Consider the following 55199-nt stretch of genomic DNA (forward strand, 5'->3'; position numbering starts at 1 on the left):
GTGTGGGGCTTCCCCATGCGAGAGTAGGTCATCGTCAGGCACTTATTTCGACAAAACCCCGGCCATTGGTCGGGGTTTCGTCGTTTGGGGGCTTCCCATGGAGAGTCCCGGAGCCCGGCGCAATCATCGTCAGGCACTTATACCGAAAAACCCCGAGTTCTAATGAACTCGGGGTTTTTCTTTTTCCGGCCGGTGCGTTTCCGGGCCTGCATCAGTTCCGCTAGAATGGGTTTTTTCCCGCTTGGGGCATAGGGCATGACCATCGGTGATCTGATCCGCTTGTTGAGCGACGGTGAGTTTCACTCCGGCGAGCAGCTGGGCGAGCGCCTGGGAGTATCCCGAACGGCGGTATGGAAGCAGCTTAAGAAACTCGAGGCGCTGGACATTCCCCTGGAGGCGGTCAAGGGGCAGGGCTATCGCCTCCCGGCGCCGATGGAGCTGCTGGACGGCAGCGCTATCGTGGCTGGCCTTTCCCGCACTGGCCGGCAGCACCTGACGCGGCTGTTCATCGAGGAGACGCTCCCGTCGAGCAACCAGTTCATTCGCCAGCGCTTCGATCAGGGGGCCGGACACGCCGAGGTCTGTCTGGTCGAGCAGCAGAGCGAGGGACGGGGGCGTCGCGGCCGCAACTGGTCGACCCCCTGGGGGGGCGCGCTGATGCTCTCGCTCGGCTGGCGATTCGACTCCGGTATCGCGTCCCTGGAGGGGCTGAGCCTGGCGGTGGGCGTGGCGCTGGCCCGCGTACTGGAGCGCCATGGGGTCGCCCCCAGGCTCAAGTGGCCCAACGATGTGCTGCTGGAGGATGAGGGCGGGCGTGTCGCCAAGCTTGCGGGCATCCTGGTCGAGATCAGTGGCGATACGGCGGGTCCCTGTGAGGCGGTGGTCGGGATGGGGATCAATGTCAGTCTGCCGGCGGCCTTTCGTGAGCGTATCGAGCAGCCGGTGGCCGCAGTGCATGACCAGGCGCCGGGCCTCTCGCGCAATACGCTGGCTGTAGAGCTGCTGGAGGAGCTGCTGCCGTTGATGGCGAGCTATGAACAGCGGGGCTTTGCCGCCTGGCAGGCAGAGTGGAATGCCCGGCATGCCTTTGCCGGCTGCGCTATCGACATCCTCAGAGGCGACCAGCGTCTCGAGGCCGTGGCCGAGTCTGTGGATGAGGCGGGCAACCTTTGGGTCCGGCGGGGTGGAGAGCGTGAGCGGCTATCGGGTGGCGAAATCAGCGTGCGTGGTCGTTCATGATCTTGGATCTGGATATCGGCAATACGCTGTCCAAGTGGCGGCTCAAGGATGCCGACAGTAGCGAGATTCGCTCTCGGGGCGCCGTTTGGACCCGTGAGGAGTGGAAGCCGGGCTCCGATATTCCGGATCTGGATGTGGTCGAGGCGGTGCGCATTTCCAGCGTGGCAAGAGCCGCGGTGCTGGGGCAGACAGTATCGTTGCTGCAGGATCGCGTGCGTACGGTGCATGTGGCCGGCTCGACCCCCGAGGCCCTGGGAGTCATTAACGGTTATGCGGAGCCACATCGGCTGGGCGTGGACCGCTGGATGGGCGTGCTGGCCGGCTACCAGCTAGCGGGGGGCTGCTGTGCGGTGGATTGCGGCAGCGCCATCACCGTTGACTTCGTGCTACCCGGGGGGCGGCATCTGGGCGGCTATATCATTCCAGGCCTGCGGCTGATGAAGGAGAGCCTGAAGCTCGGCACCCGCAACGTGGCCATCGACCCCGACAGCGAGGCCGAAGAGATGCTGTTGCCCGGCCAGCGCACCGTCGAAGCGGTCAATCACGGGATCTTCCTGGCGGCGGTCAGTGCGATCAATCGCATCTATGCGGAGGTCTGCGATCGGGAGGGTGTTGCCTTGCCGATGCTGCTGACGGGGGGCGATGCGCGTGTCGTGGCGCGGGGGGTTCAGTCACCCCATGCCATCTGGCCGGATATGGTCTATGCGGGACTCGAGGCCTGCTTTCCTCTGACCGCCGCCGAACGGGCCGGGCGTATGTCAGGGGCGCCTCGCGTGCCGCCGCCGGCAGGGCTGGAAAAAATCCGCGCCGGCCTTGCATTCTCCATGCTGCTTTGACACAATGCAGCGCGTTCCGGAGCCGAAGGCATCTCCTGGGAGATGCGCAGAAAAGCAAGTAGCTGATAAATAAGCGCTTGACACGGTTTTCGGAGGCGGTAGAATAGGCCGCCAGTTGGAGGGGTTCCCGAGTGGCCAAAGGGAGCAGACTGTAAATCTGCCGCGAAAGCTTCGAAGGTTCGAATCCTTCCCCCTCCACCAAGTTTTTTGCCGTGATCGGCTTTGGCGATTCGGCAGCCAGAGTGGGTAGGCGGGTATAGTTCAATGGTAGAACCTCAGCCTTCCAAGCTGATGATGCGGGTTCGATTCCCGCTACCCGCTCCAGGCAGAGTTTGGCTCATGTAGCTCAGGGGTAGAGCACACCCTTGGTAAGGGTGAGGTCGACGGTTCAAATCCGTCCATGAGCTCCAGTACAAGAAAGGCGAGCTTCGGCTCGCCTTTCTTCTTCGCGGCACATTGTGCCCGAAGGGGTTGCCAGGCGAGTCAGGCTTCGCTATCATGGCGCCCGCTGTTGTCCCCGCTGCCTGCAAAGGGTGGTGGCGTGCATCAGATACAGGCCAGTAGCTCAATTGGCAGAGCAGCGGTCTCCAAAACCGCAGGTTGGGGGTTCGATTCCCTCCTGGCCTGCCAACCTTCCCCAGGTTGGCGCACGGTGCACGCAAGGCGCGATGCGCCAATTACATGCCTTTCAGATACACGATTCGCTTGCCGCACCCTGAGGAGTCTCGTTTTCATGAAACATAACGCCGAGGTGCAGGAGTCGCGCCACGACGGGCTCAAGTGGGCGGTTGTCGTCACTCTGTTGGTGCTTGCCGTGGTCGGCAACACCTATTTTGCCGATGTGGCGATCCTCTATCGCGTGCTAGGCGTGGTCGCGCTCAGTGCGCTGGCCGGCGTGATTGCCCTGACCACCGTCAAAGGGCGTGAGTTGGCCGAGCTGGCCAAGAGTGCCAAGAAAGAGATCCAGCGTGTGGTCTGGCCAACCCGCCCCGAGACCGTGCAGACCACCGCCATCGTGCTGGTGGCGGTTCTGGTGGTGGGGCTGATGCTGTGGCTGATCGACACTCTCTTGAGCTGGGCGATGTCCGGCGTTATCGGTTAGGAGCTTTCATGTCCAAGCGTTGGTACGTCGTTCACGCCTACTCCGGCTTCGAAAAGCATGTCATGCGCTCGCTCATCGAGCGCGTGAAGATGTATGGCATGGAGGATCGTTTCGGCGAAATCCTGGTGCCGACCGAGGAAGTCGTCGAGATGCGCGATGGCAAGCGCCGCAAGAGCGAGCGCAAGTTCTATCCCGGCTACGTGCTGGTCGAGATGGAGATGGATGACGCCACCTGGCACCTGGTCAACGAGACGCCCCGCGTGATGGGGTTCATCGGGGGGACCAAGGAGAAGCCGGCGCCCATTACCCAGAAGGAAGCCGATGCCATCCTGCGTCGCGTCAAGGACGGTACCGACAAGCCGCGCCCCAAGACCCTGTTCGAGCCGGGTCAGTCGGTGCGTGTCATCGACGGTCCCTTTGCCGACTTCAATGGTGTGGTCGAAGAGGTCAACTACGACAAGAGCCGACTGCAGGTCAGCGTGCTGATCTTCGGTCGCGCGACCCCTGTCGAGCTGGAATTTGCACAGGTCGAGAAGGAGTAATCTTCTCGAGCTGTTGTTCGCTGGTCGGTCGCTGAGGCGGCCGCTTAACCCGGGGAGCCGCAAGGGGAGTGCTGAACAAATTGGCGAGCAGGATGAAGCGCAAGACGCCCGCAGCGCAGACGCCGGAGCCTGGGCGGTACTAGGTGAGGACGTCGAGCAGCGCGCAACGCAGCGATTCACCCGCGCAGGCATTTGTGCAGTGCTTTCCGAGGCGCTACTACCCAACTGGAGTTTACCATGGCCAAGAAAGTACAGGCTTACATCAAGCTGCAGGTCGCAGCGGGTAAGGCCAATCCGAGTCCGCCCGTCGGCCCCGCGCTGGGTCAGCACGGCGTTAACATCATGGAGTTCTGCAAGGCGTTCAACGCCGCGACCCAGGAAATCGAGCCGGGTCTGCCCACTCCCGTGGTGATTACCGTTTATTCCGATCGCAGCTTCACCTTCATCACCAAGACGCCGCCCGCGGCAGTCCTGCTGAAGAAGGCCGCAGGCATCAAGTCCGGCTCCGGTGAGCCGAACAAGAAGAAGGTCGGTACCGTGACCCGCGAGCAGCTCGAAGAGATCGCCAAGACCAAGGAGCCGGATCTGACGGCTGCCGATCTCGACGCCGCGGTGCGTACCATTGCCGGTAGCGCCCGCAGCATGGGCCTGAACGTGGAGGGTCTCTGATCATGGCCAAGCTATCCAAGCGCGCGCAGCTGATTCGCGAGAAGGTCGATCCGGCCAAAGCGTACTCCCTGGAAGAGGCCGTGGCCCTGCTCAATGAGCTGTCCACCGTCAAATTCAAGGAATCCCTGGACGTCGCCATCAATCTGGGCGTCGATCCGCGTAAATCCGACCAGGTGGTGCGTGGCGCTACCGTCATGCCCAACGGGACCGGCAAGGACGTGCGCGTCGCTGTCTTTACCCAGGGTGCCAACGCCGATGCCGCCAAGGAAGCCGGTGCCGATATCGTCGGCATGGACGACCTGGCCGAGCAGGTCAAGAAGGGCCAGCTCGACTTCGACGTGGTGATCGCCTCGCCGGACGCCATGCGCGTCGTCGGCCAGCTGGGTCAGATCCTCGGTCCGCGCGGCCTGATGCCGAACCCCAAAGTCGGCACCGTAACCCCGGACGTGGCCACGGCGGTCAAGAACGCCAAGGCCGGCCAGGTGCGCTTCCGTACCGACAAGAACGGCATCATTCATACCACCCTTGGCAAGGTCGATTTCGACGCTGCCGCCATTCAGGGCAACCTGGAGGCGCTGGTCGCCGACCTCAAGCGGCTCAAGCCGAGCACCTCCAAGGGCGTCTATTTCAAGAAGGTCACCCTGTCCAGCACCATGGGGCCGGGCGTGACCATCGATCATTCCGCGCTGGTCTGATGCGCGCGGTCTGATTGCCGGTTGCAAGAACTTTGCGGTCCCCGTGCGCTGATGCATTCAGTCTCGGCGGGGCACCGTCAAAGACCGCAGGCGCCGCCTCTCTCGCGAAAGGCGGCTTAATCTTCCCGTTCGGGTTGCCTGCGCAGATGGTGTGTCCGCCAGTCGCCGCTGGTGAGCACCATCACCCTGGACTCCCGGTCTCGCCCTCTGGGGTGGCGTCGGGAGAGATGGTAACCATCGGTCCCTCAGGCGAGGGGCCGGCACGAAGGAGTGATCACTGTGCCACTAGCACTCGAAGGCAAGAAAGCGATCGTTGCCGAGGTCAGTGAAGTCGCCAAAGAGGCGCTCTCCGTCGTCGTTGCCGATTCTCGTGGCGTCACGGTCAGCAAGATGACCGACCTGCGCAAGCAGGCCCGCGAGAATGGCGTCCAGCTGCGTGTTGTTCGCAACACCCTGGCACGCCGCGCCCTGTCGGGCACTCAGTGGGAGTGCCTCAACGAGAGCTTCGTTGGCCCGACTCTGCTGGCGTTTTCCTTTGAGCATCCGGGCGCTGCTGCCCGCCTGTTCAAGGACTTCGCCAAGGAAGAGAAGAGCTTCGAAGTCAAGGCGCTGGCCTACGAAGGCGAGCTGATTGCGGCAAGCGATATCGACCGTCTGGCGACCCTGCCGACCTATGACGAGGCCATCGCCAAGCTGATGTCCGTCATGAAGGAAGCGTCCGCCGGCAAGCTGGTCCGCACCCTCGCGGCCCTGCGCGACCAGAAGCAGGAAGCGGCCGCCTGATCGGCGAACTCATTTCTGCAGCCTGAATCGAACACTGAATAGACGAGCGCTCGGCACACCGAGGCTCCCGCAAAGGTAGGAATACGAAAATGGCACTGACCAAAGAAGACATCATCAACGCCGTCGCCGACATGTCCGTGATGGAAGTCGTCGAGCTGATCGAAGCGATGGAAGAGAAGTTCGGCGTCTCTGCTGCGGCTGCCGTCGTGGCCGGTCCGGCTGCCGGTGGCGAAGCCGCTGTCGAAGAGCAGACCGAGTTCGACCTGGTGCTGACCTCCGCCGGCGAGAAGAAGGTCAACGTCATCAAGGCCGTCCGCGAGCTGACCGGCCTGGGCCTGAAGGAAGCCAAGGGCGCCGTCGACGGCGCACCGGCGACCATCAAGGAAGCGATGTCCAAGGAAGACGCCGAAGCGGCCAAGGCGAAGCTGGAAGAAGCCGGCGCGAGCGTGGAGCTCAAGTAATCCTTGTGCCCATGGCTTCACGCGCTGCGTAAGCTTCCACGGCTGGTGGCGGGCCCTCCCGCTGCCGGCCTTTTTCTGTTGCACTAGCGTCGTGCTTACGCAGTGTCGCTAGAAGAATCCCGACGGCGAGCTACCCTCTGGGAGCTTGCCGTCAGCGCCTGACAGGGCCGAGCCTGTCGGGTGGCGCCGACCACGCATCGGTCACCCATGGTGAACAAGCTGGGGAATACAGATGGCTTACTCATACACTGAGAAAAAACGCATCCGCAAGGATTTCGGCAAACTGCCCCAAGTGATGGATGTGCCCTACCTGCTGGCGATCCAGCTTGATTCCTACTACGACTTCCTCCAGCAGGACCGTTCGGCCGAGGAGCGTCTTGAGATCGGCCTGCACGCGGCCTTCAAGTCTGTGTTCCCGATCGAGAGCTTTTCCGGCAACGCCGCCCTCGAGTACGTCAGCTACCGTTTCGGCACCCCGGCCTTCGACGTCAAGGAGTGCCAGCTGCGCGGTGTGACCTATTCGGCGCCGCTGCGGGTCAAGGTCCGTCTGATCATCTACGATCGCGACTCCTCGAACAAGGCCATCAAGGATATCAAGGAGCAGGAAGTCTACATGGGGGAGATCCCCCTGATGACCGAGAACGGCACCTTCGTGGTCAACGGCACCGAGCGGGTCATCGTCTCCCAGCTGCACCGCAGCCCGGGGGTGTTCTTCGACCACGACAAGGGCAAGAGCCACTCCTCCGGCAAGCTGCTCTATTCTGCCCGCGTGATTCCTTACCGCGGCTCCTGGCTCGACTTCGAGTTCGATCCCAAGGACAGTGTCTTCGTCCGCATCGACCGCCGCCGCAAGCTGCCGGCTACGGTGCTGCTGCGCGCGCTGGGCATGACCGCCGAGGAGATCCTCGACGAGTTCTTCGAGACCAGCACCTTCCATATCGAGCGTTCCGGCTTCTCCGTGGAGCTGGTCCCCTCGCGCCTGCGCGGCGAGACCGCTACCTTCGATATCAAGGACGGCGAAGGCAACCTGATCGTCGAAGAGGGGCGGCGAATTACCCAGAAGCATATCCGTCAGCTGGAGAAGGCCGGCCTCGAGCGCCTCGAGGTGCCGATGGAGTATCTCTACGGCAAGACGCTGGCCAAGGATCAGGTCGACCCCAATACCGGCGAGCTGCTCTGCCCCTGCAACACCGAGATTACCCCCGAGCTGCTCGAGAAGCTCGCTCAGGCCGGGACGACCAGCCTCGAGACCCTCTATACCAACGATCTCGACTGCGGCCCCTTCATCTCCGACACCCTCAAGCTGGACACCACCGGTTCCCAGCTCGAGGCGCTGGTCGAGATCTACCGCATGATGCGCCCCGGCGAGCCGCCCACCAAGGAGGCCGCCGAGACGCTGTTCCACAACCTGTTCTTCACCGAGGACCGCTACGACCTGTCCGGCGTCGGTCGCATGAAGTTCAACCGTCGCCTGCGCCGCGATGCGGACACCGGCTCGGGCGTGCTCGACAATCGCGATATCCTCGATGTGCTCAAGGAGCTGATCCATATCCGTAACGGCTTCGGCGAAGTCGACGATATCGATCACCTGGGCAACCGCCGCATCCGCTGCGTGGGCGAGATGGCCGAGAACCAGTTCCGGGTCGGCCTGGTGCGCGTCGAGCGCGCGGTCAAGGAGCGTCTCTCCATGGCCGAGAGCGAGGGCCTGATGCCCCAGGACCTGATCAACGCCAAGCCTGTCGCCGCGGCGGTCAAGGAGTTCTTCGGTTCCAGCCAGCTCTCCCAGTTCATGGATCAGAACAACCCGCTCTCCGAGGTCACCCACAAGCGCCGCGTCTCCGCGCTTGGCCCGGGCGGCCTGACCCGCGAGCGGGCCGGCTTCGAGGTGCGCGACGTACATGCTACCCACTACGGTCGCCTGTGCCCGATCGAGACCCCGGAAGGCCCCAACATCGGCCTGATCAACTCGCTGGCCACCTACAGCCACACCAACAGCTATGGTTTCCTCGAGACGCCGTACCGCAAGGTGGTAAACGCCCAGGTGACCGACGATGTCGTGCACCTCTCCGCCATCGAGGAAGGTGACTTCGTCATCGCCCAGGCCTCGGCGGGTGTCGATGAGACTGGCCGCCTGGTCGACGACCTGGTGCAGGTCCGCCACAAGGGTGAGACCACCTTCATGCGTCCCGAGCAGGTGACCCTGATGGACGTCTCGCCGCGCCAGGTGGTCTCCGTGGCCGCGGCGCTGATCCCCTTCCTCGAACACGATGACGCCAACCGCGCCCTGATGGGGGCCAACATGCAGCGCCAGGCGGTGCCCACCCTGCGCGCCGACAAGCCGCTGGTCGGCACCGGCATGGAGCGCTTCGTGGCCCGTGACTCCGGCGTCTGCGCCGTGGCGCGGCGTGGCGGGGTGATCGACTCGGTGGATGCCAAGCGTATCGTGGTGCGTATCAACGAGGACGAGATCATCGGCGGCGAGGCTGGCGTCGACATCTACAACCTCACCAAGTACGTGCGCTCCAACCAGAACACTTGCATGAACCAGCGTCCCATCGTGCGCCCTGGCGATACCGTGGCGCGCGGCGACATCCTGGCCGACGGTCCGTCCGTCGACATGGGCGACCTGGCCCTGGGCCAGAACATGCGCATCGCCTTCATGCCCTGGAACGGCTACAACTTCGAGGACTCCATCCTGCTTTCCGAGCGGGTGGTGCAAGAAGACCGTTTCACCACCATCCACATCCAGGAACTCACCTGTGTGTCCCGCGACACCAAGCTGGGGCCGGAGGAGATCACCTCCGATATCCCCAACGTGGGTGAGTCGGCGCTGGCCAAGCTGGATGAGGCGGGCGTGGTCTATATCGGCGCCGAAGTGGGGCCGGGCGACATCCTGGTCGGCAAGGTCACGCCCAAGGGCGAGACCCAGCTGACGCCGGAAGAGAAGCTGCTGCGGGCGATCTTCGGCGAGAAGGCCTCCGACGTGAAGGATACCTCCCTGCGTGCCCCCACCGGCATGAAGGGGACGGTCATCGACGTTCAGGTGTTCACCCGCGACGGCGTGGAGAAGGACTCCCGGGCGCTGTCCATCGAGCAGATGCAGCTCGACGAGGTGCGCAAGGATCTCCAGGAGACCTACCGCATCGCCGAGGACGCCACCTTCGAGCGCCTCAAGCGCACCCTTGCCGGCCAGCCGGTCAACGGCGGGCCCAAGCTCAAGAAGGACGATGTGCTCTCCGAGAGCTATCTCGAGGAGTTGCCGCGCCAGCAGTGGTTCAAGCTGCGCCTGCAGGACGAGGCCTTCAACGAGCTGCTGGCCCAGGCCGACGAGCAGCTGGAGAACCGCCGCAAGGAGATGGAGGAGCGCTTCGAGGACAAGAAGCGCAAGCTGACCCAGGGCGACGACCTGGCGCCGGGCGTGCTCAAGATCGTCAAGGTCTACATGGCGGTCAAGCGGCGCATCCAGCCGGGCGACAAGATGGCCGGCCGTCACGGCAACAAGGGCGTCATCTCGGCGATCATGCCGATCGAGGACATGCCCTTTGACGACAACGGCGAGCCGGTGGACGTGGTGCTGAACCCGCTGGGCGTACCGTCGCGCATGAACGTCGGTCAGATCCTCGAGACTCACCTGGGCCTGGCCGCCCATGGGCTGGGGATGAAGATCCAGTCGATGCTGCGCGAGGCCCGCGAGCAGCAGGTCGCCCAGCTGCGCGACTTCCTCGGTCAGGTCTACAACACCCCGGGGACGCGGGTGGAGGACTTGAGCACCCTGACCGATGACGAAGTCATCGCCCTGGCCAAGAACCTCCAGGGAGGCGTGCCCATGGCCTCGCCGGTCTTCGACGGCGCCGACGAGCGGGAGATCAAGCACCTGCTGCGCCTGGCCGACCTGCCCGACTCCGGCCAGATGACCCTCTACGACGGCCGTACCGGCGACGCCTTCGACCGTCAGGTCACGGTGGGCTACATGTACATGCTCAAGCTCAACCACCTGGTCGACGACAAGATGCACGCCCGCTCCACCGGCTCCTATTCGCTGGTCACCCAGCAGCCGCTGGGCGGCAAGGCGCAGTTCGGCGGGCAGCGCTTCGGCGAGATGGAGGTCTGGGCCCTGGAAGCCTACGGTGCCGCCTACACCCTCCAGGAGATGCTCACGGTGAAGTCCGACGATGTGGAGGGGCGTACCAAGATGTACAAGAGCATCGTCGACGGTGACCACACCATGCACGCCGGCATGCCGGAATCCTTCAACGTGCTGGTGAAGGAAATCCGTTCGCTGGGCATCGATATCGAGTTAGAGAGCTAGGAGCCGACTCCATGAAAGATTTGGTGAAAGTCCTCAAATCGCAGTCGCAGACCGAAGAGTTCGACGCGATCAAGATCACCCTGGCCTCGCCAGACATGATCCGCTCCTGGTCCTACGGCGAGGTGAAGAAGCCCGAGACCATCAACTACCGCACCTTCAAGCCGGAGCGGGACGGGCTGTTCTGCGCCAAGATCTTCGGCCCGGTGAAGGACTACGAGTGCCTGTGCGGCAAGTACAAGCGCATGAAGCACCGCGGCATCATCTGCGAGAAGTGCGGCGTCGAGGTGACCAAGGCCGCGGTGCGCCGCGAGCGCATGGGTCATATCGAGCTGGCCAGCCCGGTGGCGCACATCTGGTTCCTCAAGTCGCTGCCGTCGCGGATCGGCATGTTCCTGGACATGACCCTGCGCGACATCGAGCGGGTGCTCTACTTCGAGAGCTTCGTGGTCATCGATCCGGGCATGACCACGCTCGAGCGTGGTCAGCTGCTCAACGACGAGCAGTACTTCGAGGCCCTCGAGGAGTTCGGCGACGACTTCGATGCCCGCATGGGCGCCGAGGCGGTCCAGGCGCTGCTCAAGGACATCGACCTGGGCGAGGAGATCGATCGCCTGCGTGAAGAGATTCCGCAGACCAACTCCGAGACCAAGATCAAGAAGCTCTCCAAGCGACTCAAGCTTCTCGAGGCCTTCTACAACTCCGGCAACGATCCGGCGTGGATGGTCATGGAGGTGCTGCCGGTGCTGCCGCCGGACCTGCGTCCGCTGGTGCCGCTGGACGGTGGCCGCTTCGCGACCTCGGATCTCAACGACCTGTATCGCCGGGTGATCAACCGCAACAACCGCCTCAAGCGTCTGCTCGACCTCAATGCGCCGGACATCATCGTGCGCAACGAGAAGCGCATGCTGCAGGAGGCCGTCGATGCGCTGCTCGACAACGGCCGCCGCGGTCGCGCCATCACCGGATCCAACAAGCGTCCGCTGAAGTCGCTGGCCGACATGATCAAGGGCAAGCAGGGGCGCTTCCGTCAGAACCTGCTGGGCAAGCGGGTCGACTACTCGGGCCGCTCGGTGATTACCGTGGGCCCGACCCTGCGCCTGCACCAGTGTGGCTTGCCCAAGAAGATGGCGCTGGAGCTGTTCAAGCCGTTCATCTACTCCAAGCTGCAGTCGCTGGGCTACGCCTCGACGATCAAGGCGGCCAAGAAGATGGTCGAGCGGGAGCTGCCCGAGGTGTGGGATATCCTCGCCGATGTCATCCGCGAGCACCCGGTGCTGCTCAACCGCGCCCCGACCCTGCACCGCCTGGGCATCCAGGCCTTCGAGCCGCTGCTGATCGAAGGCAAGGCGATCCAGCTGCACCCGCTGGTGTGTGCCGCCTACAACGCCGACTTCGACGGCGACCAGATGGCGGTCCACGTGCCGCTGACCCTGGAAGCCCAGCTCGAAGCTCGGGCGCTGATGATGGCCACTAACAACGTGCTGTCACCGGCCAACGGCGAGCCGATCATCGTGCCCTCCCAGGACGTGGTGCTGGGTCTTTACTACATGACCCGTGAGCGCATCAATGCCAAGGGCGAGGGCATGGTGTTCTCAGGCCTCAACGAGGTGGAGCGCGCCTTCGGCACTCAGCACGTCGACCTGCACGCCCGGGTCAAGGTGCGCCTGACCGAGCTGGTGATCGACGAGGAGAGCGGCGAGCAGAGCGTGGAGCGCAACCTCTACGACACCACCGTGGGGCGTGCGCTGCTGTTCCGCATCCTGCCCGACGGGGTGCCCTTCGAGCTGGTCGACCAGCCGATGAAGAAGAAGGCGATCTCCAAGCTGCTCAACGAGGTGTATCGCCGCGCCGGCCTCAAGCCGACGGTGATCTTCGCCGACCAGCTGATGTACACCGGCTTCCGCCTGGCCACCTGGTCCGGGGCCTCCATCGGCGTCAACGACTTCGTCATCCCCGATGCCAAGGCCGAGATCGTCGATGCCGCCGAGGCCGAGGTGAAGGAGATCGAGGACCAGTTCTCCTCGGGCCTCGTCACCGCCGGCGAGAAGTACAACAAGGTGATCGACATCTGGTCCAAGGCCAACGACAAGGTGGCCAAGGCGATGATGCGCGGCATCGAGAAGGAGACCGTGGTCGACCGCGACGGCAACGAGGTCGAGCAGGACTCCTTCAACAGCGTCTTCATCATGGCCGACTCCGGCGCCCGGGGTAGTGCCGCCCAGATCCGCCAGCTGGCGGGCATGCGCGGCCTGATGGCCAAGCCGGACGGCTCGATCATCGAGACGCCGATCGTCGCCAACTTCCGTGAAGGCCTGAACGTCCTGCAGTACTTCATCTCGACCCACGGTGCGCGGAAGGGCCTCGCGGATACGGCGCTCAAGACCGCCAACTCCGGCTACCTGACCCGACGCCTGGTGGACGTGGCCCAGGACATGGTGATCACCGAGACCGACTGCGGCACCGAGCGTGGCCTGACCCTGCACCCGGTCATCGAAGGCGGCGACATCATCGTCTCCCTGGCCCAGCGGGTGCTGGGGCGCGTGGTGGCCCAGGATGTGGTCGACCCGGCAACCCAGGAAGTGCTGATCGAGAAGGGTACCCTGCTCGACGAGGCCTGGTGCGAGCGGCTCGATACCATGGGCGTCGACGAGATCGTGGTGCGCAGCGCCATCACCTGCGAATCCGGCCACGGCGTCTGCGCGACCTGCTATGGTCGCGATCTGGCCCGCGGTCACCAGGTCAACATCGGCGAGGCCGTGGGCGTCATCGCGGCCCAGTCGATCGGCGAGCCGGGCACCCAGCTGACCATGCGGACCTTCCACATCGGTGGCGCCGCCTCGCGGGCCTCGGCGGTGGACAGCGTCCAGGTCAAGCACGGCGGCCGCGTGCGCTTGCACAACATGAAGTTCGTCGAGCGGGCCGACGGCAAGCTGGTGGTGGTCTCCCGCTCCAGCGCCCTGGCTGTCGCCGACGACCACGGCCGCGAGCGCGAGTACTACAAGCTGCCCTACGGCGCCGAGCTGTCCGTCAAGGACGGTGATGCCGTGGATGCCGGCCAGGCGGTGGCCAAGTGGGACCCGCACACCCACCCGATCATCGCCGAGGTCGAGGGTCAGGTGCAGTACACCGATATGGACGAAGGCGTCACCATCCACCGCAGCGTGGACGAGATGACCGGCCTCTCCTCCATCGAGGTGATCGAGTCCGCGGCGCGCCCCCAGGCCGGCCGCGACAAGCGCCCGATGGTCATGCTCACCGATGCGGCCGGCGAGCCGGTCTGCGTATCGGGGTCCAACACCCCGGTGCAGTACCTGCTGCCCGGCAAGGCCATCGTCTCGGTGGACAACGGTACCCAGATCGGCGTCGGCGAGATCGTTGCGCGGATCCCGGTAGAGGCCTCCGGCAACAAGGACATCACCGGTGGTCTGCCCCGCGTGGCCGACCTGTTCGAGGCGCGCAAGCCGAAGGAGCCGGCGATCCTCGCCGAGATCAGCGGCGTGATCAGCTTCGGCAAGGAGACCAAGGGCAAGCGCCGCCTGGCGATCACACCGACCGACGGCAGCGATCCGTTCGAGATGCTGATCCCCAAGTGGCGCCAGATCGCGGTGTTCGAGGGCGAGACGGTCGAGAAGGGCGAGGTGATCTCCGACGGGCCGAGCAACCCCCACGATATCCTGCGGCTGCTGGGCGTGGCGGAGCTGGCCAAGTACATCACCGCCGAGATCCAGGAGGTCTACCGCCTCCAGGGCGTGGGCATCAACGATAAGCACATCGAAGTTATCGTGCGTCAGATGCTGCGCAAGGTGGAAGTCACCGATGCCGGCGACTCCGACTTCATTCCCGGTGATCAGGTCGAGCTGGTTCGCGTGCTCGAGCAGAATGCTCGCCTGGAGAAGGACGAGAAGTTCCCGGCCCGCTACCAGCGCGTGCTGCTGGGTATCACCAAGGCTAGCCTGGCCACCGAGTCGTTCATCTCCGCGGCCTCCTTCCAGGAGACCACGCGGGTGCTGACCGAGGCGGCGGTGACCGGCAAGCGCGACTACCTGCGCGGCCTGAAGGAGAACGTGGTGGTGGGTCGCCTGATCCCGGCCGGGACCGGTCTGGCCCATCACCAGGAGCGTCGCCGCAAGCGCGAAGACAGTGAGCGACTGCTTCACCCGTCGGCCTTCGACGTCGAGCAGGAGCTGGGCGCCCAGCTGACCGCGCTGGACTCGGACGACGACGACCTGTAGATCACGTGTCGCGTCAGGTGGGGGCCGCGTGCCCCTGCTTGACGCCGGCCCACGTGAGACATTAGAATGCGCAGCCTTTAACAGTGGGGTGGGTACGCCCGCGCCCGCTGGAAGGCAAGGCAACCACTGGAGTTCAGCTACCAATATGGCAACGATCAATCAGCTCGTGCGCAAGCCGCGCAAGCGCCCCGCCGCCAAGAGCGACGTGCCGGCGCTGCAGGCCTGCCCGCAGAAGCGCGGCGTCTGCACCCGCGTCTACACTACCACCCCGAAGAAGCCGAACTCGGCCCTGCGTAAGGTCTGCCGCGTGCGCCTGACCAACGGCTTCGAGGTCTCTTCCTACATCGGCGGTGAAGGCCACAACCTTCAGGAGCACTCTGTCGTGCTGATCCGCGGCGGTCGTGTCAAGGACTTGCCGGGTGTGCGTTATCACACTGTGCGTGGCGCCCTGGATACCTCCGGCGTCCAGAACCGTAAGCAGGGCCGTTCCAAGTACGGTACCAAGCGTCCGAAGTCCTGATCGACCTCGGTACGTACCCAGAATTTATTTCGGTCTGATAAGAGTAAGGCCGGACGGCGTCAGCGCAGCGTGCGTGTCGAAATGACGTGAGTGCCGGGTTTGCCTGAAAGACCCTTCACAGAGGGCTTGTCATGCCTAGAAGAAGAGTTGTAGCCAAGCGTGAGATCCTGCCGGATCCCAAGTTCGGAAGTGAGCGTCTGGCGAAGTTCATGAACCACCTGATGGTCAGCGGCAAGAAGTCCACAGCTGAGCGTATCGTCTACGGTGCGCTGGACACGGTTGCCGAGCGTAGCAAGGAAGAGCCGCTGGAGATCTTCGACAAGGCGCTGGAAGCCATCCAGCCCATGGTCGAGGTCAAGTCCCGCCGGGTCGGCGGTGCGACCTATCAGGTGCCCGTGGAAGTTCGCCCCTCACGCCGCCAGGCCCTGGCCATGCGCTGGCTGGTCGATGCCGCCCGCAAGCGTGGCGAGAAGACCATGGTGCAGCGTCTCGCTGGTGAAATGCTCGATGCCTCAGAAGGCAAGGGCTCTGCTGTCAAGAAGCGTGAAGACGTGCATCGCATGGCAGAGGCCAACAAGGCCTTCTCACACTACCGCTTCTAAGCGCATCGCCAACCAACGGGGAGTTCCACCGTGGCTCGCAAGACTCCACTCAACCGCTATCGTAATATCGGGATCGTCGCCCACGTCGATGCCGGCAAGACCACCACGACCGAGCGCGTGCTGTTCTACACCGGTATCAACCACAAGCTGGGCGAGACCCACGAGGGTGCCTCCACCACTGACTGGATGGAGCAGGAGCAGGAGCGGGGTATCACCATTACCTCCGCTGCCGTGACCACCTTCTGGAAGGGCATGAACCACCAGTTCGATGAGCACCGCATCAACATCATCGATACCCCGGGGCACGTCGACTTCACCATCGAGGTGGAGCGCTCCCTGCGCGTACTCGACGGTGCCGTGGTGGTGCTGTGCGGCTCCTCCGGCGTTCAGCCCCAGACCGAGACCGTGTGGCGTCAGGCCAACAAGTACGAAGTGCCGCGCATGGTGTTCGTCAACAAGATGGACCGCACCGGCGCCGACTACTTCATGGTCGTCGATCAGCTCAAGGAGCGCCTGGGCGCCAATGCCGTGCCGATCCAGATCAACTGGGGCACCGAGGAAGACTTCAAGGGCGTTATCGACCTGCTCGAGATGAAGGCGATCCTGTGGAACGAAGCCGATCTGGGGGCGACCTACGACTTGGTCGACATCCCGGCCGAGCTCCAGGAGACCGCCGCGAAGTATCGCGAGGAGATGATCGAGGCGGCCGCCGAGGCCTCCGAAGAGCTGATGGACAAGTACCTGGAAGGCGGTGAGCTGACCAAGGAAGAGATCAAGGCCGGACTGCGCGCGCGTACCCTGGCTAACGAGATCGTGCTGGTCACCTGCGGCTCGGCGTTCAAGAACAAGGGCGTGCAGGCGGTGCTCGACGCCGTGGTCGAATATCTGCCGTCGCCCACCGAGGTCAAGGCCATCGAGGGTGAGCTGGACGACAAGGACGGCACTGTCGCTACCCGCGAAGCGGACGATAGCGCGCCCTTCGCTGCCCTGGCGTTCAAGATCGCCACCGACCCCTTCGTCGGCACCCTGACCTTCATTCGCGTCTATTCGGGCGTATTGAACTCGGGCGACAGCGTCTTCAACTCCGTAAAGAGCAAGAAGGAGCGCGTCGGCCGTATCGTCCAGATGCACGCCAACTCCCGCGAGGAGATCAAGGAAGTGCGCGCCGGCGATATCGCCGCCTGCATCGGCCTCAAGGACGTCACCACCGGCGACACCCTGTGCGACCTCGAGAGCAAGATCATCCTCGAGCGCATGGAGTTTCCGGACCCGGTGATCTCCGTGGCCGTGGAGCCGAAGTCCAAGGCCGACCAGGAGAAGATGGGCGTGGCACTGGGCAAGCTGGCCCAGGAGGATCCCTCCTTCCAGGTCAAGACCGACGAAGAGACCGGCCAGACCATCATCTCTGGCATGGGCGAGCTGCACCTGGACATCATCGTCGACCGCATGCGTCGCGAGTTCAAGGTGGAAGCCAATATCGGTAAGCCCCAGGTCGCCTATCGCGAAACCATTCGCGGCAAGGTCGAGCAGGAAGGCAAGTTCGTGCGCCAGTCCGGCGGTCGCGGCCAGTATGGCCACGTTTGGCTGCGCATCGAGCCGCTCACCGACGCGGACAAGGGCGAAGACGAGGAGATGCACTTCAAGTTCGCCTCCGAGATTGTTGGCGGCGTGGTGCCCAAGGAGTACGTGGGCGCCGTCGAGAAAGGGGCCTACGAGCAGCTGCAGAACGGTGTCATCGCGGGCTACCCGATGATCGACGTCAAAGTTACGCTGTACGATGGTTCCTACCATGACGTGGACTCGAATGAGAACGCGTTCAAGGTCGCTTCTTCCATGGCAATCAAGGAAGGTGCCAGGAAGGCCAAGGCCGTGCTGCTGGAGCCGATGATGAAGGTCGAGGTCGTGACCCCCGAGGACTTCATGGGTGACGTCATGGGCGACCTGAACCGTCGTCGCGGTCTGGTGCAGGGCATGGATGACTCTTCTTCCGGTAAGGTCATCCGCGCAATGGTGCCGCTGGGTGAGATGTTCGGTTACGCCACCGATCTGCGCTCTCAGACCCAGGGCCGTGCGAGCTACTCCATGGAGTTCGCGAAGTACGACGAGGCGCCCTCCAGCGTCGTTGAAGCCGTCATCAACCAGAAAGGTTAATCGGTTAACCGTTAGCTAACGTAAAGAGGTTATCGAAGTGGCTAAGGAAAAATTTGAACGTTCCAAACCGCACGTCAACGTCGGCACCATCGGTCACGTCGACCACGGCAAGACCACTCTGACTGCGGCCCTGACGCGTGTTTCCGCCGAGGTCTTCGGCGGCGACTGGCGCGAGTTCGACACCATCGACAACGCCCCGGAAGAGCGTGAGCGCGGTATCACCATCGCCACCTCTCACGTTGAATACCAGTCCGAGCAGCGCCACTACGCGCACGTCGACTGCCCGGGGCACGCCGACTACGTCAAGAACATGATCACCGGTGCGGCCCAGATGGACGGCGCCATCCTGGTCTGTTCCGCCGCCGACGGCCCCATGCCGCAGACCCGCGAGCACATCCTGCTGTCGCGTCAGGTCGGCGTGCCGTACATCGTCGTGTTCCTGAACAAGGCGGACATGGTCGACGACGAGGAGCTGCTCGAGCTGGTCGAGATGGAAGTGCGTGAACTCCTGAGCGAGTACGACTTCCCGGGCGACGACACTCCGATCATCACCGGTTCCGCCCTGATGGCCCTGGAAGGCAAGGACGACAACGGCATGGGTACCACCGCCGTTGCCAACCTGATCAAGGCCCTGGACGACTACATCCCGGAGCCGGAGCGTGCCATCGATCAGCCGTTCCTGATGCCGATCGAGGACGTCTTCTCCATCTCTGGCCGCGGCACCGTGGTGACCGGTCGTATCGAGCGCGGTATCGTCAAGGCCGGCGAAGAGATCGAGATCGTCGGTATCAAGGACACCACCAAGACCGTCGTCACCGGTGTCGAGATGTTCCGCAAGCTGCTCGACGAAGGTCGTGCCGGTGAGAACGTCGGCGCCCTGCTGCGCGGTACCAAGCGTGACGAAGTCGAGCGTGGTCAGGTGCTGGCCAAGCCGGGCACCATCACCCCGCACACCGTCTTCGAAGCCGAAGTCTACGTGCTGTCCAAGGAAGAGGGTGGTCGTCACACGCCGTTCTTCAAGGGCTACCGTCCGCAGTTCTACTTCCGTACCACCGACGTGACCGGTACCTGTGAGCTGCCGGAAGGCGTCGAGATGGTCATGCCGGGCGACAACGTCAAGATGGTTGTCACCCTGATCGCTCCGATCGCCATGGACGAAGGTCTGCGTTTCGCCATCCGCGAAGGCGGCCGTACCGTCGGCGCCGGCGTCGTGGCCAAGATCGTTCAGTAAGCTTAAGGCTGCTGACTGATCGAAGGGGGCTCCGCAAGGGGCCCCCTTTCTGCGCAGCGCGGCGAGTGTTTGACACTCGCCGCCGGCGCACCTATAATGCGCATCCTTTAAATGCGTGGGTAGACGGCTCGCGCCGTCGACATCCATTGGAGTTTAGGGCAAATGCAGAACCAGAAGATTCGCATTCGGTTGAAGGCCTTCGACCATCGCCTGATCGACCAGTCCGCCGCGGAGATCGTTGAGACCGCCAAGCGTACCGGTGCTCAGGTGCGCGGTCCGATTCCGCTGCCGACCAACCGTGAGCGCTACACCGTGCTGATCTCGCCGCACGTCAACAAGGACGCGCGCGACCAGTACGAGATCCGCACTCACAAGCGTGTGCTCGATATCGTCGAGCCGACCGAAAAGACCGTTGATGCCCTGATGAAGCTCGACCTCGCCGCCGGCGTGGACGTGCAGATCAAGCTCGACTGATAACACTAGACACCCGCGGCCCAGCGCTCGTCGTCAACGTTCGAGCAGCAGCCGCCACGCCGGGATGGCGTCATACAACGTGCTAGTGGAATGCTCTGGAAAGGGCAGCCATAGCGGGTGATAGCCCCGTACACTATAGGAGACTGAGAATGACTATCGGTTTAGTCGGTAAGAAGGCCGGGATGACCCGTGTCTTCACCGAAGATGGCGCATCCGTGCCCGTGACCGTGATCGAGGTTGATCCCAATCGCGTAACGCGCGTCAAGACCGTCGAGTCCGACGGCTACGCGGCGATTCAGGTGACAACCGGCTCCCGCAAGGCCAAGCACCTCACCAAAGCCCAGGCGGGTCAGTTCGCCAAGGCGGGTGTCGAGGCCGGTCGTTCGCTGATGGAGTTCCGCCTGGAAGATGGCGCGGAGGCTCCGGAAGTGGGCGGCGAACTCACCGTATCCCTCTTCGAAGCTGGTCAGATGGTTGATGTGGCCGGCACCTCCAAGGGCAAGGGTTTCCAGGGCGCCGTCAAGCGCTGGAACTTCCGCACCCAGGACAACAGCCACGGTAACTCCCTGTCGCACCGCGCGCCGGGTTCCATCGGCATGTGTCAGACCCCGGGTCGCGTCTTCAAGGGCAAGAAAATGGCCGGTCAGATGGGCAATGTCCGCTGCACCGTGCAGAGCCTGGAAGTCGTGCGGGTCGATGCCGAACGCAACCTGCTGCTGATCAAGGGTGCCGTGCCCGGTGCCACCGGCAGCGACGTCATCGTGCGCAGCGCCGTCAAAGCTGGCTGAAGGGGATAAACCGATGAATCTGAATCTTGCTGCAGGCGCGGGTACCGTCGAAGTGTCCGACGCCACCTTTGGCAAAGAATTCAACGAGGCGCTGGTTCACCAGGTCGTCACCGCCTACCTGGCCGGTGCTCGTCAGGGCACCCGCGCCCAGAAGAACCGTTCCGACGTGCGCGGCGGCGGCAAGAAGCCGTGGCGCCAGAAGGGCACCGGTCGCGCTCGCGCCGGTACCATCCGCTCGCCCCTGTGGCGCAGCGGTGGCGTGACCTTCGCGGCTCGCCCGCAGGATCACTCCCAGAAGGTCAACCGCAAGATGTACCGCGCAGCCATGCGCGCCATCCTGTCGGAGCTGGTGCGTCAGGAGCGCCTGGTGGCCATCGACGAGATCACCGTCGATGCGCCCAAGACCAAGCAGCTGGTGGCGAAGCTCGAGGAGCTGGGCCTGGAGAAGGCGCTGATCGTCACCGAGGAGGTCGACGAGAAGCTCTACCTGGCCGCCCGCAACATCCCCAACGTGGATGTGGTGGACGTGGCCGCCGCCGACCCGGTGAGCCTGATCGCCTTCGACAAGGTGCTGGTCACCGTCTCCGCCCTGCGTAAATTCGAGGAGAAGCTGGCATGAACCAGGAGCGCGTATTCAAGGTTCTGCTTGGTCCGCACGTGACCGAGAAGGCCGCTTTCGCCGCCGAGCGCAACCAGTATGTGTTCAAGGTGGCCAGCGACGCGACCAAGCCCGAGATCAAGCAGGCCGTGCAGGCGCTGTTCGGTAAGAAGGTCGATCGCGTCCAGGTGCTGAACATGAAGGGCAAGACCAAGCGCACCGCGCAGGGTCTGGGCCGCCGCCAGGGCTACCGCAAGGCCTACGTGACCCTGGCCGCTGGTGAGACGCTCGAAGACTTCACTGGCGCCGAATAAGGGCAGGAGTACGGATCATGGCAATCGTCAAGACTAAACCCACATCCGCCGGTCGTCGCCACCTGGTCAAGGTCGTCAGCGAAGATCTGCATAAGGGTAAGCCCTACGCGCCCCTGCTCGAGAAGCAGTCGCGCTCCGGCGGACGTAACAACAACGGTCGCATCACCACCCGCCACGTGGGCGGTGGTCACCGTCAGCACTACCGGGTCATCGACTTCAAGCGCACCAAGGATGGCGTTCCCGCCGTCGTCGAGCGCCTGGAGTACGATCCCAACCGCAGCGCCCATATCGCGCTGCTCAAGTACCTGGACGGCGAGCGTCGCTATGTCATCGCGCCCAAGGGCGTGAAGGCCGGTGACCGCCTCGAGTCCGGCGTCAACGCAGCGATCAAGAAGGGCAACACCCTGCCGCTGCGTAACATCCCGCTGGGTTCCACCGTGCACTGCATCGAACTGAAGCCCGGCAAGGGCGCCCAGATCGCCCGCAGCGCCGGCACCAGCGCCCAGCTGGTCGCCCGTGAAGGCAACTACGCCACCCTGCGTCTGCGCTCCGGCGAGATGCGCAAGGTGCTGGCCGAATGCCGCGCGACCCTGGGGGAAGTGAGCAACTCCGAGCACAGCCTGCGTCAGCTTGGCAAGGCCGGTGCGAAGCGCTGGAGAGGCGTGCGTCCGACCGTTCGCGGCGTGGCCATGAACCCGGTGGATCACCCGCACGGCGGCGGCGAAGGCCGCACCAGCGGTGGTCGTCACCCGGTTTCCCCGTGGGGCGTTCCCACCAAGGGCCACAAGACGCGCAAGAACAAGCGCACCGACAAGCTCATCATCCGTCGCCGCAAGGCCCGGGGCTGAGACCATACGCCAAGACATTAAGAGGTAACGGCTGTGCCACGTTCACTGAAGAAAGGTCCTTTCATTGACCTTCATCTGCTGAAGAAGGTTGAGGCTGCAGTGGAGAAGGGCGATCGCAAACCGATCAAGACCTGGTCGCGTCGCTCGATGATCCTGCCCAACATGGTCGGGCTCACCATTGCAGTCCATAACGGTCGCCAACACGTCCCGGTGCACGTCTCCGAGGAAATGGTTGGCCACAAGCTGGGCGAATTCGCTGCCACCCGCACCTATCGCGGTCATGCGGCGGACAAGAAAGCCAAACGGTAAGCCAGAGAGGATTGAGAGATGGAAGTCACAGCTAAGCTGCGTGGCGCTCGTTTATCCGCCCAGAAGGCCCGTTTGGTGGCTGACCAGGTGCGCGGTAAGCCGGTCGCCGAGGCGCTCGACCTGCTGACCTTCTCGCCGAAGAAGGCTGCCAAGCTGGTCAAGAAGGTGCTGCAGTCCGCCATCGCGAACGCGGAAGAAAACAACGGCATGGATATCGACGAGCTGCGTGTCTCGACCATCTGCGTCGATGAGGGCATGACGCTCAAGCGTATCAAGCCGCGCGCCAAGGGCCGTGCGGATCGTATCTTGAAGCGCACCTGCCACATCACCGTCAAGGTAGCCGAGAAGTAGGAGTCGACCAGATGGGTCAGAAAGTACATCCGACAGGTATTCGGCTGGGTATCGTCAAGGATCACGCTTCGGTGTGGTATGCCGAGCGCGGTGCCTATGCCGACAAGCTGAACAACGATCTTGAGGTGCGTCGCTTCCTGGAAGAGCGTCTGAAGAACGCCTCCGTGAGCCGCATCCACATCGAGCGTCCGGCCAACAACGCCCGCATTACCATTCACACTGCCCGTCCGGGCATCGTGATCGGCAAGAAGGGCGAGGACGTCGATCGCCTGCGTCGCGACATCACCGCCATGATGGGCGTGCCCGTGCACGTCAACATCGAGGAAGTTCGCAAGCCGGAACTCGACGCCAAGCTCGTCGCGCAGAACATCGCCGGCCAGCTCGAGCGCCGCGTGATGTTCCGTCGCGCCATGAAGCGTTCCGTGCAGAACGCCATGCGCCTGGGCGCCGGCGGTATCAAGGTGATGCTCTCCGGCCGTCTCGGCGGTGCGGAAATCGCCCGTACCGAATGGTACCGGGAAGGTCGCGTGCCGCTGCACACCCTGCGTGCGGACATCGACTACGCCACCTACGAAGCCAAGACCACCTACGGCATCATCGGAGTCAAGGTCTGGGTCTTCAAGGGTGAAATCCTCGGGGGCATCGAAGAGGTCCGCGCCAAGGCGAAACAGCAGCCTGCCGCGCCCTCCAAGAAGAAAGGTTCCAGATAAGGGGAGAGCGAGTCGATGTTACAACCCAAGCGCATGAAATTCCGCAAGATGCAGAAAGGCCGCAACCGTGGCCTGGCACATCGCGGAAGCAAGATCAGCTTCGGGGAATACGGCCTGAAGGCTACCGGTCGCGGCCGCATCACGGCGCGTCAGATCGAAGCCGGCCGTCGTGCGATCACCCGTCACGTCAAGCGTGGCGGCAAGATCTGGATCCGCGTCTTCCCCGACAAGCCGATTTCCAAGAAGCCGCTCGAAGTTCGTATGGGCAAGGGCAAGGGCTCCGTCGAGTACTGGGTCGCACAGATCCAGCCGGGCCGGGTCCTGTATGAAATCGAAGGTGTCTCCGAAGAGCTGGCCCGCGAGGCCTTCTCCCTGGCGGCACAGAAGATGCCCGTATCCACCACCTTTGTGAAACGGACGGTGATGTGATGAACGCCCAGGAAATTCGTGAAAAGTCAGTCGAAGAGCTCAATGAGCAGCTCTTCGAACTCCTCCGCGAGCAGTTCAACCTGCGCATGCAGAAGGCCACCGGCCAGCTGAGCCAGACACACCTGCTCAAGCAGGTTCGTCGGGACATCGCCCGGGTGAAGACTGTGCTCAACGAGAAGGCAGGTGACTGAGATGGCCGAAGAGAAGAAATCCCGTACGCTCACCGGCAAGGTGGTGAGCGACAAGATGGAAAAGTCCATCGTCGTGATGATCGAGCGCCGTGAGCGTCACCCGATCTACGGCAAGTACGTCAAGCGCTCCACCAAGCTGCACGCCCATGACGAGGCGAACCAGGCTAAGGTCGGCGATACGGTCTCCATCCAGGAGTGCCGTCCGCTGTCCAGAAAGAAGGCTTGGGCGCTGGTCGAGGTGATCGAGCAGGCCAAGGGCTGAGCTCGGCGAGAGCAGTCAGATTAGGTTTGGAGAAAACCGATGATTCAGACTCAGACAATGCTGGATGTCGCCGACAACAGCGGAGCGCGCCGGGTGCAGTGCATCAAGGTGCTTGGCGGTTCACACCGCCGCTACGCTCGCGTGGGTGACATCATCAAGGTCACGGTGAAGGAAGCCATTCCGCGTGGCAAGGTCAAGAAAGGCCAGGTCCTCAAGGCGGTAGTGGTTCGCACCCGCAGCGGTGTCCGTCGTTCCGACGGCTCGCTGATCCGCTTCGACGGAAATGCGGCGGTTCTGTTGAACAACACCAACGAACAGCCGATCGGTACCCGTATCTTCGGGCCGGTGACCCGTGAGCTTCGTAACGAGAAGTTCATGAAGATCATTTCCCTGGCGCCGGAAGTGCTGTAAGGAGCGAGGCGGATATGCAAAAGATCAAACGTGACGATGAAGTGATCGTCATCGCCGGCAAGGATAAGGGCAAGCGGGGCACCGTCAAGCGCGTCCTCAAGGACGAACGCTTCGTCGTGTCCGGTGTGAACATGATCAAGCGTCACACCAAGCCCAACCCCATGGCGGGCAAGCAGGGCGGTATCGTCGAGCGCGAGGCTCCGATTCACGCGTCCAACGTGGCGATCTTCAACTCGGAGACCGGTAAGGCGGATCGCGTCGGCTTCCAGGTTAAGGAAGACGGTACCAAGGTACGCATCTACAAGTCGACGCAGACGCGGATCGACGCCTAACGCGAGTCGGGTAGCAAAATGGCGAACTTGAAAGAACGTTATCAGAACGAGGTGGTGGCTCAGCTCAAAGAGCAGTTCAGCTACGCCAACGTGATGCAGGTGCCGCGGATCACCAAGGTGACCCTCAACATGGGCATCGGTGACGCGACCAGCGACAAGAAGCTGATCGAGAATGCTATCGGCGACCTGGAGAAGCTCTCCGGTCAGAAGCCGGTGGTGACCAAGGCGCGCAAGTCCATCGCGGGCTTCAAGGTGCGCGAAGGTTGGCCGATCGGCATCAAGGTGACCCTGCGCTCCGAGCGCATGTGGCAGTTCCTTGATCGCCTGGTCAACATCGCGATTCCCCGCGTGCGTGACTTCCGTGGTCTCAACCCGAAGTCCTTCGACGGTCGCGGCAACTACTCCATGGGGGTGCGTGAGCAGATCATCTTCCCGGAGATCGAGTATGATAAGATCGATCGGATTCGTGGTCTGGATGTCACTATCACCACCACCGCCAACACCGATGAGGAAGGTCGTGCGCTGCTGAGCGCGCTGAACTTCCCGTTCAAGAAATAAGGGTGGGATCATGGCAAAGAAAAGCATGGTAGAGCGTGAGCTGAAGCGCACCAAGCTGGTCGCGAAATATGCGGCCAAGCGTGCCCAGCTCAAGGCGATCATCCAGGACGTGAACGCTTCCGACGAAGAGCGCTTCGACGCAACGCTGAAGCTGCAGCAGCTGCCGCGCGACTCGAGCCCGGTACGCCAGCGTAACCGCTGCCGCGTGACCGGCCGTCCGCACGGCTTCTACAACAAGTTCGGCCTCGGTCGTAACAAGCTGCGTGAAGCCGCCATGCGTGGCGAGGTCCCTGGGCTCAAGAAGTCCAGCTGGTAAGCCGCCACGTAGAATCATCAGGAGCGCAACGTAAATGAGCATGCAAGACACTCTGGCGGATATGTTCACCCGTATCCGCAATGCGCAGATGGCCACCAAGGAGACGGTCACCATGCCGTCTTCCAAGCTGAAGGTCGAGGTGGCCCGCGTATTGAAGGACGAGGGCTTCATCACCGAGTTCGCGGTTGACGAAGGCGCCAAGCCCGAACTGACCGTGACCCTCAAGTACTTCGAGGGCAAGCCGGTCATCGAGCACCTGCAGCGGGTTTCCAAGCCGTCCCTGCGTCAGTACAAGGGCAAGGATTCGCTGCCCAAGGTGGCCGACGGTCTGGGTATCGCGATCGTCACCACCTCCAAGGGCGTGATGACCGACCGTGCCGCTCGCCAGGCCGGCGTCGGTGGCGAAGTCATCTGCACCGTATTCTAGGAGTTTGGAATGTCCCGCGTAGCCAAATATCCGGTTAAACTGCCCGCTGGCGTCGAGGTCAAACTCGACGGTGACCAGCTGACCGTCAAGGGCGGCCAAGGCACGCTGACCATGACCGTCCATCCGGACGTGGTCATCGCTCAGGAAGAGGGTCAGCTGACCTTCAACCCGAGCGAGTCAGCCAAGTCCTGGGCCATGGCCGGCACCACTCGTGCTCTGGTCCAGAACCTGGTCACCGGCGTCTCCGAGGGCTTTACCAAGACCCTCGAAATCAACGGCGTCGGCTATCGTGCCCAGGCTAAAGGCCAGACGCTCAACCTGACACTGGGCTTCTCGCACCCGGTCGACTACCAGCTTCCTGAAGGTGTCTCGGTGGAAACCCCGAAGAACACCGTGATCGTGCTCAAGAGCGCGGACAAGCAGCAGCTGGGTCAGGTCGCCGCGGAAATCCGCGCCTTCCGTCCGCCCGAGCCCTACAAGGGCAAGGGGATTCGGTACGCCGACGAGCAGGTGCGTCGCAAAGAAGCCAAGAAGAAGTAAGGCAGGGTTATGAACGCGAAGAAAGAATCTCGTCTCCGTCGTGCCCGCCGCGCTCGCGCCAAGATCCGCGAGCTGGGCGTGTATCGCCTGTGCGTCAACCGTACCCCCCGCCACATCTATGCGCAGATCATCTCGCCGGATGGTGGCCAGGTCCTCGCCAGCGCTTCGACGCTGGACAAGGTCCTGCGCGAGGGTGCGACCGGCAACTCAGACGCCGCCGCCAAGGTGGGTGCGCTGATCGCCGAACGCGCCAAGCAGGCTGGCATCACCCAGGTGGCCTTCGATCGCGCCGGCTTCAAGTATCACGGTCGCGTCAAGGCCCTGGCCGACGCCGCTCGTGAAGGCGGCCTGGAATTCTAAAGGGTTTTACGATGGCGAAGAACGAACAGAACACCGGCGACCTGCAGGAAAAGCTCGTACAGGTCAACCGTGTCGCCAAGGTGGTCAAGGGGGGTCGTATTTTCGGCTTCACCGCACTGACCGTCGTGGGCGACGGCAATGGTCGTGTCGGCTTCGGCCGCGGCAAGGCGCGTGAAGTGCCGGTCGCGATCCAGAAGGCCATGGACCAGGCGCGCCGCAACATGGTCAAGGTTACCCTCAAGGGGCACACCCTGCAGTACCCGGTCAAGGCCCGTCACGGCGCCTCCAAGGTGTACATGCAGCCGGCCTCCGAGGGTACCGGGATCATCGCTGGCGGCGCCATGCGCTCGGTCCTCGAGCTGGCCGGCGTCCATGACGTCCTGGCCAAGTGCTACGGCTCCACCAATCCGGTGAACGTGGTGCGGGCGACCGTCAAGGGCCTCGCTTCCATGCAGTCGCCGGACGACATCGCCGCCAAGCGCGGTCTGTCCGTCGAAGCGATCACGGGGTAAATACCATGGCAGCAACACTCAAGGTTACCCAGACCCGTAGCACCATCGGCACGTTGCCCAAGCACAAGGCCACCATGAAGGGCCTGGGGCTGCGCCGCATCGGTCATACGGTCGAACTGGAAGACACCCCTGCCGTGCGCGGCATGATCCACAAGGTCAACTACCTTGTGCGCGTTGAGGGAGAGTAATCCATGAAACTCAATAGCCTGAGCCCGGCACCGGGCTCCAAGCACGCCGAGAAGCGCGTCGGCCGCGGCATCGGCTCCGGTCTGGGCAAGACCGGCGGCCGTGGCCATAAGGGTCAGAAGTCGCGCAGCGGCGGCAGCGTCAAGCCCGGCTTCGAGGGCGGCCAGATGCCGCTGCAGCGGCGTCTGCCGAAGTTCGGCTTCACCTCCATGAAGTCGCTGGTCTCCGAAGAGGTGCGCCTGGCCGAGCTGGCCAAGGTGGCCGGTGACGAGGTCACCCTCGAGAGCCTCAAGCAGGCCAACGTGCTCAAGGATGCCACGCTGCACGCGAAGATCATCCTGTCCGGCGAACTCAACAAGGCGGTCACGGTCCGCGGCATCAAGGTCACCAAGGGTGCCCGCGCCGCGATCGAAGCCGCCGGCGGCAAGGTAGAGGACTAAATGGCCAAGTCAGGAAATGTGCCGGCGATGGGCAGCGGTCTGAGTGAACTGTGGGCGCGCCTGCGCTTCGTGCTCCTCGCCATCGTGGTGTACCGGATCGGTGCCCACATCCCCGTTCCCGGTATGAATCCTGACCAGCTTGCTGCCTTGTTCAGGGAGCAGCAGGGTACCATCCTGGGCATGTTCAACATGTTCTCGGGTGGCGCCCTGGAGCGCATGAGTATCATGGCGCTGGGCATCATGCCTTACATCTCCGCGTCGATCATCATGCAGCTGCTGACCGCGGTCTCGCCTCATCTCGAGCAGCTCAAGAAGGAAGGCGAGGCCGGCCGCCGCAAGATCAGTCAGTACACCCGCTACGGCACCGTGCTGCTGGCCTTCATTCAGGCCACCGGCATGTCGGTGGGTCTGGCCAGCCAGGGCATCGCCTACACGGCCGACTTCAGCTTCTATTTCACCGCCATCGTCACCTTCGTGTCGGGCGCGGTGTTCCTGATGTGGCTGGGTGAGCAGATCACCGAGAAGGGTATCGGCAACGGTATCTCGCTGCTGATCTTCGCCGGTATCGTCGCCGGCCTGCCGGGTGCGGTGGGTCAGGCGTTCGAGCTGGCCCGCAACGAAGGTGCCTGGAATGTGCTGCCGCTGCTGGCTCTCTCCGTGCTGGGCGTGGCGACCGTGGCCTTCGTGGTGTTCATCGAACGCGGCCAGCGCCGCATCACGGTGAACTATCCGCGGCGCCAGGTCGGCAACAAGATGTATGCCGGGCAGAGCAGCTATCTGCCGCTGAAGGTGAACATGGCGGGCGTGATTCCGCCGATCTTCGCCTCCAGTATCCTGCTGTTCCCCGCTTCCCTCGGCCAGTGGGTCGGTGCGGGCGACGGCATGGAGTGGCTGCAGCGTGCGTCCCAGGCCCTGGGGCCGGGACAGCCGCTCTACATCTTGCTTTTCGGCGCGGCGGTGATATTCTTCTGCTTCTTTTACACAGCGCTGGTCTTCAATCCCAAGGATGTCGCTGACAACCTCAAGAAGTCAGGGGCCTTCCTGCCGGGTATTCGTCCTGGCGAGCAGACCGCTCGCTATGTCGACAAGGTCATGACCCGTCTGACCCTGTGCGGCGCCCTGTACATCACTGCGGTTTCCCTGATGCCCCAGTTCCTGATCGTGGCCTGGAACGTGCCGTTCTTCTTCGGCGGTACCGCGCTACTGATCATTGTGGTGGTGATCATGGACTTCATGGCCCAGGTGCAGTCGCATCTCATGTCGCATCAGTACGACTCGGTGATGAAGAAGTCCAACCTGAAAGGCTACGGCAGCGGCGGCATCATGCGCTAAGGCGCGCCGTACGTGAATTGGAGAAGGAACGATGAAAGTTCGAGCTTCCGTCAAGAAGATGTGCCGCAACTGCAAGATCATTCGACGCAATGGCGCCGTGCGCGTTATCTGCATCGAGCCGCGGCACAAGCAGCGCCAGGGTTGATCCCAGCGCTGAATGAAACCGGTGCCGGCATGCCCCTTGCCCTTGGCTGGGTAAAGGGGTATGCTGTTGCGCCTTTTGTAGTGACCAATCGAGCAAGCCGCTCAAATTTCGGAGTAAGCTGATGGCCCGTATTGCAGGCGTCAATATCCCGGACAACAAGCATGCGGCGATCTCGCTGACCTATATCTTCGGGATTGGCCGCACGCGTGCGCAGGAAATCTGTGCCGCGACCGGCATCGCGCCGACCACCAAGATCCATGAGCTTTCCAGCGAAGAGCTGGATGCCCTGCGTTCTGAGGTCGGCAAGTACACCGTGGAAGGTGACCTTCGTCGTGATGTGACGCTGAACATCAAGCGTCTCATGGACCTGGGTTGCTATCGTGGTCTGCGTCATCGTCGTAGTCTCCCGCTGCGTGGTCAGCGGACCAAGACTAACGCGCGCACCCGTAAGGGCCCGCGCAAGCCGATCCGCAAGTAACACGCACGTTCTGGCGTAAAGACAGGAATAGACATCAACATGGCTAACCCGCGTAGCAACCGTAAAAAGGTTAAAAAGCAGGTAGTGGACGCCGTTGCGCATATCCACGCCTCTTTTAACAACACGATCGTGACGATCACAGACCGCCAGGGCAACGCTCTCTCCTGGGCGACAGCCGGTGGTTCGGGTTTTCGTGGTTCTCGCAAGAGCACCCCGTTCGCTGCTCAAGTGGCAAGCGAACGTGCAGCGACCGCTGCAGCCGAGTATGGTGTGAAAAACGTCGACGTGCTGGTCAAGGGCCCCGGTCCTGGCCGTGAATCCGCCGTGCGCGCGCTGAGCGCTGCCGGCTTCCGCGTGCAGAGCATCACCGACGCGACGCCCATTCCCCACAATGGCTGCCGTCCGCCGAAGAAACGCCGCGTTTAAGGAGACAGATTCATGGCTCGTTATATTGGACCGAAGTGCAAACTGTCTCGTCGCGAGGGGACCGACCTCTTCCTGAAGAGCGGTGTCACTCCCTTCGAGAAGAAGTGCAAATCCGAGCAGATCCCGGGTGTGCACGGCCAGCGCCGTCAGCGTCTTTCCGACTACGGCTTGCAGCTTCGTGAGAAGCAGAAAGTACGTCGCATGTACGGCGTGCTCGAGAAGCAGTTCCGCAGCTACTACAAGGAAGCCGCGCGTCGTTCCGGCGCCACCGGCGAAGTCCTGCTGCAGCTGCTGGAATCCCGACTGGACAACGTCGTCTACCGCATGGGCTATGGCTCAACGCGCTCCGAGGCGCGTCAGCTGGTCAGCCACAAGGCCATCGCGGTCAACGGCAAGACCGTCAACGTGGCCTCCTACCAGGTGAAGCCCGGTGACGTGGTGTCCGTGCGCGAGAAGGCCAAGAACCAGGCGCGCATCCAGAGCGCCCTGTCCATCGCCGCCAACCGCGGCGACGTGGCCTGGATCGAAGTGGACGCGAAGAAGATGGAAGGCACCTTCAAGGCTATCCCGGAACGCGGCGACCTGTCTGCCGACATCAACGAAAACCTGATCGTCGAGCTGTACTCGAAGTAAGCGTCGCTGATCGCGTCGTGCCGGCCCTGCGGGGCCGGCGTCGAGTACCGAGTAACCGTTTGGCAGCCTCAAAGGTGTAGTATATGCAGCGTTCAGTGACAGAGTTTCTCCGTCCGCGCGACATCAAGGTCGAAGAGATCAGCGCACATCACGCGAAGATCGTGCTCGAGCCCTTCGAGCGTGGCTTTGGCCACACGCTGGGCAATGCGCTGCGCCGCATCCTGCTCTCGTCCATGCCCGGCTGTGCCGTGGTGGAAGTCGAGATCGCCGGAGTCGAGCACGAGTACAGCGCGATCGAGGGCGTTCAGGAAGATGTCATCGAGATCCTCCTGAACCTCAAGGACGTGGCCATCCGCATGCACAGTCGCGACGAGGCGGTGCTCTCGCTGAACAAGCAGGGCCCGGCCGTGGTGACCGCGGGGGACATCGTTCTCGATCACGACGTCGAGATCGTCAATCCGGAACACGTGATCGCCCACGTCAACGAGGGCGCTGAGCTCAAGATTCAGCTCAAGATCGCGCGTGGCCGTGGCTACGAGCCCGCCGACGCTCGCGTCGGGGCGGACGACGAGTCGCGCGCCATCGGTCGCCTGCAGCTGGATGCGACCTTCAGCCCCGTGCGGCGGGTCTCCTACGCCGTCGATGCGGCGCGTGTCGAGCAGCGTACCGACCTCGACAAGCTGATCATCGACCTGGAGACCGACGGCACCCTGGATCCGGAAGAGGCCATCCGTCGCAGCGCCACCATCCTGCAGGAGCAGCTGGCAGCGTTCGTCGACCTGGAAGCCGACAAGGAACAGGAGGTCGAGGAGGAGGAGGATCATATTGATCCGATCCTGCTGCGTCCCGTAGACGATCTCGAGTTGACCGTTCGCAGTGCCAACTGCCTGAAAGCCGAAAACATCTACTACATCGGTGACCTGATCCAGCGCACCGAGGTGGAGCTGCTGAAAACGCCGAACCTCGGCAAGAAGTCCCTGAACGAGATCAAGGACGTGTTGGCAGCACGCGGTCTTTCTCTGGGCATGCGGCTGGAAAACTGGCCCCCGGCAAGCCTGAAGGACGAAAAGAGCTCCGCCTAAGCGTCGACTCGAGTCCCAGTTTGGTAAGGAATCACAACCATGCGTCATCGTAAGAGTGGTCGTCACCTGAATCGTACCAGCTCGCATCGCCAGGCCATGTTCAAGAACATGAGCGTGTCGCTGATCGAGCACGAAGTGATCAAGACAACCCTGCCCAAGGCCAAGGAGCTGCGTCGCGTCATCGAGCCGCTGATCACCCTGGCCAAGCAGGACAGCGTCGCCAACCGGCGTCTGGCCTTCAGCCGCACCCGCTCCAAGGAAGCGGTCGGCAAGCTCTTCAACGAGCTGGGTCCGCGTTACGTCGAGCGTCCGGGCGGCTACGTCCGGATCCTCAAGTGCGGCTTCCGCACCGGCGACAACGCGCCCATGGCCTATGTCGAGCTCGTCGATCGCCCGATCGTCGAGGTCGAGGAAGACGCCGTCGAGGAGTGATCCCCGACCGGCCTTCCGGCTACGGCAAGCGCTGAAAGAAAAACCGGCTCCCGCAAGGGGCCGGTTTTTTTCATCTTTAACCCCGTAAACCGCTGCTCCGGTGGGTCTTGATCCGCGGCTTGCCCGGCGACAGGCCTGTTCGGGGGCGCTGTAAACCCATCCCTGGGCGCTACCGACGCCATCCCTGGCGTAGGACCCCCTCCAGGACCTGTCCCCGGCGCCGCTCACCTTGAGGCAGATCAGCTGGCGGTTTCTGGCACTGCCTGGCTGTGCTTGGCCCGCTCCAACAGTGGCTTGAGGAAGCGCCCGGTATGGGAGACGTCCATCTTCGCCACCTGCTCCGGGGTGCCCTCGGCGATGATCCGCCCACCCCCGGAGCCGCCCTCGGGGCCGAGGTCGACGATCCAGTCGGCGGTCTTGATCACGTCCAGGTTGTGCTCGATCACCACGATGGTGTTGCCGTGGTCGCGCAGGCGGTGCAGCACGGTGAGCAGCTGGCGGATGTCCTCGAAGTGCAGCCCGGTGGTGGGCTCGTCGAGGATGTAGAGGGTCTTGCCGGTGTCGCGCTTGGCCAGCTCCCGGGCCAGCTTGACGCGCTGGGCCTCGCCGCCTGAGAGGGTGGTGGCGCTCTGGCCCAGGTGGATGTAGGAGAGGCCCACGTCCATCAGCGTCTGCAGGCGCCGGGCGATGGCCGGCACCGGGCTGAAGAAGGCCAGCGCCTCCTCCACGGTCATCTCCAGCACCTCGTGGATGCTCTTGCCCTTGTAGGCGATCTCCAGGGTCTCGCGGTTGTAGCGCTTGCCCTTGCAGACATCGCAGGGCACGTAGATATCGGGCAGGAAGTGCATCTCCACCTTGATCATGCCCTCGCCCTGGCACGCCTCGCAGCGTCCGCCCTTGACATTGAAGCTGAATCGCCCCGGCTTGTAGCCCCGCGAGCGGGCCTCCTGGGTGCCGGCGAACAGCTCGCGAATGGGCGTGAAGATGCCGGTATAGGTGGCCGGGTTGGAGCGCGGGGTGCGGCCGATGGGGCTCTGGTCGATGTCGATGACCTTGTCGAGCTGCTCGAGGCCGTCGATCGACTCAAAGGGCGCCGGGGTCAGGGTGGTCGCCTTGTTGAGCTCCCGGGCGGCGATCGGCATCAGCGTCGAGTTGATCAGCGTCGACTTGCCGGAGCCGGAGACGCCGGTCACGCAGATGAACAGGCCCAGCGGCAGGGTCAGGTTGACCCGGTGCAGGTTGTTGCCGGTGGCGCCGGTGAGGCGCAGCTGTTTCTCCGGGTTGCCGGGGATGCGCCACGGCGGCACCTCGATGCGCCGCTTGCCGGAGAGGTACAGACCGGTCAGGGAGTCGTGGCTGGCCATCACCGCCTCGGGGGTGCCCTGGGCGACGATACGCCCGCCGTGGACGCCGGCGCCGGGGCCGATATCGAGCACATGGTCGGCGGCGCGAATGGCCTCCTCGTCGTGCTCCACCACGATCACGGTGTTGCCCAGGTCGCGCAGGTGGATCAGGGTCTTGAGCAGGCGGTCGTTGTCGCGCTGGTGCAGGCCGATGGAGGGCTCGTCGAGGATGTACATGACTCCCACCAGGCCGGCGCCGATCTGGCTCGCCAGACGGATGCGCTGGGCCTCGCCGCCGGAGAGGGTGTCGGCGCTGCGCTCCAGGTTGAGGTAGTCGAGCCCCACGTTGACCAGGAACTCCAGGCGGGCGTGGATCTCGTTGATAATCTTGACGGCGATCTCGCCCTTGCGTCCCGGCAGGGTCAGCCGCCGGAAATAGTCCCAGGCCTCGCCGATCGGCAGTCGGACGACCTGGGGCAGGGTGCGGTCGTCGATAAAGACGTGGCGCGACTCGAGACGCAGCCGCGAGCCGTGGCAGCTGGGGCAGGGGCGCTCGGCGATATAGCGGGCCAGCTCCTCGCGCACCATGCTCGATTCGGTCTCGCGGTAGCGACGCTGCATGTTGGGCAGCACGCCCTCGAAGGGATGCTCACGGGTCACCTTGCGGCCGCGGTCGTTGACGTAGTGGAAGGCGATGTCGTCGGAGCCGCTGCCGTGGAGGATGATCTCGCGCTCGTGGCGGGCGAGCTCCTGCCAGGGGGTCTCCAGCTCGAAGCGGTAGTGCTCGGCCACCGCCTGCAGCTGGCTGAAGTAGTAGACGCTGCGCCGGTCCCAGCCCTTGATCACCCCCTCGGCGAGCGACAGCTCCGGGTGGCTGATCAGCTTCTCCGGGTCGAACACCTGCTGCACGCCTAGGCCGTCGCAGCTCCCGCAGGCACCCGCCGGGTTGTTGAAGGAGAACATGCGCGGCTCGAGCTCGGCGATGGCGTAGCCGCACACCGGGCAGGCGAAGCGCGAGGAGAAGGGAATATCCTCCGCCTCGCCGTCCATGAAGTGGATCACCGCGGTGCCGTCGGCGAGGTGGAGCGCGGTCTCGAAGGACTCCGCCAGACGCTGCGCAAGCCCCTCGCGAACCTTGATACGATCCACCACCACGCTGATGTCGTGCTTCTTGTTCTTGTCCAGCGGGGCGATGTCATCGAGCTCGAGCACCTGGCCGTCGATCAGGGCGCGAACGAAGCCCTGGGCGCGCAGCTCGGCGAGCAGCTGCAGGTGTTCGCCCTTGCGCCCCTTGACCACCGGGGCGAGCAGCATCAGCTTGCTGCCCTCGGGCAGCGCCAGTACCTGGTCGACCATCTGCGAAACGGTGCTCGCCTCCAGCGGCTCGTCGTGCTCCGGGCAGCGCGGCGTACCGGCCCGGGCGAACAGCAGGCGCAGGTAGTCGTAGATCTCGGTGATGGTGCCCACGGTGGAGCGTGGGTTGTGGGAGGTGGACTTCTGCTCGATGGAGATCGCCGGCGACAGCCCCTCGATATGGTCGACGTCGGGCTTCTCCATCATCGACAGGAACTGGCGGGCGTAGGTGGAGAGCGACTCGACGTAGCGCCGCTGCCCTTCGGCGTAGAGGGTGTCGAAGGCCAGCGACGACTTGCCCGACCCGGATAGCCCGGTGACCACGATCAGGGCATCGCGGGGCAGCTCGACATCGATCTGCTTGAGGTTGTGAGTGCGGGCACCCCTGACCAGAATCCTGTCCATTCCCACCTCGTGGCGCGCGGCAAAACCACCATTATACGGGCGGGGTCCGTCGGGCGGCAAAGCGCCTTGGGGACGAACGTTTCCTGTGTCGGCCGGAACGGCTAGAATGGGCCCTCACCCAGGGCGAGGTCGCCCGCCTATCCATCGGATTCATCCACCTTATGCGCAAGGTCTCTGGACTCCTGCTTGCCTCTGAACGGCGCGCCATCACTGGCCTGGCCAGTCTCTATGCTACGCGCATGCTGGGCCTGTTCATGGTGCTGCCGGTGCTGGCGCTCTATGCCGACGACCTGGCCGGCGCCACGCCCCTGCTGATAGGGCTGGCTCTGGGCGTCTATGGTCTCACCCAGGCGATCCTGCAGATTCCCTTCGGCCTGCTCTCCGACCGCTTTGGGCGCAAGCCGATCATCGCCGGCGGGCTCTTGCTGTTTCTGATCGGCAGCGTGGTCGCCGCCCAGGCCGACAGCATCGGCGGGGTGATCCTCGGCCGCTGCCTGCAGGGCAGTGGAGCGGTGGCCGCCGCGATCATGGCGCTGCTCGCCGACCAGACCCGCGAGCAGGTGCGCACCGCGGCCATGGCCACCATCGGGCTCTCCATCGGCGTGGCCTTTGCCGTGGCCATGGTGCTCGGCCCCTGGCTGGCGGCGTTGTTCGGTCTCTCCTCGGTGTTCTGGTTCACGGCACTGCTCGCCGCGCTGGGGCTCGTGGTGCTGTGGAAGCTGGTGCCGCCGGCGCCGCGTCGCCTGCGGCATCGCGACGTGGGTATCGACCGCCGCCAGTTGGCCGGCATCCTCACCCGCGCCGACCTGTGGCGGCTCGACCTGTCGATCTTCGCCCTACACCTGGTGCTGATGGCGATCTTCGTCGCCGTGCCCTTCCGGCTGGTCGAGGCCGGCATCGCCGCCGAGCATCACGGCCTGGCCTACCTGGGCATCATGGCGCTGGCCTTCGCCTGCATGGTGCCGCTGGTGATCGTGGCCGAGAAGCGCCAGCGCATGCGCGGCATGTGTCTGCTGGCGATCGGCGGCATCGCCGTCAGCCTGGCGGGTCTGGCGGGGGTCGGCGGCGGCTGGCTGCTGTTCGCCTGGCTGCTGCTGTTCTTTACGGCCTTCAACCTGCTCGAGGCGACGCTGCCGTCGATGCTCAGCAAGCTGGCCCCGGCCGGGGCCAAGGGCACCGCCATGGGGGTCTACTCCACCAGCCAGTTCCTGGGGGCTTTCCTGGGCGGCCTGCTGGGCGGCCTGCTCGCCCAGCAGTGGGGGCTGCCGGCGGTATTCATCGGCTGCGCCCTGCTGGCCGCGCTGTGGTGGCTGGTGATGCTCGGCATGCCGGCTCCGCCGCATCTCTCCAGCGAGGTGGTGGCGCTGGACGACGACCACCCCGAAGGCGCCATGGAGACGCTGATGGCGAGCTTCGCCGAGGTGGCCGGCGTCGAGGACGTGCTGGTCGTTCCCGAAGAGCGGCTGGCCTATCTTAAGGTGGACCGGCGGCGTCTCGATGAAGATGCCCTGGATCGCCTGATCCGTTCCAACCGCCATCGTGGCGGCTAGCCCTGACCCGGGCGCGGGTGCCCGCGGGCGCTCCTAGGGTACCCATATCACGAGCAGAACCAACGAATAGGGAGTTCCATCATGGCCCGAGGCGTCAACAAGGTCATTCTCATCGGCAACCTGGGGCAGGATCCCGAGGTTCGCTTCAGCCCTTCGGGTACTGCCGTCGCCAATCTCAACCTGGCGACCACCGACACCTGGACCGACCGCCAGAGCGGCCAGCGCCAGGAGCGCACCGAGTGGCATCGCCTGGTGCTGTTCAACAAGCTGGCGGAGATTGCCCAGCAGTACCTCAAGAAGGGCAGCAAGATCTATGTCGAGGGCCGGCTGCAGACCCGCAAGTGGCAGGGCCAGGACGGCCAGGACCGCTACACCACCGAGATCGTGGTCAACGACATGCAGATGCTTGACTCCCGCGGCGGCGGCGGTGATTTCCAGGGCGGCGGGGCGCCTCGCCAGGGCGGCTACCAGGGCGGCGGCTACGGCGGTCAGCCCCAGCAGCAGGGCGGCTATGGCACGGCGCCGCCGCCCCAGGGCGGCAACGTCGCCGGCGGCCAGCCCGCGCCGCGCCCGGCTCCCCAGCCGGCCCCGATGCCTCAGCAGGGTGGCCAGCAGCAGGGCAGCCCGCAGCAGGGTGGCCAGCAGCAGGGCAACTATGGCGCCCCCGATCCGGGCAGCTTCGACGATTTCGACGACGAGATCCCGTTCTGAAACGCGTGTTCAGCCTGTCGGAGGGTCTGGCGTGAAGCTGTTGATACTGGATGCCGGGCACTGCCTGAACCTGGCCCTGGCCCGGGTGGCGCATCGGCGCAGCGATACCGAGCTGGTGATCGAGGCCGGCCTGGAGATCGATGCCGAGCGGCTACGCGAGCTGGCGCCGGACGCGGTGATCATTCCGCCGCTGTCCGGCCCCATGGATATCGAGCCGGCGGCGGTGGTGGCCCATGGCCATGGCGTCGACGCCTGCCTGGCGGCCTGCCGGGAAACCGATACGCCGCTGGTGTGGTGCGTTTCCGACCAGCTCTATCAGGATGGCTTCGACACGCCCATCGACGAGCACGTGATTCCCGCACCGCGCGACGAAAGCCTGCGGCGGCTGATCGCTATCGGCGACCGCATTCGCAGCGGCCACCCTCGCCACCTGATTGTGCGACTGGGGCCGCTGTTCGCCCTTGAGGGCGGGCACGCCTGGCTCAGTGACGTCATCGACTGCCTGATCGCCGGCGATAACGTGCGGGCCGCCCAGGATGTGATCTTCTGCCCCACGTCGGCGGACGCCGTGGCCATGGCGCTGGTGGGCATGCTGCACCAGCTGGCCTGCGGCTCGAGCGCCTGGGGGGCCTACCACCTGGCCGGCACCGAGCCGGTCAGCGCCTACACCTTTACTTCCCTGGTGCGCACCCAGCTCGCCACGCGGCTCGAGGGCCTGGGGAAGCCGGCGACCCTGGGCGAAGTCAAGGCACTCAAGCACCACCATGACCAGCCGCTGCGCCGCGTGCTCAATTGCCGCCGGGTGCTGGAGGCCTTCGGGGTGCACCAGAAACCCTGGCGGCTGGAGGTGGGGCGCATGCTCGACGAGTGGTGCCAGGCGCGTCGTCCGCCGCTGGCGGAGGGTGACGCTCGCTCATGAACGTGATTCGCAGCCTGCTCTTCTATCTGGGCTATTTCCTGGCCATCCTGGTCTGCGGCGGGCTCTTCCTGCCGGTGGCGCCGCTGCTGCCGCTGCCGGCTCGCTACCGCCTGCTTAATCTCTATAACCATTTCGTGACGGCCTGGTTTCGCTGGACCTGCGGCGTTCGCTACCACATCCGGGGGCGGGAGCACCTGCCCGAAGGGCCCTGCGTGATACTCGCCAACCACCAGTGCGAATGGGAGACCCTCTACCTGCAGATCCTCAAGCCGCCGGTGTGCACGGTGCTCAAGCAGGAGCTGCTGCGCATCCCGCTGTTCGGCTGGGGGCTGCGGCTGCTGCACCCCATCGCCCTGGACCGCTCGAAGCCGGCGCGGGCCATGCGTCAGGTACTGGCCCAGGGCGTGGCGCGCCTGCAGGAGGGGCTCTCGGTGCTGATCTTCCCCGAGGGAACGCGGGTGGCGCCGGGGCAGCGGCGGCGCTACAACAAGAGCGGCGCGGTGATCGCCTGCCGGGCCGGGGTGCCGGTGCTGCCGGTGGCCCACAACGCCGGCGAGCGCTGGCCGGGGCGCCACTGGGTCAAGAACCCGGGGACCCTGAACGTGGTGGTGGGCGAGCCGATCGCCACCCAGGGGCGCAGCGCCGACGAGGTGCTGGCCGAGGTGGAGGCGTGGATCGAGGCGCGCCTGGCCGAGATCTCCGAGGTGCCGAGGCCCGGGGCGCCTGCGCCTGACCGCCCGCAGAGGGTACGCTCCGCGTAGGCAAGCCACAGGCCAACAAGCCAGGCTGGGAAAGCCGGGTCACGAAAAAAGGCGTCCGCTCAGCGGACGCCTTTTTTCAGGGGGCGACAAAAACTCAGTCGCGGTAGCGCTGGAGCACCAGGCAGGCGTTGGTGCCGCCGAAGCCGAAGCTGTTGGAGAGCACCCGCTCGATGGCTACGCCGTCGCGACGCTGGGTCACGATATCGAAGCCGCTGGCCTGGTCGTCGAGCTCCTCGACGTTGGCCGAGGCGGCGATGAAGTCGTTCTCCATCATCAGCAGCGAGTAGATCGCCTCCTGCACCCCGGTGGCGCCCAGGGAGTGGCCGGTGAGCGACTTGGTGGAGCTCATGGCCGGGGTGGTGTCGCCGAAGACCTCGCGAATGGCGGTGAGCTCGGCCACGTCGCCCACCGGGGTGGAGGTGCCGTGGGTGTTGATGTAGTCGATCTTGCCGTCGATGCCGGCCAGGGCCTGGCGCATGCAGCGCACCGCCCCCTCGCCCGAGGGTGCGACCATGTCGTGCCCGTCGGACGTGGCGCCGTAGCCGACCACCTCGGCGTAGATCTTCGCGCCGCGCGCCCTGGCGTGCTCCAGCTCCTCGAGCACCAGCATGCCGCCGCCGCCGGCGATGACGAAGCCGTCGCGGGCCTTGTCATAGGGGCGCGACGCCTTCTCCGGAATCTCGTTGTAGTGGGTGGAGAGGGCGCCCATGGCGTCGAACAAACAGGAGAGGGTCCAGTGTTCCTCCTCGCCGCCGCCGGCGAAGACCACGTCCTGCTTGCCCATCTGGATCTGCTCCATGGCGCTGCCGATGCAGTGGGCGGAGGTGGCGCAGGCCGAGGAGATCGAGTAGTTGACCCCCTTGATCTTGAACGGCGTGGCCAGGCAGGCGGAGACGGTGCTGCCCATGGTGCGGGTGACCCGGTAGGGGCCGACCCGGCGCAGGCCCTTCTCGCGCATGACGTCGGCGGCCTCCACCTGGTTGGCGCTGGAGGCGCCGCCGGAGCCGGCGATCAGACCGGTGCGCTCATTGGAGACCATCTCCGGGGTCAGGCCCGCGTCCTCGATGGCCTGGGCCATGGAGACATAGGCGTAGGCCGCGGCGTCGCCCATGAAGCGGCGCAGCTTGCGGTCGACCAGCTCGTCGAGGTCGATGTCCACGACGCCGGCTACCTGGCTTCTGAAGCCGCGCTCGGCGTACTCATCCTTGAAGCGAATGCCCGAGCGCCCCGCCTTGAGGGCCTCGGTGACCGCGTCGCGGTCATTACCCAGGCAGGACACGATGCCCAGTCCAGTGACTACCACTCGTCGCATGGGAGCCTCCTGATCAGAAGTTCGCGGTAGAAGTGAACAGGCCGACGCGCAGATCGGTGGCCTGGTAGATGTCGCGACCGTCGACGGACACGGTGCCGTCGGCAATGCCGAGGATCAGGCGCCGGGTGATGATGCGCTTGATGTCGATCTTGTAGGTGACCTTCTTGGCGTCGGGCAGGATCTGGCCGGTGAACTTGACCTCACCGCAGCCCAGTGCACGACCACGGCCGGGATGGCCGAGCCAGCCCAGGTAGAAGCCCACCAGCTGCCACATGGCGTCCAGCCCCAGGCAGCCGGGCATCACCGGGTCGCCGGGGAAGTGGCAGTCGAAGAACCAGAGGTCGGGGGTGATATCCAGCTCGGCGATCAGCTCGCCTTTGCCGTGATCCCCGCCGTCTTCATAGATTCGCGTGATGCGATCGAGCATCAGCATGTTGGGGGCCGGCAGCTGGGCATTGCCGGGGCCGAACAGTTCACCGCGGCTGCATGCCAGCAGTTCTTCGCGTTCGAAGGAGTGTTGCTTGGTCACTGGGTCGTTCCGAGTCGCAGTTTTTGTGGGCCTCCCGCGGGCATGGCGGGCGCGTCGTCATCATGGCGGCGCCCCTAGCCCGGGCGGCCCCGCCTAGTCTACTGGCCGCGGCCGACGAATGCACGCCGGGCATGACGCGCCGCCCCCGAGAGATTAAAGTGTAGTGCCAGCGGGTCGATAGTCTCTCAACAGGCGGCTAGTCGACGCCACTCCTCTTTCTTGCGCCCGTCACCGCGGAACCTGACATGCTGTCTGCTTCGACCCTCAACCGTCCCCTGACCTGGGCCGCCCTGGCCGCCCTGCCGGCCTGCATCTGGCTGCCCGGCCCGGGGCTGCGGCTGGTGGCAGTGGGCGTCGTCGCCTTGGGGCTCGCCGATACCTGGCGCCAGCTGCGGCGCGACCGACAGCATGCCGACCTGATGCAGCAGGCGCTGATGCTCTCCGAAGAGGGGGTGCAGATCACCGACGCCAAGCATCGCATCCTGGCGGTCAACCCGGCCTTCACCCGCATCACCGGGTTTACCGAGGAGGAGGTGCGCGGCCTCAATGCCAGCAACCTGGTGGCCGCCCGGCATGACGCGGCCTTCTTCAAGCGCTACTGGCAGGCCCTGGAGAGCAAGGGGCGCTGGGAAGGCGAGATCTGGAGCCGGCGCAAGCAGGGCGACGAATACCCCGAGTGGCTGCGCATCAAGGCGATCACCGACGCCCACGGCCGCACCCGCCACTATGTCGGCACCTTCACCGATATCTCGGTCCACAAGGCCCGCGAGCAGGACCTGCGGCGCATCGGCTTCGAGGATCCGCTGACCGGGCTGCCCAACCGGCGTCGGCTGCACGACCTGATGACCTCGCGCCTGCGCCACCTGCGCGCCGGCGAGAGTCTGGATATCGCCATCATCGACATCGATGGCTTCAAGTCGGTCAATGACAGCCTCGGCGTCGAGCAGGGCGACCGCCTGCTGGCCCGCTTCGGCCAGCGGCTGGCGGGGCACTCGGCCGGCGGCGTGGTGGGGCGCCTGGGCGGCGATGAGTTCCTGGTGATCCGCACCACCACCTTCGACGACCACGACAAGTGGGTCGAAGGCCTGCGGGCGCATCTGGGGGAGCCCTTCGAGATCGGCAGCCGCTCGCTGCGCCTGGGGCTGTCCATCGGCAGCTGCCGGGCGCCAGAGGACGGTCGCGAGTCGGGCGTTCTGTTCCAGCGCCTGGAATCGGCGCTCTACTCGGCCAAGCGCCACGGCCGCAACGTCAGCCAGCGCTTTCGCCCCGCCTTGGATGTTCAGGACAGCCCGCACATGGCGCTGGTCTATTCCCTACGCGACGCCCTGGCCAACGGCGATCAGCTGGAACTCCACTACCAGACCCAGCATCGCACCGCGGATGGCACGGTGGTGGGCATGGAGGCGCTGCTGCGCTGGCGTCATCCGGAGCACGGCATGGTCTCACCGGGCGACTTCATTCCCCTTGCCGAACGCCACGGCCTGATGGGCCAGCTGGGTAACTGGGTCATCGACGAGGCGCTGGGACAGATGGCGCGTTGGCGTGAGCTGGGGCTTCCTCAGCTGCCGGTGTGGATCAATATCTCGGCGATCCAGATGTTCCAGGGCGAGCTGGAGTCGGCGCTCTCCTCGGGACTGGCCCGCCACGGCATCCCCGCCGAACAGCTGGGCCTGGAGTTGACCGAGTCGGTGCTGCTCGATGAGCGGGCCGGGGATATCGTGCCGCGGCTCGAAGCCCTGCGCGAGAGTGGCCACCGGATCGCCATCGACGACTTCGGTACCGGCTATTCGTCGCTGAGCTATCTCAAGCGCCTGCCGCTGGACAAGATCAAGCTCGACCGTGCTTTTATCCGCTCGCTGCCCAGCGACACCGCCGATGCCGCCATCGTCGGCGCGGTACTGGCCATGGCCCGGGGCCTGGCCATGGACGTGGTGGCGGAGGGCGTGGAGACCGAGGGGCAACTGAGCTTCCTGCGCGATGCCGGCTGTGCGCTGGTGCAGGGCTTTTTCTACTCGCGGCCGGTCTCGGCCCAGGCACTGGAAGCGCAGTGGCAGCAGGCCGCAGGTGGCGCCCAGCCGTCGCCGGGCGCGCTGCACTCCGAATCGACCCCCTGAGCGCTCCTCATGGCTGGCCGTCCACTCTTTCCACTCGTCATGGTTGGCCTAGGAGCCTGCCGGACTTAACGCTGACCTACTGCGAGATCCGGTCTTTCGGCCAATTTCATTCGATCTGCTTCGTTAAATAGCGGGCTATTCGCCTCATCAGATCGATAAACTTGTCTCGAAATCCAAATCTCTCGCGACGATCGGTCAAATCCGACAGGCTCCTAGCCGCGGCGCTGGCCGCGCCCCCGGCTTGGCCAGCAGCAGCTGGCAGGTGCCGATGGTGCGCTCGGCAAAGCCTCCCTCGCAGTAGCAGAGGTAGTAGCGCCACAGGCGAATGAAACGCTCGTCGTAGCCGAGTCGGCGGACCCGCTCGAGGCTCGCCTCGAAGCGGTGGCGCCACTCGCGCAGGGTGCGCGCGTAATGGGGGCCGATCTCGTCCAGGGCCAGCACATTGAGCGAGGTGCGCCGGGCCAGGCCGTCGAGCAGAGCGCGGTGGGAAGGCAGAAAGCCCCCGGGAAAGACATGGCGCTTGATAAAGTCCATCTCCCGCTTGGCCGCCTCGAAGCGCTGGTCGCGAATGGTGATCGCCTGCAGCATGGCCAGGCCGTCGTCGGTCAGCAGCCGGTCGAGCGTGGCCAGGTAGGTGTCCAGGTACTGATGGCCCACCGCCTCGACCATCTCCACCGAGATCAGTCGATCGAAGCGTCCTTGGAGCTCCCGATAGTCCTGCCGCAGTAGGGTGATGCGCTCGCCCAGTCCCTCCTCCTCGATACGCCGGGCGACATGCTCGTGCTGCTCGGCGGAGATGGTGGTGGTGGTGACCCGGCAGCCCCGGGTCTTCGCCGCATGGATGGCCAGCCCGCCCCAGCCGGTGCCGATCTCCAGCAGATGGTGTTCGGGGCGAACGTCCAGTGCCTCCAGCATCACCTCGAGCTTATGGGTGGAGGCCTCCTCCAGGCTCGCCTCGGCATGCGGGAAGAGGGCGCTGGAGTACATGCGATGCTCGCCGTCGAGAAAGGTGGCGAACAGCTCGTTGCCGATGTCGTAGTGGGCCGCGATATGGCGCCGTGCGCCGCGCCGCGTATTGCGCCGCAGGGCGTTGAACGCGCCGAGCAGCCAGCGGCCGACCCGCGCGGTGCCGTTTTCCAGCTCGCCGTTGACCCGCTCGAGGTTGAGGGCGAACAGCCGGATCAGCGCCACCAGGTCGTCGGCGTCCCAGTCGCCGTCGATATAGGCCTCGGCGGCCCCCACGCTGCCGCCCAGCGCCAGGCGTCGCCAGGCCCGGGGGCGGCGCACCACCAGCGTCACCCGTAGCGGGCCATCCTGGCCCAGATGGTAGCACCGGCTACCCTCGATCAGGGTGATCCTGCCCCCCTCCAGACGCTGCAGCTGGGCCAGCAGCCGGGGTCGCAGCCAGCGGGTGAGGCGGTCGGTCTCTTCCGCCAGGGGGCGGGTGGTGCTAGCAGAGCGCAGGGTGTTCACGATGAACCCTCCTTACGGGATCTCGGGGCGGGGCCGGGGTGGTCGTGGATCGGAACCCCCTTGGCCCACAGACGCAGCGCCTCGAGGTGGATGGCGGCGCGGCTCTTGAGGTTCATCCAGGGCTGGCGGGCCAGGGTGCTCAGCAGCACCCGGCGGGTCGCCGGGCGGGCGGTCAGGGTCAGGGTGGCGTCGAAGTGGCAGGCCTCGCCCTGCCAGGTCTCCATGTGCATCAGCAGCCGCTCGCCGGGGGTGTTGAAGCGCCAGCGGTAGGCCATGTCCATGGGGTTGAAGGGGGAGACATGCATTGCCTTGGCGAATGTCGCTTCGTGGCGGTGCCGGCTCGGCTCCACCGCGCAGGCGTAGCGGACACGCTCGCCCCAGGGGGTGTTGGTGACCTCGGCGAGCAGGGCTCGCAGCGCCCCCTGGTGATCGTGGAGGTAGTAGAACGATACCGGGTTGAAGCCGCTGCCCAGGGTGCGCAGCTGGGTCAGCAGGCAAACGCGCCCAGCGGGGGCGCTACCCAGCTGGCGAGCCACGGCGTCACGGGCCACGTCGGCCAGCGGCCGGTCGTGGGACGCCGACTGGTCTTTGAGATGGTCCTCGCGGCGAAAGCGGGCCAAGGCCGGGCGCCGGGCGCTGAAGCCGGGCACCCCGTCGAACAGTGCGGGCAGCTCGTCGAGGTCCAGCCAGGCCATCCAGACCCCGTAGCGAAAGGCGTGCTCACGGGGCAGGAAGCGACGATGGCGCAGCGTCCCGCGATAGATGCGTGAGCGGGGCGTATCGCTCATGGCGTGGTCTCCAGCGCTGCCCCGGCGGGGGCGGTCCGTGGCGGCAGCGCTTCGTCGCAGCCCAGGGCCCGGGCCACCCGCAGCGCGCTCCATACCCCGTCCTCGTGGAAGCCGTTGCGCCAGTAGGCGCCGCAGAAGTGGGTCCGGCCAGCGCCACCCGAGATCTCGCCGTGGCGAGCCTGGGCGGCATGACCGGCCAGGGTGAACTGGGGGTGGGCGTAGCGGAAGCGGCCCAGCACCCTGGTCGGGTCGATGGCGGCGCTGTCGTTGAGCGTCACGCAGAAGGTGTGCGGGGCGTCGAGGCGCTGCAGGATGTTCATGTCGTAGGTCACCGAGACCCGGGCGCTTTCGCCGCGGCCGTCGAGGCGGTAGTTCCAGCTCGCCCAGGCACGGCGGCGGCGGGGCAGCAGGCGGGTGTCGGTATGCAGCACCACGTCGTTGTCGCGGTAGGGCAGCGCGCCGAGAATCTCGCGTTCGCTCGGGGTGGCGTCATCGAGCAGCGCCAGCGCCTGGTCGGCGTGACAGGCCAGCACCACCTGATCGAAGGTCTCGATGCCTCGCGGCGTGCGCAGCGAGACACCGGTAACCTCGCGGCGCAGGCCGGTGACCGGGGTGGCCAGGCGGATGCGCTCGGCGTAGGGGGCGGTCAGCGCCGGCACATAGGCCCGCGAGCCGCCGACCAGGGTGTGCCACTGGGGGCGGTCGCTGACCGACAGCAGGCCGTGGTGGCGGAAGAAGCGCAGGAAGAACAGTGCCGGGAAGGCGCGCAGGTCGTGGAGGCTGGCCGACCAGATGGCGGCCCCCATGGGCAGCAGGTAGCGGGTCTGGAAGGCATGGCCGTAGCCGCCGCTCGCCAGGTAGTCGCCCAGGGTGGTGGCGGCGTCCAGGCGCTCCTCGTCCAGGTCGCGTACGGCACGACGGTTGAAGCGCAGGATATCGGCCAGCAGGCGGTAGAAGGCCGGGCGCAGCAGGTTGCGACGCTGGGCGAACAGGGTCGCCAGGGTGTGGCCGTTGTACTCGAAGTCGCGGTCGGTCTGGTGTACCGAGAAGCTCATCTCGGTGGGCTGGCTGGCCACCCCCAGCCGCGCCATCAGGCGCTGGAAGTGGGGGTAGGTCCAGTCGTTGAAGACGATGAACCCGGTGTCGATGGCGTAGTGCCGGCCGTCGAGTTCGACGTCGACGGTGGCGGTGTGGCCGCCCAGTCGTTGGCCGGCCTCGAACAGCGTGACCTCATGGCGGGGGCTCAGGTACCAGGCGGCCGCCATGCCGCTGATGCCGCTGCCCACCACGGCGATGCGCTGGGGGGGCTCCGGCTGGTGGCGCAGGGGAAGGCAGGGCGCGTTCATGGGTGGGCCTCCGTGGCCGGTGAGCGGGACAGGCGCCGGCCGAGCCGCAGGCGCAGCCCGGGGGGCAGAATGCCGAGCAGTCGCAGCGGCAGTGTGAAGCGACGGGGAAAGTGGATGTCCAGCCGGCGCTTTGCCAGCCCGGTGAGAATGGCCTCTGCCGCCGCGTCGGCCGGGATGCGCATGGGCATGGGGAAATCGTTGCGCGCGGTCAACGGGGTCTCGACGAAGCCGGGGTGGATCAGGCTCACGTCGATGCCCTCGGCGTGGAGGTCCAGTCGCAGCGACTCGAGAAAGTGGCTGAGCGCCGCCTTGGAGGCGCCGTAGGCCTCGGCGCGGGGCAGCGGCAGATAGGCCGCGGCGCTGGAGGTGGCGGCGAGCAGCGGTCGCATGCCCTCGGTGCGGGCCCGGCGCAGCAGCGGCAGGGCCGCCTCGAGGCAGTAGGTGGCGCCGAAGAAGTTGACGGCGAAGACCCGCTCCACCAGCTCGACGTCGAAGTCCTGGGCCTCCAGGTATTCGCAGGTGCCGGCGTTGAGCAGCGCCAGGTCGAGGCCGCCGAAGGCCTCGGCGAGTCGCTCGCCGGCACGGGCGACGGCCTGCCGGTCGGTCACGTCCAGCGGCAGCGGTAGGGCGTTGTCGAATTCCGCGGCGAGCGCCGCCAGCTCGCGCTCTCCCCGTGCGCTGAGGGCGACCCGGTGGCCCTGTTCCAGCAGGCGCCGGGCCAGGGTGCGACCGATGCCGGAGGTGGCGCCGGTCAACCAGACACGTTGGGGGACGGGTGAGGACATGCAGCCTCCAGTTCAGTGGCGGGCGTTCCGCCGGTTTGCTGGCGGCCACCCTGGCCGCACTAGCCGAATCGTCGTTTCAACTGTCGAATCACCCCGCCGAGCAGCGGCAGGCGCTCATAGAGCAGGGCGCCGACATCGAAGTAGTCGCGGTGGCAGGCCACCTTGCCGCTGCCGTCGGCGGCGAAGCGCAGCCGGGAACAGCCCTCGACCTGTATCTCACGCCCCTTTGCCAGTCGCGGGTGGGTCAGGTGCAGGGTCCAGGTGGCGAAGGCGGTATCGCCGAGGCGCTGCCGTTCATGGAAGCGGAATCGACACGCCGTCACATTCTCGTACAGGCTGGCGAAGTAGCGTTCCAGCGCCTCTGTTCCCTCAATTCGGTGGAGCGGGTCGATAAACACGACGTCGGAAGTATAGAACCTGTAGAGCTCTTCTGTACAGCTCTTGTCAAGATTATTGAAGAAGCCGCAGAAGGCTTCCAGGTGCGGGTCCTGGTCCATGGGGAGTCGCTCTCGACGTGGGGGTGGGTGTCAGCCGGCCTTGAGTGACGCGAAGGCGTCCAGGGCGCGGGTCCGGGCCGCCCTGTGATCGACGATCGGCGGCGGATAGCCAAGCTCGCGCAGCCGGTCGCGGGGTGGGGCGTGGCGCGCCTTCGCCGGCAGCGCGGCCAGTTCGGGCAACCACTCGGCGAGGAAGCGGCCGTTGGGGTCGAAGCGCCGCGACTGGGTGGTGGGGTTGAAGATGCGGAAATAGGGAGCGGCATCGGTGCCGGTGGAGGCGGCCCACTGCCAGCCGCCGTTGTTGGCGCAGAATTCGCCGTCCACCAGGTGGCGCAGGAAGAAGGCCTCGCCGCGGCGCCAGTCGATCAGCAGGTGCTTGGCGAGAAACATGGCGGTGATCATGCGCAGCCGGTTATGCATCCAGCCGGTGGCCACCAGCTGGCGCATGGCGGCATCGACGATCGGGTAGCCGGTGCGGCCCTCGCACCAGGCGGCAAAGCCGGCCTCGTCGTCGCGCCAGGCGAGCCGCTCGGTGTGGACCTGAAAGGCGCGGTGGCGACACACCCGAGGGAAGCCGAAGGCGATGTGCTGGTAGAACTCGCGCCATACCAGCTCGTTGACCCAGGCGGCGAGGCCGGGGTCGCCCTCGGTCAGGCGGCCGTTGTTCTCGGTCAGCACCGCCTGCAGGCACTGGCGATGGGAGAGCATGCCCAGCGCCAGGTAGGGAGAGAGCTCACTGGTGCCGCGGATCGCCGGCATATCGCGCTGCTCGGCGTAGTGGCGGGCGCGAAAGCGCAGGAAGCGCTCGAGCCGGTCGGCGGCCGGGCCCTCGCCGGCGGGCCACTGGCGGCCGTCGATGGGGGTGTCCTCCAGCGCGGGCAGCGCGGGCAGCGCGGGCAGTGCATCGGCGGCTATGGGCAGGTGCGCCTGGGGGGCGGGGGTGTCGTGCAGCGCCAGCCGTTCGCCACTCAGCCGGCGATGCCAGGCGCGGCTGAAGGGGGTGAAGACACCGTAGACGTCGCCCTTGCCGGTCAGCAGCTCGCCGGGGGCGAAGGCCACGCGGTCGTGGTGGCCCCAGGCGCCGAGCCCCGCCCCCTGAAAGGCCTCGACCACGGCGCGGTCGCGGGTGACCTCATCCAGGGGGTACTCGTGGTTGAAATGCAGCCCCGCGGCGCCGAGCTCCCGGGCGATGGCCAGCAGCGCCGCCGGGGCCTGGGCGAAGTCGTTGAGGTCGCGGTGCAGCAGCGGGATATTGAGCCCGGCCAGGGCCTCGCCCAGCGCCGCCACCCCGCGGTGCCAGAAGTCCAGCTTGTTGGCGCCGTGGCCGTGGCGCCGCCAGTGGGGCAGGCAGCGCAGGAAGACCGCCACCACCGGCCCCTGTCTCGCGGCGGCGGCCAGGGCGGCGTTGTCGGCGAGGCGCAGGTCGCTGCGAAACCACATCAGAACGGGAGGCATAGCGGCTCCTCGGGCGCGGCGGTGATGGGGTGGCGTGGAGCGGTGTCACGCCTCTCGCAGTAGCGGGCCAAGCTGGGCGATGGCCTGGGGCAGGTCATCGCCGAGCAGCGCCACCTGGCTGGCCTTCAGGTCGCTGTGGCGGATCCGTGCCACCGGCCCGCACAGCGCCAGCGGTACCTCCAACTGCTCCGCCAGGCGCGGCAGCTGGCGGCGGATCAGGTCGGCGCGTTCGGCGCGTCCGCTGGCCAGCAGCAGGGCCGAGGCCCGCAGTCGCTCCGCCGCCAGCGGCAGTTCGCCGAGGGGCAGGGGGGCATCGAACAGCTGGATATGGTAGCCGGCGTCGCTGGCGGCCAGGGCCGCCAGCAGCAGCCACAGCGGTCCCGGGTCGTCGGGCAGCGGGGTAAGCAGCAGCCGTGGCCCCTGGCTCGCCAGGTTGGCGTGATAGAGCCGGGTGCCGATGCGGGTGCGCAGGAAGGCTTCCAGGCATCGGCGCTGCAGGGTGGCGCCGAGCTGGTCGTCCCACTGCTCCTCCAGCTCGCGCACGGCCGGCTGCCACAGCTCGACCAGGCAGGTGGTCACCGGGTAGAGGGCCAGGCCCTGGTTGAACAGGGCCTCCAGGCGGGCCAGGTCCAGGGCTTCCACCGCCGTGATCAGCTGGCGGCGCTGGCTCGACCAGTCGCCGGATGCCGGCTCGGGGGCGGGGGCGACCTCCGGCTGGTCGAGCAGGTCCTTGACCTGGCTGACCGGCACGCCGCGGTTGAGCCACTGCAGGATGCGCTCGACCCGCTCGATGTCCTCCCGGGCGTAAAGGCGATGGCCCTTGGGGGTGCGCTGCGGGCAGATCAGCCCGTAGCGGCGCTCCCAGGCGCGCAGGGTGACCGAGTTGACACCGGTGAGTCGGGACACCTCGCGTATCGGGTACAGCGGCGTGTCGGCCGGGTGGGTCGCCTTGTCGGTCATGCTGCATTTGCCTCCTGGTTGGGCGGGACCGAACGCCTCCGCCTGTCGTCGCCTGGGTGCGGGCGGTATCGCCCTTGGATATCGCGATATTGTACACCACTCAGGCGCTGTACAAGTGCCGCCTGGGCGTGGTCGCCGGCCGAGTATTCACCGGCTGGCGGCGTCAGTTGCCGTTGATCAGCGCCTGGCCGAGGTGGTAGCCCGAGAGCCAGGCATCCTCGACGCGGGGGCCGCGCCAGCCGTCGCCGCACAGCGCCAGGCCGCCGGCCCCGCGCCGGTAGTCGCGGTTGATCGCCTCGCCGCTGGCGAAGACGTCGGGTTGGGCATAGCGCCAGCGGTGGGCCCCCGTTTCGCTGGGGGCGGGGAGCTCCACCCCGTCGGGCAGGGCCGTGCGCAGGGCGTCGAGCAGCGCGGCCACCACCCAGGCGGCGTCGGCCTCCAGGTGCTCCTGGCTCCAGGGCAGCCTGGCCAGCAGGGTCAGGCTCTCACCCTGTTCCGCGCGCCCGGGCTTGCTGTCGTTGCGGGCCACGAAGCGCAGCGGGCCCTCGGCCGGCATGGCCGCCTGCCAGTCCTGGGGCACGCCGGGCAGGCGCGGCAGCGGTGCCGCGAGGCGCGCCCAGGCCGCCCAGCAGGGGCGCTGGATCACCCGGCGGCAGGCCTCGCCGAGCGACGCCTCGTGGGCCGCCACCAGAGACTCGGCCTGGGGCGTCGGGGCGCTCACCACTACCTGGTCGTAGGGGCCGTGGCGATGGCCGCCGTGGTCGTGCAGCCACCAGCCGGCGCTGTCCCGGGCCAGCTGGACGATGCGCGTATCGACCTGCAGCGTTAGCCCCTCGGCCAGATGGCGAGTGAGGGCGCTCATGCGCGGGGTGCCGATATAGCGGGTGCGGCCGTCATGGTGGCGGTGCCACTGCCCGGCCTCGACCCGCCAGACTCGCTGGGGCCAGGGCGCTATCTGCCCGTCACGCCGCCAGCGCTCGACTTCGCGCTGGAAGCGTTCGTCTCTTACGCTGAAGAACTGAGCGCCGATGTCCAGGCTGGCCTCCGCCAGGCGCCGGGTTGCCAGACGTCCGCCAGGGCCGCGGGACTTTTCGAACAGCGTCACTGGCCAGCCGGCCGAGTGGAGGGCCCGGGCACAGGCCAGGCCGGCGATGCCGGCGCCGATGATGGCGGTGGAACAGGGGGCCGTCTGGGTCATGGGGCCTCACGCAGAGAAGCGGCTTTTCCGCTAGACTAGCAGAAGCGTACAACGGTTGTATAACCAGCATTTTCACGATCAACGATGCCAGGGAGGAGTTCGGGATGCGAGTGCTGATTACCGGAGGCAGTGGGTTCGTCGGGCAGCGGCTGTGTCAGCGCCTCAATGAGGCGGGGCACCGGCTGCTGGTGGTGTCCCGCGACCCGGAAGCCGTGCGCAGTCGGCTTCCCAAGGGGGCCGATCTGCGCCGCTCGGTGCTGGATTTCGTCGACTCGCCCCCCGATGCGATCGTCAACCTGGCCGGCGAGTCCATCGCCGGCCGGCGCTGGAGCGACAATCAGAAGAAGCGGCTGATCGACTCGCGGGTCAATATCACCCGCGACCTGGTGATCCTCTGCGAACAGCTCAAGCAGACCGGCGGCCGGGCGCCGCAGGTGATGGTCTCGGGCTCGGCGATGGGCTACTACGGCGACCAGGGCGACACCGAGGTCACCGAGGAGACCCCGCCCCATGACGAGTTCGCCCATCGGCTGTGCAAGCGCTGGGAGGACACCGCCCGGGAGGCGACGGAATTCGGCACCCGGGTGGTGCTGCTGCGTCTCGGCCTGGTGCTGGATGCCGGCGGCGGCAGCCTGCAGAAGATGCTGCCGCCGTTCAAGCTGGGGCTCGGCGGGCGCTTCGGTGACGGCAGGCAGTTCATGCCCTGGATCCACCGTGAGGATCTGGTGCGGGCGATCTGCTTTCTGCTCGAGCATGATGAGCTGGAGGGGCCGGTCAACGGCAGCGCGCCGCATCCGGTGCGCAACGCCGAGTTCGCGCGCACCCTGGCGAAGCAGCTCAAGCGGCCGGCGGTGCTGCCGGTACCGGCCATCGTCCTGGAAACCGCCTTCGGCGAGATGGCGCGGCTGCTGCTGACCGGCGCCGACATGCGCCCCAAGCGCCTCCAGGGGGCGGGCTTTCAGTTCAAGTTCGAGACGCTCGAGGCGGCGCTGGCCGATATCCTGGGTTGAACCACCTTGCCAATGTGGCGGGACGCCGGAGGCAGGCCGAAGAGGAGGTCATTTGCCATGGAAGGCAAATGTAGCGCCCAGGGAGGGGTTCACAGCGCCTCCTAGTAGGCCTGTCGCCGGACCAGTCCCGGATCACCTTGCCTCTTCTCCCACCGTCACGATCACCCGCACCGCATCCAGGCGCAAACGGGTGCCGTCGATGGCGGCGTCGAGCTCGGCCCGCTCGTGGCGCAGGGCCTCGAGCTCCTCCTCGCGCACGGCGGGGTTGAGCCGTGCCAGCGCCGTGAGGCGGGCCAGCTCACCGTCCAGCGACTCGCGCATGCGCACCTGGGCGGCCTCGACGATGCTCGGCAGCTCGCGGTCGGCCTCCAGCTCGCCCTGGGTGAGCAGCTCGCGCAGCCGGTCATGGCGGCTGCGGATCAGATCCCGGGCCATGGCCTTCTTGACCTTCTGCAGGTTCTTCGAAAGCCCCGTGAAGGAGATCTTGTCGGTGAGCACGGCGCCGGATTCGTCGAGCAGCACCCGCACCGCGGTGGGCGGCAGGAAGCGGTTGACGTGCAGCCGCCGGGGCGCCGGGCAGTGGGTGCGAAACACCAGCTCGGTCATGATCCGGCCGGCAGGAATCGCCGGGTGCTTGAGCAGCGCCAGGGCGGTGTTGCCCATGGTGCCGTCGAGGATACGGCCCATCATCTCGCGCAGCAGCGGGTGCTCCCAGGAGAGACGCTGGACGTCGTCGCGGGCCAGCGCGCGCGACCGTGACAGAGTGGCGGTGAAGCCGTCCTCGCCCTTCACCAGGCCGGGCAGGCCGTCGAGCATCTGCGGGCTCGGCTGCAGGTGCAGCAGGCCGCCGCCGAGCTCCTGGCCGTCGACGCCGAAGATATCCAGCGCTTGGTCCAGGTAGCGCGGCAGCGCCCGGTCCTCGTCCAGCTCGCGGATGGCGTCGGCCACCGCCTCGGCCCGCCCGGGGCGGCAGGCATTGAGCTCCAGCAGCCGGTTGCGGCCGGCGTCGCGCTCGGCCAGCCGGCTGTCGAACAGGGCGCGTGTCTCGGCGATCAGCTCGTCGAGGCTCTCGTCGTCGAGCAGTGCCTCGGCCAGGGCGTCGCCGAAGGCGTCGAACAGGGCGTTGCCCTCGCCGTGAGGGGCGCTGAAGGCCTCCATGCCCTCGCGGTACCAGCGCAGCAGCCGCTCGCCGGGGCTGCCTTCCAGCACCGGCACATGAATCTCGATGGCATGGCGCTGGCCGATCCGGTCGAGCCGCCCGATGCGCTGCTCCAGCTGGTCGGGATGCTGGGGCAGGTCGAACATCACCAGGTGGCGGCAGAACTGGAAGTTGCGCCCCTCGGAGCCGATCTCCGAGCAGATCAGCGCCCGGCAGCCATCCTCGTCATCGGCGAAGGCCGCCGCGGCGCGGTCGCGCTCCACCAGCGAGAGGCC

General features: G+C 65.6%; 60 protein-coding genes and 4 tRNA genes (1 of these 64 running past the window's edge). 52 read left to right on the forward strand and 12 right to left on the reverse strand.

Translation table 11 applies throughout. The annotated features are described in order from the left end of the window. Positions 1 to 255 precede the first annotated feature (255 nt). From HOP52_RS16725 to rplQ, 46 genes are all read left to right on the forward strand, one after another. On the forward strand, positions 256 to 1239 hold the full coding sequence (locus tag HOP52_RS16725; RefSeq protein WP_238978555.1) for a biotin--[acetyl-CoA-carboxylase] ligase: 984 nt from the start codon (positions 256 to 258) through the stop codon (positions 1237 to 1239). Continuing rightward, entirely contained in the window at positions 1236 to 2075 is an 840-nt protein-coding gene (locus HOP52_RS16730; RefSeq protein WP_238978556.1) for a type III pantothenate kinase, read from the forward strand. Before HOP52_RS16725 ends, HOP52_RS16730 begins: the two co-directional genes overlap by 4 nt. A 117-nt stretch (positions 2076 to 2192) precedes the next feature. Then, a tRNA-Tyr gene (locus tag HOP52_RS16735) sits at positions 2193 to 2276 on the forward strand. Between the two features lie 49 nt (positions 2277 to 2325). Beyond that, positions 2326 to 2399 (forward strand) — tRNA-Gly (locus tag HOP52_RS16740). A gap of 11 nt (positions 2400 to 2410) precedes the next feature. After that, positions 2411 to 2485: transfer RNA gene (locus HOP52_RS16745), tRNA-Thr, on the forward strand. 144 nt (positions 2486 to 2629) lie between these two features. Further along, positions 2630 to 2705 (forward strand) — tRNA-Trp (locus HOP52_RS16750). Positions 2706 to 2808: 103 nt separating this feature from the next. Next, positions 2809 to 3177 carry a preprotein translocase subunit SecE gene (gene secE / locus HOP52_RS16755; protein ID WP_238978557.1) on the forward strand — a complete coding sequence of 123 codons (369 nt, stop codon included), beginning with the start codon at positions 2809 to 2811 and terminating at the stop codon, positions 3175 to 3177. Between the two features lie 8 nt (positions 3178 to 3185). After that, positions 3186 to 3719 carry a transcription termination/antitermination protein NusG gene (gene nusG, locus HOP52_RS16760; protein WP_238978558.1) on the forward strand — a complete coding sequence of 178 codons (534 nt, stop codon included), beginning with the start codon at positions 3186 to 3188 and terminating at the stop codon, positions 3717 to 3719. A 237-nt stretch (positions 3720 to 3956) separates the two neighbouring features. After that, positions 3957 to 4388 (forward strand): 50S ribosomal protein L11, encoded by a 432-nt coding sequence (gene rplK, locus HOP52_RS16765; RefSeq protein ID WP_043514686.1) that lies wholly within the window; start codon positions 3957 to 3959, stop codon positions 4386 to 4388. Positions 4389 to 4390: 2 nt separating this feature from the next. Further along, positions 4391 to 5083, forward strand: a complete 693-nt coding sequence (gene rplA, locus HOP52_RS16770; protein WP_238978559.1) for a 50S ribosomal protein L1 — start codon at positions 4391 to 4393, stop codon at positions 5081 to 5083. A gap of 279 nt (positions 5084 to 5362) precedes the next feature. Continuing rightward, positions 5363 to 5866, forward strand: a complete 504-nt coding sequence (gene rplJ, locus HOP52_RS16775) for a 50S ribosomal protein L10 (RefSeq protein ID WP_238978629.1) — start codon at positions 5363 to 5365, stop codon at positions 5864 to 5866. 89 nt (positions 5867 to 5955) lie between these two features. Continuing rightward, complete coding sequence (gene rplL / locus HOP52_RS16780) at positions 5956 to 6327, forward strand: 50S ribosomal protein L7/L12 (protein ID WP_238978560.1); 372 nt, start codon at positions 5956 to 5958, stop codon at positions 6325 to 6327. Positions 6328 to 6559: 232 nt separating this feature from the next. After that, positions 6560 to 10636, forward strand: coding sequence for a DNA-directed RNA polymerase subunit beta (gene rpoB / locus HOP52_RS16785; protein WP_238978561.1), 4077 nt, complete (start codon positions 6560 to 6562; stop codon positions 10634 to 10636). A gap of 11 nt (positions 10637 to 10647) precedes the next feature. Next, positions 10648 to 14868, forward strand: a complete 4221-nt coding sequence (gene rpoC, locus HOP52_RS16790; protein ID WP_238978562.1) for a DNA-directed RNA polymerase subunit beta' — start codon at positions 10648 to 10650, stop codon at positions 14866 to 14868. Positions 14869 to 15013: 145 nt separating this feature from the next. Continuing rightward, positions 15014 to 15388, forward strand: a complete 375-nt coding sequence (rpsL, locus tag HOP52_RS16795; RefSeq protein WP_010626462.1) for a 30S ribosomal protein S12 — start codon at positions 15014 to 15016, stop codon at positions 15386 to 15388. A 131-nt stretch (positions 15389 to 15519) separates the two neighbouring features. After that, positions 15520 to 15990: a 30S ribosomal protein S7 gene (gene rpsG, locus HOP52_RS16800; RefSeq protein ID WP_238978563.1), complete on the forward strand. Its 471-nt coding sequence runs from the start codon at positions 15520 to 15522 to the stop codon at positions 15988 to 15990. Between the two features lie 30 nt (positions 15991 to 16020). Then, on the forward strand, positions 16021 to 18141 hold the full coding sequence (gene fusA, locus HOP52_RS16805) for an elongation factor G (RefSeq protein ID WP_238978564.1): 2121 nt from the start codon (positions 16021 to 16023) through the stop codon (positions 18139 to 18141). A gap of 37 nt (positions 18142 to 18178) precedes the next feature. Beyond that, entirely contained in the window at positions 18179 to 19372 is a 1194-nt protein-coding gene (tuf, locus tag HOP52_RS16810; RefSeq protein WP_238978565.1) for an elongation factor Tu, read from the forward strand. Positions 19373 to 19534: 162 nt separating this feature from the next. Beyond that, positions 19535 to 19846, forward strand: a complete 312-nt coding sequence (gene rpsJ, locus HOP52_RS16815; RefSeq protein ID WP_021819602.1) for a 30S ribosomal protein S10 — start codon at positions 19535 to 19537, stop codon at positions 19844 to 19846. Between the two features lie 149 nt (positions 19847 to 19995). Continuing rightward, a complete protein-coding gene (gene rplC, locus HOP52_RS16820; protein WP_238978566.1) occupies positions 19996 to 20634 on the forward strand; it encodes a 50S ribosomal protein L3 in 639 nt (212 codons plus the stop codon). A gap of 13 nt (positions 20635 to 20647) precedes the next feature. Then, complete coding sequence (gene rplD / locus HOP52_RS16825) at positions 20648 to 21253, forward strand: 50S ribosomal protein L4 (RefSeq protein ID WP_238978567.1); 606 nt, start codon at positions 20648 to 20650, stop codon at positions 21251 to 21253. Further along, entirely contained in the window at positions 21250 to 21546 is a 297-nt protein-coding gene (gene rplW, locus HOP52_RS16830) for a 50S ribosomal protein L23 (RefSeq protein WP_238978568.1), read from the forward strand. The genes rplD and rplW overlap by 4 nt, the downstream gene beginning before the upstream one ends. A 17-nt stretch (positions 21547 to 21563) precedes the next feature. Continuing rightward, positions 21564 to 22394 (forward strand): 50S ribosomal protein L2, encoded by an 831-nt coding sequence (gene rplB / locus HOP52_RS16835; RefSeq protein WP_238978569.1) that lies wholly within the window; start codon positions 21564 to 21566, stop codon positions 22392 to 22394. Between the two features lie 33 nt (positions 22395 to 22427). Then, positions 22428 to 22703, forward strand: a complete 276-nt coding sequence (rpsS, locus tag HOP52_RS16840; protein WP_238978570.1) for a 30S ribosomal protein S19 — start codon at positions 22428 to 22430, stop codon at positions 22701 to 22703. An 18-nt stretch (positions 22704 to 22721) separates the two neighbouring features. Next, positions 22722 to 23054 (forward strand): 50S ribosomal protein L22, encoded by a 333-nt coding sequence (rplV, locus tag HOP52_RS16845; RefSeq protein WP_010626471.1) that lies wholly within the window; start codon positions 22722 to 22724, stop codon positions 23052 to 23054. 11 nt (positions 23055 to 23065) lie between these two features. After that, positions 23066 to 23764 carry a 30S ribosomal protein S3 gene (gene rpsC / locus HOP52_RS16850; RefSeq protein WP_238978571.1) on the forward strand — a complete coding sequence of 233 codons (699 nt, stop codon included), beginning with the start codon at positions 23066 to 23068 and terminating at the stop codon, positions 23762 to 23764. 15 nt (positions 23765 to 23779) lie between these two features. Then, positions 23780 to 24193, forward strand: a complete 414-nt coding sequence (gene rplP / locus HOP52_RS16855) for a 50S ribosomal protein L16 (protein WP_111413341.1) — start codon at positions 23780 to 23782, stop codon at positions 24191 to 24193. Beyond that, positions 24193 to 24384 carry a 50S ribosomal protein L29 gene (gene rpmC / locus HOP52_RS16860; protein WP_238978572.1) on the forward strand — a complete coding sequence of 64 codons (192 nt, stop codon included), beginning with the start codon at positions 24193 to 24195 and terminating at the stop codon, positions 24382 to 24384. The genes rplP and rpmC overlap by 1 nt, the downstream gene beginning before the upstream one ends. A 1-nt stretch (position 24385) precedes the next feature. Continuing rightward, the gene (gene rpsQ / locus HOP52_RS16865) at positions 24386 to 24646 is read left to right on the forward strand and encodes a 30S ribosomal protein S17 (protein ID WP_238978630.1); all 261 of its coding nucleotides are present in this window, start codon (positions 24386 to 24388) and stop codon (positions 24644 to 24646) included. A 39-nt stretch (positions 24647 to 24685) separates the two neighbouring features. Further along, entirely contained in the window at positions 24686 to 25057 is a 372-nt protein-coding gene (gene rplN / locus HOP52_RS16870; protein ID WP_238978573.1) for a 50S ribosomal protein L14, read from the forward strand. 14 nt (positions 25058 to 25071) lie between these two features. Beyond that, complete coding sequence (rplX, locus tag HOP52_RS16875; protein WP_238978574.1) at positions 25072 to 25389, forward strand: 50S ribosomal protein L24; 318 nt, start codon at positions 25072 to 25074, stop codon at positions 25387 to 25389. Between the two features lie 18 nt (positions 25390 to 25407). After that, the gene (gene rplE / locus HOP52_RS16880) at positions 25408 to 25947 is read left to right on the forward strand and encodes a 50S ribosomal protein L5 (protein WP_238978575.1); all 540 of its coding nucleotides are present in this window, start codon (positions 25408 to 25410) and stop codon (positions 25945 to 25947) included. Positions 25948 to 25957: 10 nt separating this feature from the next. Then, positions 25958 to 26263 carry a 30S ribosomal protein S14 gene (gene rpsN, locus HOP52_RS16885; protein ID WP_238978576.1) on the forward strand — a complete coding sequence of 102 codons (306 nt, stop codon included), beginning with the start codon at positions 25958 to 25960 and terminating at the stop codon, positions 26261 to 26263. Between the two features lie 34 nt (positions 26264 to 26297). Beyond that, a complete protein-coding gene (gene rpsH / locus HOP52_RS16890; RefSeq protein WP_238978577.1) occupies positions 26298 to 26690 on the forward strand; it encodes a 30S ribosomal protein S8 in 393 nt (130 codons plus the stop codon). A gap of 9 nt (positions 26691 to 26699) precedes the next feature. Next, positions 26700 to 27230 (forward strand): 50S ribosomal protein L6, encoded by a 531-nt coding sequence (gene rplF, locus HOP52_RS16895; protein ID WP_238978578.1) that lies wholly within the window; start codon positions 26700 to 26702, stop codon positions 27228 to 27230. A gap of 9 nt (positions 27231 to 27239) precedes the next feature. Continuing rightward, positions 27240 to 27590: a 50S ribosomal protein L18 gene (rplR, locus tag HOP52_RS16900; RefSeq protein WP_238978579.1), complete on the forward strand. Its 351-nt coding sequence runs from the start codon at positions 27240 to 27242 to the stop codon at positions 27588 to 27590. Positions 27591 to 27601: 11 nt separating this feature from the next. After that, positions 27602 to 28102: a 30S ribosomal protein S5 gene (gene rpsE / locus HOP52_RS16905; RefSeq protein WP_238978580.1), complete on the forward strand. Its 501-nt coding sequence runs from the start codon at positions 27602 to 27604 to the stop codon at positions 28100 to 28102. Positions 28103 to 28107: 5 nt separating this feature from the next. Continuing rightward, the gene (rpmD, locus tag HOP52_RS16910; protein ID WP_066452141.1) at positions 28108 to 28290 is read left to right on the forward strand and encodes a 50S ribosomal protein L30; all 183 of its coding nucleotides are present in this window, start codon (positions 28108 to 28110) and stop codon (positions 28288 to 28290) included. Between the two features lie 3 nt (positions 28291 to 28293). Further along, on the forward strand, positions 28294 to 28728 hold the full coding sequence (gene rplO / locus HOP52_RS16915; protein ID WP_238978581.1) for a 50S ribosomal protein L15: 435 nt from the start codon (positions 28294 to 28296) through the stop codon (positions 28726 to 28728). Further along, positions 28729 to 30060 carry a preprotein translocase subunit SecY gene (gene secY / locus HOP52_RS16920; RefSeq protein WP_238978582.1) on the forward strand — a complete coding sequence of 444 codons (1332 nt, stop codon included), beginning with the start codon at positions 28729 to 28731 and terminating at the stop codon, positions 30058 to 30060. A gap of 31 nt (positions 30061 to 30091) precedes the next feature. Further along, the gene (gene rpmJ, locus HOP52_RS16925) at positions 30092 to 30205 is read left to right on the forward strand and encodes a 50S ribosomal protein L36 (RefSeq protein ID WP_009099023.1); all 114 of its coding nucleotides are present in this window, start codon (positions 30092 to 30094) and stop codon (positions 30203 to 30205) included. Positions 30206 to 30326: 121 nt separating this feature from the next. Next, complete coding sequence (gene rpsM / locus HOP52_RS16930; protein WP_238978583.1) at positions 30327 to 30683, forward strand: 30S ribosomal protein S13; 357 nt, start codon at positions 30327 to 30329, stop codon at positions 30681 to 30683. 39 nt (positions 30684 to 30722) lie between these two features. Then, the gene (gene rpsK, locus HOP52_RS16935) at positions 30723 to 31109 is read left to right on the forward strand and encodes a 30S ribosomal protein S11 (protein ID WP_010626488.1); all 387 of its coding nucleotides are present in this window, start codon (positions 30723 to 30725) and stop codon (positions 31107 to 31109) included. Between the two features lie 12 nt (positions 31110 to 31121). Continuing rightward, the gene (gene rpsD / locus HOP52_RS16940; RefSeq protein ID WP_238978584.1) at positions 31122 to 31742 is read left to right on the forward strand and encodes a 30S ribosomal protein S4; all 621 of its coding nucleotides are present in this window, start codon (positions 31122 to 31124) and stop codon (positions 31740 to 31742) included. Between the two features lie 83 nt (positions 31743 to 31825). Next, the gene (locus HOP52_RS16945; protein ID WP_238978585.1) at positions 31826 to 32824 is read left to right on the forward strand and encodes a DNA-directed RNA polymerase subunit alpha; all 999 of its coding nucleotides are present in this window, start codon (positions 31826 to 31828) and stop codon (positions 32822 to 32824) included. Between the two features lie 39 nt (positions 32825 to 32863). Continuing rightward, positions 32864 to 33256, forward strand: coding sequence for a 50S ribosomal protein L17 (gene rplQ, locus HOP52_RS16950; protein ID WP_238978586.1), 393 nt, complete (start codon positions 32864 to 32866; stop codon positions 33254 to 33256). Positions 33257 to 33495: 239 nt separating this feature from the next. On the opposite strand, the gene uvrA is transcribed toward rplQ, so the two are convergent. Continuing rightward, positions 33496 to 36357 (reverse strand): excinuclease ABC subunit UvrA, encoded by a 2862-nt coding sequence (gene uvrA / locus HOP52_RS16955; RefSeq protein WP_238978587.1) that lies wholly within the window; start codon positions 36355 to 36357, stop codon positions 33496 to 33498. A gap of 161 nt (positions 36358 to 36518) precedes the next feature. Between uvrA and HOP52_RS16960 the strand changes: the two genes are divergently transcribed. From HOP52_RS16960 to HOP52_RS16975, 4 genes are all read left to right on the forward strand, one after another. Further along, positions 36519 to 37907: an MFS transporter gene (locus HOP52_RS16960; protein WP_238978588.1), complete on the forward strand. Its 1389-nt coding sequence runs from the start codon at positions 36519 to 36521 to the stop codon at positions 37905 to 37907. 81 nt (positions 37908 to 37988) lie between these two features. Further along, on the forward strand, positions 37989 to 38618 hold the full coding sequence (gene ssb, locus HOP52_RS16965) for a single-stranded DNA-binding protein (RefSeq protein WP_275298260.1): 630 nt from the start codon (positions 37989 to 37991) through the stop codon (positions 38616 to 38618). A 31-nt stretch (positions 38619 to 38649) separates the two neighbouring features. Further along, entirely contained in the window at positions 38650 to 39537 is an 888-nt protein-coding gene (locus tag HOP52_RS16970; RefSeq protein WP_238978589.1) for a sugar nucleotide-binding protein, read from the forward strand. Next, on the forward strand, positions 39534 to 40298 hold the full coding sequence (locus HOP52_RS16975; RefSeq protein ID WP_238978590.1) for a lysophospholipid acyltransferase family protein: 765 nt from the start codon (positions 39534 to 39536) through the stop codon (positions 40296 to 40298). Before HOP52_RS16970 ends, HOP52_RS16975 begins: the two co-directional genes overlap by 4 nt. Positions 40299 to 40392: 94 nt before the next feature. Here HOP52_RS16975 and fabB read toward each other — a convergent pair whose 3' ends face one another. Together fabB and fabA are read right to left on the reverse strand one after the other, a co-directional pair. Next, on the reverse strand, positions 40393 to 41610 hold the full coding sequence (fabB, locus tag HOP52_RS16980; RefSeq protein ID WP_238978591.1) for a beta-ketoacyl-ACP synthase I: 1218 nt from the start codon (positions 41608 to 41610) through the stop codon (positions 40393 to 40395). A 13-nt stretch (positions 41611 to 41623) separates the two neighbouring features. Beyond that, the gene (gene fabA / locus HOP52_RS16985; protein ID WP_238978592.1) at positions 41624 to 42139 is read right to left on the reverse strand and encodes a 3-hydroxyacyl-[acyl-carrier-protein] dehydratase FabA; all 516 of its coding nucleotides are present in this window, start codon (positions 42137 to 42139) and stop codon (positions 41624 to 41626) included. Between the two features lie 245 nt (positions 42140 to 42384). On the opposite strand from fabA, the gene HOP52_RS16990 reads away from it, so the two are divergent. Continuing rightward, positions 42385 to 44253, forward strand: coding sequence for a putative bifunctional diguanylate cyclase/phosphodiesterase (locus HOP52_RS16990; RefSeq protein ID WP_238978593.1), 1869 nt, complete (start codon positions 42385 to 42387; stop codon positions 44251 to 44253). Between the two features lie 195 nt (positions 44254 to 44448). On the opposite strand, the gene HOP52_RS16995 is transcribed toward HOP52_RS16990, so the two are convergent. The 8 genes from HOP52_RS16995 to HOP52_RS17030 all read right to left on the reverse strand — a co-directional run bounded on the left by HOP52_RS16995 (position 44449) and on the right by HOP52_RS17030 (position 52755). After that, positions 44449 to 45726, reverse strand: a complete 1278-nt coding sequence (locus HOP52_RS16995) for an SAM-dependent methyltransferase (protein ID WP_238978594.1) — start codon at positions 45724 to 45726, stop codon at positions 44449 to 44451. Next, positions 45723 to 46514 carry a DUF1365 domain-containing protein gene (locus HOP52_RS17000; RefSeq protein ID WP_238978595.1) on the reverse strand — a complete coding sequence of 264 codons (792 nt, stop codon included), beginning with the start codon at positions 46512 to 46514 and terminating at the stop codon, positions 45723 to 45725. Before HOP52_RS17000 ends, HOP52_RS16995 begins: the two co-directional genes overlap by 4 nt. Next, a complete protein-coding gene (locus tag HOP52_RS17005; protein WP_238978596.1) occupies positions 46511 to 47860 on the reverse strand; it encodes an NAD(P)/FAD-dependent oxidoreductase in 1350 nt (449 codons plus the stop codon). The genes HOP52_RS17000 and HOP52_RS17005 overlap by 4 nt, the downstream gene beginning before the upstream one ends. Continuing rightward, on the reverse strand, positions 47857 to 48645 hold the full coding sequence (locus HOP52_RS17010; protein WP_238978597.1) for an SDR family NAD(P)-dependent oxidoreductase: 789 nt from the start codon (positions 48643 to 48645) through the stop codon (positions 47857 to 47859). Before HOP52_RS17010 ends, HOP52_RS17005 begins: the two co-directional genes overlap by 4 nt. A gap of 59 nt (positions 48646 to 48704) precedes the next feature. Continuing rightward, on the reverse strand, positions 48705 to 49142 hold the full coding sequence (locus HOP52_RS17015; RefSeq protein ID WP_238978598.1) for a nuclear transport factor 2 family protein: 438 nt from the start codon (positions 49140 to 49142) through the stop codon (positions 48705 to 48707). Positions 49143 to 49172: 30 nt separating this feature from the next. Next, positions 49173 to 50597 carry a deoxyribodipyrimidine photo-lyase gene (gene phrB, locus HOP52_RS17020; RefSeq protein ID WP_238978599.1) on the reverse strand — a complete coding sequence of 475 codons (1425 nt, stop codon included), beginning with the start codon at positions 50595 to 50597 and terminating at the stop codon, positions 49173 to 49175. Between the two features lie 45 nt (positions 50598 to 50642). After that, entirely contained in the window at positions 50643 to 51557 is a 915-nt protein-coding gene (locus tag HOP52_RS17025; protein WP_275298261.1) for a MerR family transcriptional regulator, read from the reverse strand. 163 nt (positions 51558 to 51720) lie between these two features. Next, complete coding sequence (locus HOP52_RS17030; protein WP_238978600.1) at positions 51721 to 52755, reverse strand: NAD(P)/FAD-dependent oxidoreductase; 1035 nt, start codon at positions 52753 to 52755, stop codon at positions 51721 to 51723. Between the two features lie 104 nt (positions 52756 to 52859). Between HOP52_RS17030 and HOP52_RS17035 the strand changes: the two genes are divergently transcribed. Further along, positions 52860 to 53765 (forward strand): TIGR01777 family oxidoreductase, encoded by a 906-nt coding sequence (locus HOP52_RS17035; RefSeq protein ID WP_238978601.1) that lies wholly within the window; start codon positions 52860 to 52862, stop codon positions 53763 to 53765. A gap of 132 nt (positions 53766 to 53897) precedes the next feature. Here the strand turns inward: HOP52_RS17035 and rapA are convergent, their stop codons facing one another. Then, positions 53898 to 55199: the final stretch of an RNA polymerase-associated protein RapA gene (gene rapA / locus HOP52_RS17040; protein ID WP_238978602.1), read on the reverse strand. 1662 nt of this gene lie beyond the right edge of the window; the window shows 1302 of its 2964 coding nt (coding positions 1663-2964); its start codon lies beyond the right edge, outside the window; its stop codon occupies positions 53898 to 53900.

The organism is Billgrantia campisalis, from assembly GCF_022341425.1.
Lineage (GTDB): Bacteria > Pseudomonadota > Gammaproteobacteria > Pseudomonadales > Halomonadaceae > Halomonas > Halomonas campisalis.

Coding starts and splice junctions, on each gene's coding strand:
- HOP52_RS16725 (WP_238978555.1), top strand. CDS start 256: ATGACCATCGGTGATCTGATCCGCTTGTTGAGCGACGGTGAGTTTCAC.
- HOP52_RS16730 (WP_238978556.1), top strand. CDS start 1,236: ATGATCTTGGATCTGGATATCGGCAATACGCTGTCCAAGTGGCGGCTC.
- secE (WP_238978557.1), top strand. CDS start 2,809: ATGAAACATAACGCCGAGGTGCAGGAGTCGCGCCACGACGGGCTCAAG.
- nusG (WP_238978558.1), top strand. CDS start 3,186: ATGTCCAAGCGTTGGTACGTCGTTCACGCCTACTCCGGCTTCGAAAAG.
- rplK (WP_043514686.1), top strand. CDS start 3,957: ATGGCCAAGAAAGTACAGGCTTACATCAAGCTGCAGGTCGCAGCGGGT.
- rplA (WP_238978559.1), top strand. CDS start 4,391: ATGGCCAAGCTATCCAAGCGCGCGCAGCTGATTCGCGAGAAGGTCGAT.
- rplL (WP_238978560.1), top strand. CDS start 5,956: ATGGCACTGACCAAAGAAGACATCATCAACGCCGTCGCCGACATGTCC.
- rpoB (WP_238978561.1), top strand. CDS start 6,560: ATGGCTTACTCATACACTGAGAAAAAACGCATCCGCAAGGATTTCGGC.
- rpoC (WP_238978562.1), top strand. CDS start 10,648: ATGAAAGATTTGGTGAAAGTCCTCAAATCGCAGTCGCAGACCGAAGAG.
- rpsL (WP_010626462.1), top strand. CDS start 15,014: ATGGCAACGATCAATCAGCTCGTGCGCAAGCCGCGCAAGCGCCCCGCC.
- rpsG (WP_238978563.1), top strand. CDS start 15,520: ATGCCTAGAAGAAGAGTTGTAGCCAAGCGTGAGATCCTGCCGGATCCC.
- rpsJ (WP_021819602.1), top strand. CDS start 19,535: ATGCAGAACCAGAAGATTCGCATTCGGTTGAAGGCCTTCGACCATCGC.
- rplC (WP_238978566.1), top strand. CDS start 19,996: ATGACTATCGGTTTAGTCGGTAAGAAGGCCGGGATGACCCGTGTCTTC.
- rplD (WP_238978567.1), top strand. CDS start 20,648: ATGAATCTGAATCTTGCTGCAGGCGCGGGTACCGTCGAAGTGTCCGAC.
- rplW (WP_238978568.1), top strand. CDS start 21,250: ATGAACCAGGAGCGCGTATTCAAGGTTCTGCTTGGTCCGCACGTGACC.
- rplB (WP_238978569.1), top strand. CDS start 21,564: ATGGCAATCGTCAAGACTAAACCCACATCCGCCGGTCGTCGCCACCTG.
- rplV (WP_010626471.1), top strand. CDS start 22,722: ATGGAAGTCACAGCTAAGCTGCGTGGCGCTCGTTTATCCGCCCAGAAG.
- rpsC (WP_238978571.1), top strand. CDS start 23,066: ATGGGTCAGAAAGTACATCCGACAGGTATTCGGCTGGGTATCGTCAAG.
- rplP (WP_111413341.1), top strand. CDS start 23,780: ATGTTACAACCCAAGCGCATGAAATTCCGCAAGATGCAGAAAGGCCGC.
- rpmC (WP_238978572.1), top strand. CDS start 24,193: ATGAACGCCCAGGAAATTCGTGAAAAGTCAGTCGAAGAGCTCAATGAG.
- rpsQ (WP_238978630.1), top strand. CDS start 24,386: ATGGCCGAAGAGAAGAAATCCCGTACGCTCACCGGCAAGGTGGTGAGC.
- rplN (WP_238978573.1), top strand. CDS start 24,686: ATGATTCAGACTCAGACAATGCTGGATGTCGCCGACAACAGCGGAGCG.
- rplX (WP_238978574.1), top strand. CDS start 25,072: ATGCAAAAGATCAAACGTGACGATGAAGTGATCGTCATCGCCGGCAAG.
- rplE (WP_238978575.1), top strand. CDS start 25,408: ATGGCGAACTTGAAAGAACGTTATCAGAACGAGGTGGTGGCTCAGCTC.
- rpsN (WP_238978576.1), top strand. CDS start 25,958: ATGGCAAAGAAAAGCATGGTAGAGCGTGAGCTGAAGCGCACCAAGCTG.
- rpsH (WP_238978577.1), top strand. CDS start 26,298: ATGAGCATGCAAGACACTCTGGCGGATATGTTCACCCGTATCCGCAAT.
- rplF (WP_238978578.1), top strand. CDS start 26,700: ATGTCCCGCGTAGCCAAATATCCGGTTAAACTGCCCGCTGGCGTCGAG.
- rplR (WP_238978579.1), top strand. CDS start 27,240: ATGAACGCGAAGAAAGAATCTCGTCTCCGTCGTGCCCGCCGCGCTCGC.
- rpsE (WP_238978580.1), top strand. CDS start 27,602: ATGGCGAAGAACGAACAGAACACCGGCGACCTGCAGGAAAAGCTCGTA.
- rpmD (WP_066452141.1), top strand. CDS start 28,108: ATGGCAGCAACACTCAAGGTTACCCAGACCCGTAGCACCATCGGCACG.
- rplO (WP_238978581.1), top strand. CDS start 28,294: ATGAAACTCAATAGCCTGAGCCCGGCACCGGGCTCCAAGCACGCCGAG.
- secY (WP_238978582.1), top strand. CDS start 28,729: ATGGCCAAGTCAGGAAATGTGCCGGCGATGGGCAGCGGTCTGAGTGAA.
- rpmJ (WP_009099023.1), top strand. CDS start 30,092: ATGAAAGTTCGAGCTTCCGTCAAGAAGATGTGCCGCAACTGCAAGATC.
- rpsM (WP_238978583.1), top strand. CDS start 30,327: ATGGCCCGTATTGCAGGCGTCAATATCCCGGACAACAAGCATGCGGCG.
- rpsK (WP_010626488.1), top strand. CDS start 30,723: ATGGCTAACCCGCGTAGCAACCGTAAAAAGGTTAAAAAGCAGGTAGTG.
- rpsD (WP_238978584.1), top strand. CDS start 31,122: ATGGCTCGTTATATTGGACCGAAGTGCAAACTGTCTCGTCGCGAGGGG.
- HOP52_RS16945 (WP_238978585.1), top strand. CDS start 31,826: ATGCAGCGTTCAGTGACAGAGTTTCTCCGTCCGCGCGACATCAAGGTC.
- rplQ (WP_238978586.1), top strand. CDS start 32,864: ATGCGTCATCGTAAGAGTGGTCGTCACCTGAATCGTACCAGCTCGCAT.
- uvrA (WP_238978587.1), bottom strand. CDS start 36,357: ATGGACAGGATTCTGGTCAGGGGTGCCCGCACTCACAACCTCAAGCAG.
- HOP52_RS16960 (WP_238978588.1), top strand. CDS start 36,519: ATGCGCAAGGTCTCTGGACTCCTGCTTGCCTCTGAACGGCGCGCCATC.
- ssb (WP_275298260.1), top strand. CDS start 37,989: ATGGCCCGAGGCGTCAACAAGGTCATTCTCATCGGCAACCTGGGGCAG.
- HOP52_RS16975 (WP_238978590.1), top strand. CDS start 39,534: ATGAACGTGATTCGCAGCCTGCTCTTCTATCTGGGCTATTTCCTGGCC.
- fabB (WP_238978591.1), bottom strand. CDS start 41,610: ATGCGACGAGTGGTAGTCACTGGACTGGGCATCGTGTCCTGCCTGGGT.
- HOP52_RS16990 (WP_238978593.1), top strand. CDS start 42,385: ATGCTGTCTGCTTCGACCCTCAACCGTCCCCTGACCTGGGCCGCCCTG.
- HOP52_RS17000 (WP_238978595.1), bottom strand. CDS start 46,514: ATGAGCGATACGCCCCGCTCACGCATCTATCGCGGGACGCTGCGCCAT.
- HOP52_RS17005 (WP_238978596.1), bottom strand. CDS start 47,860: ATGAACGCGCCCTGCCTTCCCCTGCGCCACCAGCCGGAGCCCCCCCAG.
- HOP52_RS17010 (WP_238978597.1), bottom strand. CDS start 48,645: ATGTCCTCACCCGTCCCCCAACGTGTCTGGTTGACCGGCGCCACCTCC.
- HOP52_RS17015 (WP_238978598.1), bottom strand. CDS start 49,142: ATGGACCAGGACCCGCACCTGGAAGCCTTCTGCGGCTTCTTCAATAAT.
- phrB (WP_238978599.1), bottom strand. CDS start 50,597: ATGCCTCCCGTTCTGATGTGGTTTCGCAGCGACCTGCGCCTCGCCGAC.
- HOP52_RS17025 (WP_275298261.1), bottom strand. CDS start 51,557: ATGACCGACAAGGCGACCCACCCGGCCGACACGCCGCTGTACCCGATA.
- HOP52_RS17030 (WP_238978600.1), bottom strand. CDS start 52,755: ATGACCCAGACGGCCCCCTGTTCCACCGCCATCATCGGCGCCGGCATC.
- HOP52_RS17035 (WP_238978601.1), top strand. CDS start 52,860: ATGCGAGTGCTGATTACCGGAGGCAGTGGGTTCGTCGGGCAGCGGCTG.